Source organism: Nostoc sp. (genome assembly GCF_036917655.1).
Lineage (GTDB): Bacteria > Cyanobacteriota > Cyanobacteriia > Cyanobacteriales > Nostocaceae > Nostoc.
The window spans coordinates 1-57215 of sequence record NZ_JBALCY010000035.1 but is presented as its reverse complement, the minus strand read 5'-3'; the positions used below and the strand labels follow the sequence as shown (position 1 = coordinate 57215).

Below are 57215 nucleotides of genomic sequence, written 5' to 3'. Positions count from 1 at the left end.
GAATGCCTGAATTCGTTGAAAATCCAGAAAATCGTTGCCCTGTAATTCTCTTACTTGATACTTCTGGCTCTATGTCAGGTCAGCCTATCCAAGAGTTAAATCGAGGACTTGCTGCTTTCAAAGAAGATGTACAAAAAGATTCCCAAGCATCGCTGAGTGTGGAAGTGGCAATAATCACATTTGGCCCCATAGTTCAAGTGGTGCAAGACTTTGTGACGATTGACCAATTTACACCGCCTATATTGGAAGTAGGTGGTCTTACCCCAATGGGTGCGGCGATTGAGTCTGCTTTAGATTTTTTAGAAACCCGCAAACAGACTTATAAAGACAACGGTATCCATTATTATCGCCCTTGGGTGTTTTTGATTACAGACGGAGTGCCATCAGACTCCTGGCAATCAGCCTCGCAAAGATTGACAGAAGCAGAAGCACAAAGCCGACTGTCATTTTTTGCAGTTGGTGTACAGGGTGCTGATATGAATATCCTCAAACAAATTTCTCCACCTCAACGTCCACCAGTTATGCTTAAGGGCTTGGATTTTCGTGAGTTATTTGTCTGGCTTTCTGCTTCGATGAAACGGGTTTCTAGTGGCAAAGTAGGGCAGGCTGTAGCTTTACCGGCTGTGGGATGGGGTCAAATTACCAGTTAGAGGAAATTTTGTGAATTGGAAAGCTGTTCGGGGCTCTGCGATCGGAACAAGTCATCAAAACCAGGGAATACCTTGTCAAGATTATGGGGATTATCTCATCATCAAAGATGAGATTATTGTAGGCGCAGTTGCTGATGGTGCTGGCAGTGCTAAACATTCTAATGTTGGTTCTAAATTAGTAGTAGAAACGGTACTGAAATGCTTTTCTGATATTAATGAATCTCCTCAGAAGGAAGCTTTTTCTCAACCACTGTCCAAAGAAGAAGCTGAGAAAGTGTTTGCTAAGATTATGAACCAAGTTATTACAGAATTACAGAAGCAAGCAGATGAAGAAGATTATTCTGTCAATGATTTAGCTTGTACGTTGTTGGTTTTTGTTGCTACTCCTGACTGGATTGCAGCTATGCAAATCGGCGATGGATTTATTGTAATACGTTCCCAAGAGTCAGAATATCAACTGTTGTTTAAGCCAGATAAAGGTGAGTTCATCAATGAAACAACTTTTATCACCTCAACAAATGCAGTAAAAGATATGCAGGTAGAAGTTATTTCTGAAAAACAAGAGTTTATTTGTGTTTCCACTGATGGACTAGAAAAAGTAGCAATTCGCTTGAGCGACTGGCAACCTTTCTCACCTTTCTTTAAACCTTTAGAGGAATATTTGCATGAAAGTGTTGATCCAAAGGAGGATAAATATCTAACGGAATTCCTCAACTCTGAGCGGCTAAATTCTCGCACTGATGATGATAAAACCTTACTTTTGTGCTTATTTGATAGAGAGTAAAATTCGATGAGAGTTCTCACCTGTGCTAGTACGGGAAAATCGATTACTCTGCTGGGTGAACCGATAGCTAATAGTGGTGAAGGTAAGGTTTGGCGAACTAATCACAATGGTTACTTAGCAAAAACTTACCACTCGCAAACTCCTGAGCGAGTGCAAAAGTTGGCTGTGATGATAGCGCACCGACCCAAAGAGCCAAACTCTCACCTAAATCATATTTCTTTTGCTTGGCCTAAGTCGCTACTGAAAGATACTCAGGGTGATTGTGTGGGCTTTTTGATGCCGGAAATTAAGGACGCAAAAGAACTTATTGATGTATACAACCCCAAGAAAAGAAAGGATTCAAAACTTGATGTTGATTGGCGTTTTCTCCACACAACAGCGCTGAATATCGCCTCAATTATTGAAGCAATTCACATTTCTGGCTATGTTTTGGGTGACATCAAGCAGCAAAATATTCTTGTTAGCGATCGCGCCTTACCTTCAATTATTGATACTGATTCCTTTCAGGTTCGGAATCCGGTAAATGGCAAGATTTATCGTTGTCCAGTTGATTCACCAGATTATACACCACCGGAACTGATTGATCAAGATTTTTCTAGCATTGATCAAACAGAAGTACACGATCGCTTCCGGTTATCAGTCATTATCTATCAGTTGTTGCTTGGTGGTCAAACTCCTTTTGCGGGAAAGTGGATAGGTGCGGGGGGAACTCCAGAAACTAATGAACTTATCCGTCGGGGTTTATGGCTGTATGCACCAAACAGTTTGATTCAACCTGTAGAAAGGACAATTCCGCTTGAGATTGTTCACCCAGAGGTTCAGCGATGTTTTCTCAGATGTTTTAATGATGGTTATAAAAATCCTAGCTTGCGCCCAACTGCTGGGGATTGGGTAAAGGCGCTCAGACTGGCTGTTAATGAGTTAACTATCTGTGGAAAGTTAGACAGCCACTACTACAGCCGAACCTATGGTAAGTGTTATTGGTGCGATCGTTCTACAAAACTTCGTGTTGATATATTTCCTGGGTTTGTTAGACCAAAACAAGCTGCTGTTGTTGAATCAACATCAGAACCTAAACCTTTTGCCGCAGATAAAATTATAGAAAATGTTGCAATAGGAGGGCAAATCCATACTCTTCAAGGGGATTCCAAATCTGTTAATTCCGTAGCATATAGTCCAGATGGCAGAACTATTGTCAGTGGGAGTGATGACAAAACTATATTGCGGTGTTATTTCCTTTTCTTGTTTATTATGTTGGGTTTTATTAGCGTTGTATCTGGTTTAGTTGGTGGGTTTTTGATGATATTTATAGGGATTATTATTTGGTGTTGTTGGCGTTTTTACTGACAGCGTAATTGCCGCAATGCGTAAATATTGAGTACCAACGCGAATTTTTTGCTCAACTAATTCAGCATAAACATTACAAGCTTGAGTATCAAATTCAAGTAATTTTATATTTTTGAAATATTCTATTTCATCCCATAACCCCTTGTATCACCATATTAATTTGTCATACTTAGACGATTGGTTATTATATTTATTGATAACATTCAGCCATCCTTTAACTTTCTCCTCGAATGTAATCACTGTTATGGCTAAATTTTCAGGATTCTGCTGTCTTATGCGTTGCGTGACTAGTGGATGAGTATTTTGAAATAAGGACAAATGGTCTGTATCTAATATCCACATAAAACTCACTTTGTCTCATTGTCTAAGAGGATGTTTGAAAAGTATTTGGCTGTGATTTTAGGCACTTAGAGATCCCCCCTTAAAAAGCAGGGCTGTTTCATTCCATTTCAAACAGGATTTGTCAAGATGGTTAGCGAGAAAATTGTAAGTGAGGGTGACGAGAAGATGAACGTTTAAGCACTTGAACAACAGTAAAATTGTTCATTTTCTTGGCACGCTGGTAACAAAATAATCAATTTTAAATCGCTAGAACCCTTGATATTTAGCGCTCTTTAGGGAATGAAACAGCCCTGCCTTAAAAAGGGGGGAACCGGAATCAAAGTCCCCCTTAAAAAGGGGGATTTAGCAGGGTGGATTAATTGTGTGGAGAGAAAATTTGGAATCCCCGTAACCTCGTCAGCCTGTTAATAGGGTAACTTGATTTATGAACGGAAGAATGAGGGTTTCAATTTTTCTAGGATGACAATTAATCCACCCTGCTTTTTAAGGGGGATTTAGGGGAATCTGAAATGTTTTGCTACCAACGAGAGGACTTTTCAAACAGCCTCTAAGTCAACTTGACTCCGTTCAGCTTCTATGTATTCCAGCACCTCAGCAAAAAGAGGGTTATCTTTGTGCATTCCCGCAAATTTCATCCAAGGATGTTCGCTTTGGGTAAGTTCAATTTCCAAAGTTACTATTTCTGGTTTTCGCTCTTGTAAAAGTTGAATTAGTTTGTCTAGCGCTTCTTCTTTAGTCGCACCAAAACTTTTAATATCTGGTAAGCCTAGCACTGTCGCACTAACTCCGCTATCCTGTTGATTTTCAATCAGCACATCATAAGTTAAATTAGGTACAGCTGTTGGAGAGGTAATTTTTACAGGTAAATTCATAATATTTTTATCTTTGAAGTTTTATACTGATTATAACATTACTCAATAACCAAGTGATCTGTATCTAATATCCACACAACACTTACTTTGTCTCATTCTCAAAATCAAGTTCATGGCGTTCAGCTTCTATATATCCTTCAGCTAGTGGTTGAGAAAATCAAAGACAGTATTTATAATGAGTGTAATACCACAAGTTGACCTTAGGAAATTACCTCCAGAAGTCCAAACTACTATCAATCTTATTTCCATAGGCGGTGCTTACCCCCATATAAAAGATGGCGTTGTGTTCAAAAACCTTGAAGGATTACTGCCACCACAACCGCGAGGATATTACAGAGAGTACACAGTACCAACTCCCGGAGCAACAGATAGAGGTAGTCGCCGTCTTATTACTGGGCAAAATGACGAAATTTACTATACAGATGATCACTACAATAGCTTTCAAGAAGTCATTTATTAGTCGTCATAAGTAAGGAGGAATACATGAGCGAATTTCTAAATGTTTCAATAGACGTAAAACAAGGCATACGTGAAGCACTGCAACAAATAGCCGCAGAACCAGGAACTAAAGTTTTTTATCTTGATGGTAAAAATATTAATAGCAAAGAAACCTTTTTAAGTAAAGCTGCTGAAGCAATGCAATTTCCTACATACTTTGGTGCTAACTGGGATGCTTTTGATGAATGTATCACCGATTTAACATGGTGTCCGGCTGAGAGATACGTCATATTGTATGACCATGCTGATATTTTTGCTCAAGCTGAACCGACAGAGTACCAAATAGCATTGGATATTTTAAATTCAGCCAAAGAATACTGGGAAGGTAATAATATTACTCTGAAGTTTTTAACTATAAACAAATAAGTCAATTTCGCCTGGAGATAAATTAAGATATAGTCCAATCTTCCAAACGCAAATCAGGCACTTTTTCAAAATCCCTGCGGTTGCGAGTAACCAAAATACCATTCGCTGACAGCGTAATTGCCGCAATGATTTTCATAGCTAAAAAGTTCTAATTTTAATTGGAGTCGGAACTTTCATAGCGATTTGTATGTGCTTCTCAAACATTTTTACCAACCCAACATAGCGTTGATTTTTTCGTGCGCCTAAAAATCTATTTTGAAAATTAGTGCGGGGTAAACTGCAATGCCTCATAAATAGCTTGAGGATTGGCAGCAATAACCTTGAGGTAAGCCTGTGCGGTTTGGTCGGGTTCAGTGCGTCCCTGCTCCCAATCACGCAAAGTGCCAAGGGGAATATGATAACGCGCCGAAAATTCCTCCTGCGTCAATTTCAAGGCACGCCGCATGGTTTTAACACGGGGAACACGTCTGGCGTTGCGTAATTCAGCTTCTGTCATAGGGCGGGCATCAGGGTCGCTAATAGCCGCAGCGTGAATTTCTTCTTCTGTCATGGGACGCATGGGCTGCTCTGTAAAGGGTCTTTCACTACCGTCAGGCAACACTTCAACCGCCGTTCCATCCTTGTGCATTCTCGCGGTAATAATCGTTTCTTTCATGCTTTTCTGCTTTTCTAGCTGATATTAAACGGATACGCTCTCCCCGTTCGGTATAGGTTACATGAAGTAGTACCCCGTCACACATACCCATCAGGTTGATGCGCTCTTCCCCATAATTTTCACGATCATCAAAACGTTCTACCGCAAAAGGGTCGTCAAACGCTTTGATTGCCTGATGGAAGCTGACACCATGCTTTTGACAGTTAGCAATTGCCTTGTCATTATCCCATTCAAAATTATCCCCATCCTTCATAAGGTACGGAATACCAGTAGTTTTGTCAACTCTCTACTGTAAATCAAAGCATGGCACAACGGATTATTTCTGAATGAGAAACACGGGGGGCTGGCTGGTAATAGTCATAAGGTTTAATTAACCTGAATAGACTAGGCAAGGTATTTTTGATAAAGTAGGTTTAAACCCATGAATCAAAACAATCTATTGGCAAATTTAAGAGAAAATCGCTTGATGCAAACTCAACAGCAAGTTACCGACTTTGAAAATGCTTTAGCTGAAATAGCTGATAATCCTGATCAGCAAAATTTATCTGCATATCATCTTATTTTAGACGATCAATGTCAACAGCCAGAAGTGATGTTCAGCTTAATTCATTTTCTCGAATCTTTTGATATAGAAGAACAAATTGGGGCTTTTATTAAAGTTGTACCCCAATTAATGATCAATGCACCTGAATGGACAAAAATCATTCATGACAGGATTTTAAATGATGATTCAGCTTGCCAAGTTTATCAAAAAATTTTACACTCAGCTAATTTGAACACACCTCATTTTCTATATCATCTCTTGGGAGAAAGTATTGTAAATAAACTAAAAATTAAAGAAAGTTTGTCCAGTATAATATCATGTCCGCTAAATTACCCATAATAAAAGAACCCCACCCCCAACCTCTCCCCGCCTGCGGGGAGGGGAGACAATGCATAGCTTTGGCGGGGTGGGGTTCTTCGGGTTTAATGAGTAATCAAGCGGACATGATAAGCTGTTCCACATTTAAATTGCATAATTAGGGCGGGCAAGATGCCCACCCCACAAGAGTTATAAAAATTTTAGATATGCAAACTAGATGTGGTTTAGCTTATAACTCAATAAATATTAAACTACTTTGGCCATCAAACTCAGATGAAATTCTGAGGAGTACTAGATGACGCAGTTTTTTAGTTTATAAATTTTAAGATATAGTCCAATCTTCTAAACGCAAATCAGGCACTTTTTCAAAATCTTTGCGGTTGCGAGTAACCAAAATCCCATTCACTGACAGCGTAATTGCCGCAATGCGTAAATCTTGAGTACCAACGCGAATTTTTTGCTTAACTAACTCAGCGTAAACTTTGCCAGCATCGTCACTAAATGCCAGCACATTGAGATTATTTAAGTCTTCTAATGTATCTTTTAATCTTGCATAAGCAAAGACTAAATCATTTGATGAAGTAGCCCTGTTAATAACATTGAGTCGTCCCACCAGTTGTTCTGTTGCTGTAATAATAGTGATGCCAATATTTTGAGGATTAAATTTATTTAATCGCTGGATGATAAATGGATTACCTCTTTGCATCAATGATAGGTGATCCGTATGTAGAATCCTTAAATCATTCAACTCTGAATTTACCTCGCTTCATTGTCTGCATCCAATTCACGTCGATATTCTTCTATATATTCCAGCATCTCATCAAATTGTGGATCATCTTTATATTTACCAGCTATTTTCAACCAAGGGTTTTCTACTTTGGGTGCTTCAATTTCTAAAGTCACAATCTTGGCTGTTTCTAACCGAGTTTGCAAACTTTGAGTGAGTTGTTCTATTGCTTCCGTTTCCGTATTTCCTAAGCCTTGACATTCTGGTAAACCTAATAATATTGCTTTGACTGTACCATCTTGTTGATTTTCAATCAGCACATCATAAGTTAATTTGGGTGCAGTTGTTGGAGAGGTAATTTTTACAGCTAAATTCATAATATTTTTATCTTTGAAGTTTTATACTGATTATAACATTACTCAATAACCAAGTGATCTGTATCTAATATCCACACAACAATTACTTTGTCTCATTCTCAAAATCAAGTTCACGACGATCAGCTTCTATATATTCTTCAGCTAGTGGTTGAGAAAATCAAAGACAGTATTTATAATGAGTGTAATACCACAAGTTGACCTTAGTAAATCACCTCCAGAAGTTCAAACTACTATCAATCTTATAGCGTTTCCTAATCACATAAGGTACATCATAGCCCCCTCCTCGCTTGCGGGGAGGGGGTTGGGGGTGGGGTTCTTGTACCTCATTCAACCGAGAACCGCTATATTTCCATAGGCGGTGCTTACCCTCATAGCAAAGATAGCGTTGTGTTCAAAAACCTTGAAGGATTACTGCCACCACAACCGCGAGGATATTACAGAGAGTACACAGTACCAACTCTCGGAGTAACAGACAGAGGTAGTCGCCGTCTTATTACTGGTCAAAATGACGAAATTTACTATACTGCCGATCACTACAATAGCTTTCAAGAAGCAATCTATTAGTCGTGATAAGTAAGGAGGAATACATGAGTGAATTTCTAAATCTTTGGTCAATAGATGTAAAACAAGGCATACGTGAAGCAGTGGAAAAAATAGCCGCAGAACCAGGAACTAAAGTTTTTTATCTTGATGGTAAAAAAATTAATAGCAAAGAAACATTTTTAAGTAAAGCTGCTTTCTGTTCCATCTCTTTGTATCCAAATTTTTTTGTCTTTGATATCAACATGAATGATGACTCCATAAATTCTCCGTTGTTCTTTCCAGCCAATATTTAAGACTTGATAATGATGGTGTTCTGCGTCAAACAATAATTGAACCTCTGTACCATTAGCCACGTCATTAGCGGAATGGTTACTTAAAATATCTTGAATGATTTGAGAGTAATTTATTCCTTCCATAATACAATTTCCTGACTTAAGGAATTAAATATTAAAAGTTTAATTTGATATTCTTTTAAAGAATCTTGAATAAATTGACGTGAGAAAAAGTCTTAGTCTTGCTCTAATTAAAGTCTACAGACATGAGATTATTAATCACTATATCTGGCATTTATATATACAATTTTATTATTTATAGTTTAACTCAAACAGGGTTTAAATATACCTCTAATGATTTACAATCAATCAGAGTTTGATTTACGCTGTGAGTGGGGCCCACAAGGAGTTGCTCAACTTGCACCCATTAGTGATGTTGTTGTGATAGTTGACGTTCTCTCTTTTTCTACCTGCGTGGAAATTGCCACCAACAACGGCGCATAATTAGTGATTGCGTGCCTTGGTTTACTGATAATGCTTATGTAAATTCCACACTACACACTTAATCAAAGGTCGCATTGATTAGTTTGGCAATATTTGGCATTATTTATAAATTCTTGCAAATTTCTCAAGGGAATTATTTGCAATGATGACCCACCCTGCACCTGGGCAGTGATGTAAGCAAACTTTTGCCCGCGAGAAAACTGGTCACGCCCAACTTTGGTGACATTCCGAGACTTCTGGAAGTCATTGGCAATGTTGGAATTATAAATATTTTGTAACAATTTCACCGCTTTGGCATTTTTTGTGATGAATTTGATGCTTGAGTCACCACTAACGGTTATTCCTTCTTTAGTCACTGTCCCATTTTCTTGCGTGACATCAGCATAAAAGTATAAATTTCCCTTTGTACCCTCGTAGCCGTGGGCTTCGCTGTTGTATCTCAGAGTTGGTAGTTGTGATCGAGTTTTTGCCCACTGAACAACGGTGTTGATATTTTGTTCTGGAAGCGCATTTGCCGGAGTGACAGCCAAAATAACTGCGATCGCAGACAGAGTAGCATTGAATAAATAGTTAAATTTAGAACTTTTGTACATAGTATTTTCCCGTTAGAGAATGCTGATAGCTAAAGCTAAAATCACCACAATTAGAGAATTATTTCCAGGGCGGCGTGATTTCTTAATATTCAGTTATCAGTAGCAAAAACAACTTAACATCGACGAATGACTACTGTCCACTGATCATTGCTGAAGGAAATTTGGTTTCAACTAAGATTTTGTATCAGTTGCAATAATCGTCGGATGTCCACTGCCACAAACATCAAAATAGAGGTTTTCGGCATCAGTAGACTATGCCTACCCGATGACTTAGTTACAAAACTTAGATTTTATCTCAGCCAAACAAGAGTATGTACTCTTAAGACTGGATGCATCTAAGCTACAGGTTCTACACACTTCTTAATAAACCAGCCTTGAGAACGCAAAACGTTCTAATCTAAAAGCTAACTGGGTTAATTTACTGGCAGTTTTGCAGGCAGTACTCTCAAGCTCATAAAGCACAGACACACCGATGTGTCAAGCCTCAAAGCAACCCAGACTTAACACATAAATGATTATGATGGGAGTTTTACAAATCCGATGAGTGTTAAGGCAAGTGGTGGAAGCTCAGTTGCGCGTCCGCAACTATATCAAACCCTAGCTGTAGCGACAATTACCCAAGCCGAGCAGCAAGATCGCTTTTTGGGAAGTGGTGAATTAAATGAACTGGCAAGCTATTTTGCATCTGGTGCAAAACGTCTAGAAATTTCTCAGACGCTTACGGATAACGCCGAGATTATTGTGTCTCGCGCTGCCAACCGGATTTTTGTCGGTGGTTCGCCAATGGCTTTTTTAGAAAAGCCCAGAGAAGCAGAACTAGTAACTGCTGGTGGTGGTGGTGCTAATGTTCAACAAGGGATGCAACTAGGAACTGTAACCTACGTTGAAAGTCGTGGTGGGTTCCTAGAAAATTTACGCTCAATCTTTAACTCATCCCCCAGTGGCCCGACACCGGCAGGTTTCAGACCAATTAACATTGCTCGTTATGGCCCAAGCAACATGGCCAAGAGCTTACGGGATTTATCCTGGTTCTTGCGCTACGCTACTTATGCGATCGTTGCTGGCGACCCCAACATCATAGCGGTGAATACACGGGGTTTGCGGGAAATAATTGAAAATGCCTGTTCTGGTGAAGCAACGCTAGTAGCTTTGCAGGAAATCAAAGCCGGGTCACTTTCCTTTTTCCGCAATGATGCTGAGGCTACAGAGATTGTGTCTCAGTACATGGATGTTTTGCTAACAGAATTCAAAGCAGCCACACCTTCAAATAAAGTGCGCCAACGCCCCTCTAGCGACCAGCAAGGGTTGCAACTGCCGCAAATTTACTTTAATGCGGCAGAACGGCGTCCCAAGTTTGTGATGAAAACTGGGTTGTCAAGTAGCGAAAAAAATGAGGTAATCAAGGCTGCATATCGGCAAATTTTTGAGCGCGACATTACCCGTGCTTATAGCTTGTCCATATCTGACCTAGAATCCAAGGTTAAAAATGGCGACATCTCCGTGAAAGAGTTTGTCCGTCGTCTAGCTAAATCTCCCCTTTACCAAAAACAGTTTTACCAGCCTTTTATTAACAGCCGAGTCATCGAACTAGCTTTCCGTCACATTCTAGGACGGGGACCAAGTAGCCGCGAGGAAGTACAAAAATACTTCTCGATTATTTCTAATGGTGGTCTACCAGCCTTAGTAGATGCCTTAGTAGATTCTGCTGAATACAGTGACTATTTTGGTGAAGAAACAGTACCCTACCTCCGGGGTCTGGGTCAAGAAGCGCAAGAATGTCGCAACTGGGGGCCGCAGCAAGACCTGTTTAACTACAGTGCGCCTTTCCGCAAGATACCTCAGTTCATCACCACATTTGCTGCTTACGAACAACCACTACCAGACCAACATCCTTACGGTTCTGGTAATGACCCCTTGGAAATTCAATTTGGGGCGATTTTCCCGAAAGAAACTCGCAACCCCAGCACTCGACCGGCTCCTTTTGGCAAGGATACCAAGCGCATCCTAATTCACCAAGGTGCAGGGATTAATAACCAAAATAGTAATCCCAAGGCGCGGGGTGAAGCTCCTGGTACTCTTGGCCCCAAGGTGTTCAAATTAGATCAACTACCTGGTACTAGAGGTAAAAAGGCTGCCAAAAATTCTAGCGTCAAATACTCTGAAAGCTCCACGCAAGCAGTGATTAGAGCTGCTTACCTGCAAGTTTTTGGTCGTGATCTTTACGAAGGTCAGCGCCCGAAGGTATTGGAAATCAAGCTGGAAAACGGCGACATCTCTGTGCGGGAGTTTATCCGTGGTTTGGCTAAGTCGGATGTATTCCGCAATCTGTACTGGTCATCGCTGTATGTTTGTAAAGCGATCGAGTATATTCACCGCCGCTTGTTGGGTCGTCCGACCTATGGTCGTCAAGAAATCAACAAGTACTTTGATATCGCTGCAAAACAAGGCTTTTACGCGGTAGTTGATGCCATTATTAACAGCGTAGAATACAACGAAGCATTTGGTGAAGATACAATTCCTTACGAACGGTATCTGACTCCTGGTGGTGTATCAGGGCGACAATTGCGCGTTGGTAGCATTCGTGATGATGTTGCCGCGAAAGTCCAGAAGGAAGTAACGCCGAGCTTTGTGACACTGGGTACAGTCACAGAAAACCGGTCAGAACCAGATATTCAGTTCCGCATTAACCAAGGTGTCAGCAAGCAACGCGAACAAACCAAAATCTTCAAGTTGGTGGCGAATATCAGTGACAAAGTTGCAGTGCAAACTTTGATTAGCGCTGCCTATCGTCAGATTTTTGAGCGGGATATTGCACCCTACATCGCCAAAAACGAATTTACAAAATGGGAAAGCAAGCTGGGGAATGGCGAAATTAGTGTGAAGGAATTTATTGAAGGTTTGGGTTACTCTAACCTCTACCTGAAAGAGTTCTACACACCTTACCCCAACACCAAAGTAATTGAGTTGGGAACCAAACACTTCTTAGGACGTGCGCCACTAGACCAAGCAGAAATCCGCAAGTATAACCAGATTTTGGCTACTCAAGGTATTCGTGCCTTTATTGGTGCTTTGGTAGATAGTGTGGAATATAACCAACTGTTTGGTGAAGATACGGTTCCTTACCGTCGCTTCCCGACCCTACCTGCGGCAAACTTCCCGAATACGGAGAAGCTTTACAACCAGCTTACCAAGCAAAATGATGACGTGGTTGTGCCTAGCTTTAAGCCAGTGCAAGCCCGTGTCGGAGCTAGCGATACGCCACTTTTGACCAAAGCGATCGCAGATATAGCAGCTCAAACAAATGGTATAAACAAGAGCAAGCCCTCCTTTGCTGAACTGGGTCGTTCCTACAACGATGGTAGCGGACAAGCCGTAGAACTAAGTGTGCGTAAACATGCACGCATTTACCGTCTAACGGAAAGCACAAACCAAGCCGAAACACAACAGGCAATCAATGCCATTTACTGTCAGGTATTGGATGTATTTAGTGGTGAAGTACCTGATAATTTTCGCCGTACTGACCTAGACAGCAAACTTCAGAATGGTGAAATTTCCGTCCGGGAGTTTGTGCGTGAACTAGCCAGTTCCGAAATCTATCGCCAGCGCTTTTACACACCTTATCCTCATGCCAAGGTGATTGAGTTCCTCTTCCGTCACCTGTTGGGGCGTACACCCGCAACTCAGTCAGAAATTCGCCAGTATAACCAGCTGCTAGCTGATAGTGGTTTGTCGGCTGCTGTAGAAGCAATAGTCGAAAGCCCAGAATATAGCCGCTACTTCGGTGAAGATGTTGTGCCTTACAACCGCTTCCCATCTCTGCCAGCAGGTAACTACCTCGGCAGTGTACAGGCGGCTGAGTAGGGAATAGGGATTGGGGATTGGGGACTGGGGACTGGGGACTTAATTTTCTTCTCAATGCCCAATACCCAATACCCAATACCCCTTCGTAACCTTTCGTAATACCGCTCTCAGATTACAGCTAAAACAGGAAATTCTGAAAAGCAATATTACAAAGTGTTAAGAGCAGTCATAAATGCTCAACAGAATGCCGGAAAATGTTTTGCGGAAGGTAACTGAGTTTAAAAGCTTGTGTACTTATGTTGACTCAAGCAAACTCGTAATTTATTAGCCGTAGCAGTTATGAAACTGTTGTGTCTAAAAGGACGAGAAAACAAACTCAGTAAACCAAATTTAAAGTCGCGCCAGTTTAATCAAATCCTGGTTTCATTCGTATTGGAGGAATCCATTAATGAGTATTGTCACGAAAGCTATCGTGAATGCTGATGCAGAAGCCCGCTATCTCAGCCCTGGTGAGTTAGATCGGATCAAATCCTTCGTTGCAAGTGGTGAGCGCCGTGTGCGGATTGCTCAAATTTTGTCAGAAAATCGCGAACGGCTCGTTAAGCAAGCTGGCGATCAACTGTTCCAAAAGCGTCCTGATGTTGTGTCTCCTGGTGGAAACGCTTACGGTCAAGAATTGACAGCTACTTGTCTGCGTGACCTAGATTACTACCTCCGCCTCGTTACCTACGGTATCGTTGCTGGTGATGTTACGCCCATCGAAGAAATTGGTGTTATCGGTGCCCGTGAACTGTACAAGTCCTTGGGAACACCTATCGATGGTGTTGCTGAAGGTATCCGTGGGCTGAAGAATGTAGCTGGTACATTGCTATCTGGTGATGATGCTAGTGAAGCTGGTAGCTACTTCGACTACCTAGTTGGCGCCCTTCTAGGATAAGGTAAAGCTGTTTACCTACTGAAACAGAAGTATTGCAATACGGTTGGAAATAAGGAATTAACAACATGGCTCAAGACGCAATTACCGCTGTCATTAACTCCGCAGACGTTCAAGGTAAATACTTAGACTCTTCTGCTTTAGAGAAGCTAAAAGGCTACTTCGCCACTGGCGAACTGCGGGTACGTGCTGCTAGCACCATCAGCGCTAACGCTGCTGCGATCGTCAAAGAAGCTGTAGCAAAATCTTTGCTATACTCTGACATCACTCGTCCCGGCGGCAACATGTACACCACCCGCCGCTATGCTGCTTGCATCCGTGATTTGGACTACTACCTTCGTTATGCTACCTACGCTATGTTAGCTGGCGATCCTTCCATTTTGGATGAGCGTGTATTAAATGGCTTGAAGGAAACCTACAACTCTTTAGGAGTTCCCGTTGGTGCTACCGTGCAAGCTATCCAAGCAATCAAGGAAGTAACCGCTAGCTTGGTTGGTTCTGACGCCGGTAAGGAAATGGGCGTTTACTTAGACTATATCTCCTCTGGCTTAAGCTAAGAACTAGTTTGCGCTTAAGAATTTAGGTGCGGCTTTATTAAGGTCTGGAAATCAACCGTGAGTGCTAGAACGTTATATTGCTTATCTTGGTAAATTATCAATGATGAGTGTTGGTGGTCTAGTATTGATGTTTGATTTCCAGCCTTGGAATGATTAAAAGATTTGCACTCAAGATTTTGAGATAAAAAAAGTTTTCACAAAGTATACAGGAGATTTTCAAAACATGGCCCGTTTTTTTAAAATTACTGCTCTAGTTCCCAGCCAAACCCGAATTCGTACCCAACGCGAACTGCAAAATACTTACTTCACTAAGCTAGTTCCCTATGAGAACTGGTTCCGCGAACAGCAACGTATTCAAAAAGCAGGCGGCAAAATCATCAAGGTGCAACTGGCAACTGGTAAGCAAGGTGCTAATACTGGCTTGTTGTAATTCTGTAAATAGAACGTTATTTTAGAGAATTGGTAAGAGGTCAGCAAAGACCTCTTTTTTGTAAGAATTGATACTACAAAAAATCTGTTAATTAAGAAACAATTGGGCGAATAAAATTCGCTACTACACAAACTCTCGTCTACCTACATGGACTTAATAAACTAACCCGCGCAGGCTGGTTTGGTCTGTGTAGCAGCGATTTTGAATCGCCAGGGCTGAATAAAATTTTACGTGTATTGCATGAGTTTACAAATCTAGGTCTATGGATGATAAAGATTGATAAAGAGGTTATCTCTGAATTCTTCTTGAAATATGCCAATTTATGTATAAAATCAAACTTAAAAGTTTCTGCATAGCGATGCCTTCTCTTCGAGACGCTACGCGAACGGCGGGCATAGCCAACGCAATTTGTCATAAATATTGATTGAGCGGTGTATTGAAGTTGACAACCATAAATCTTATGGTTGTAAAGCCTACTTATAAGTTATAAGTTATGATTTATGAGTTTTATTTCTAACTCCTAATTCCTAACTTTTTACCTGTACTGATCGTGAATCTACGCCGCCTGATTCCAATTTTTGATAGTTCAGTCTCCAACTGGGCATTAGAAGCGCGGTTGTTGCGCTGGTTAACGTTGATTTGGCTGTTCGTCGGCTTGATCATGCTATTTTCAGCATCCTATGCCGTCGCTGACGCCCGTCAGAATGATGGGTTGTACTACTTTAAGCGTCAACTGCTTTGGGTCTTAGTTTCCTTAATCGGATTCAATATTATTGTTAATTTGCCGTTGCAGAAAATTTTGGGACTATCCCATTGGTTTTTGTTGCTGTTTTTGGCATTAATTTTCGTCACACTGATCCCAGGATTGGGAAAAAAAGCTTTTGACGCAGCGCGTTGGATTGCGATCGGGCCTATTCCGATTCAACCCTCAGAATTGATTAAACCTTTTTTAGTGCTGCAAAGTGCGCGGCTTTTTGGTCAGTGGGAACGAATCAGTTGGCGGGTTCGCTTGGCTTGGTTAGGTATTTTCGGTCTGGTACTTTTAGGAATTCTTGCCCAGCCTAACTTGAGTACAACAGCACTTTGCGGCATGACTATTTGGCTAATTGCCCTAGCAGCTGGCTTACCTTACAAATACCTGGGAGGAACAGCAATTGGTGGAGTGATATTGGCAATACTCAGTATTAGTATTAAAGAGTATCAGCGTAAACGGGTGATGTCATTCCTCAATCCTTGGGCGGATGCTACAGGAGATGGCTACCAGTTGGTGCAAAGTCTACTAGCCGTAGGTTCTGGTAGAACTTGGGGTTCTGGATATGGGCTTTCTCAACAAAAGCTGTTTTATTTACCCATTCAGGATACCGATTTTATTTTTGCGGTGTTCGCTGAAGAGTTTGGCTTTGTTGGCAGTATGGTGTTGTTGGCACTTTTAGCTACATTCGCCACTCTCGGATTAATTGTGGCGCTGAAGGCTAAAAATACAGTACATCGATTGGTAGCGATCGGCGTGACGATTTTGATGGTAGGACAATCATTGCTCCACATCGGGGTTGCTACAGGTTCTCTACCAACTACTGGCTTACCTTTGCCCATGTTTAGTTATGGTGGTAATTCCATGATTGCCAGCTTAATAGCTGCTGCGTTGCTGATTCGGGTAGCACGCGAAAGTAGTGAAGCTGAGGTAGTACCGTTGCGAAAACCCCTGTTTGAAAATGGGCGCAGACGCCGAGCTTTTCAGAAAAATAGGAATTGAGCTAGTACGCTGTTTGCAGGAATTAAATAGATTATGCAAAACCTAAAACAAACAATAATCAGCTACTCCAGCACAGACCTCAAACAGCGCAAAAATTGGTATTCTCCAGCAGCAGAAGCTTACAATAAGGCAAGACCCTGCTATCATCAGGATTTGATTCAGCGTGGAAGTTGCTCAACTCTCCACAGACTCAAAAATTCTGGAAGTTGGATGTGGGAGTGTAACTGCAACAGTAGCGTAGGCATCGCACAATTGGGTTGCTCTATAATCTGCTTAAAACCCAATCCAGATTTTTTCTAGTTAGCTCAACAGAATTGTCAACCGTATTCCAATATAGAGATACACAACACATCCTTTGAAGAGTGGGAACTCAAGCCATTTGAATTTGATGCCGTCTTAGCAGCGAAACTTTCATATATCTCTGCTTTTCACATTGCCCCAAAAGTTATCTCAGAGGTAAGGGAGTCTTAAATGGGCTATTGTTGGGTGGCAGAGTAGATGGAATTGGGTTAATGCTAGGTATAGGAGTAGGCACCACTTTTTTGATGACTGTGATTGCAAATCCTCTCTGTTGAGGCTGCTGCTTACCAGATACGTCATTAACTTGCAGCGCGATTTGAGGCGGGAAGGCTTGATTAACTGGAAGCTTTATTGAGTCAACTGGTTTAACGTCATTGCCGTATGGTAGAAGTTTAACCTGAATATTTTCTCCCTCTACTCTCCAACTCAGAGTAGCAGATTCCCCTTCCTTAAGAACCAGATTTGGTTGCTCACTACCGTTGATTCTGAAAGAGACAATCTTAAATGGTTTCGGTAATATTTCAATTTTTGATTCAGTGTTTTTAAAACTAGTTTTTTGACTTCCATTGTTAGGAAAAGCTTTAATTTCAAACGCAAATTTTCCAGCTTTATATGCTGGTAGAGGAATATTTGTACATCGCAGTTGTTGATTTTGTTGTGTACATAGTTTCTGAAGTTTCGGGTCGGAAATATTACCTTGATTAAATTTATAAGCAATTGCTTTACCATAGGATGTACCATCATCTGCACTGCCAGCAATTTGAACTTGTGCCAACAATAAAGGACGGGCAATTGTCCAACTTAAAAGAATATTTTGACCTTTTGTATACAGTGGTTTATCTGCTTGGAAACTAAGGACTTCAGCAATTTGTTTTTCAGCTATTTCTACTTGGGTTGTTTGGCTGGCTACTTGGTTATTGGGAGAAAATAATTTTATACCATTCCGATAAAAGGCTTGTAACTCAAAAGTGTAATTCCCTTTTGTTTTCACTCCAGTTTTAACGTTGCTACAAATTAGCTCTTGTTTTTCTTGGACTTGACAAGGAGGTATTTCATTAGCACTTCCTTTGCCTAGTGTTTCAGGAATACCATTGCTAAAATCATAGGTAATAGGCTGAATTGGTTGCGAACCTTTGGTTGTCAGAACCAACTTTTGCAACTGTTGATAATTGTGAATGTCCCACTTCAAAGCTACCTCATCCTCCTCTTCAGTAATTTGAGGGTTATTGGCAGTAAAATTTTCTAATCTCAAAGGATCGGGGTTTAAAATTCGCCAAATTATAAATCCTATCCCTCCAAGTAAGCCCAAAATTGCTAAAATTAACAGAAGTAATTGCCACCAAGGACGGGGTTTCCAGACCAAAGTTCCCTGAGGCAATGTGTTAGGTAAGGATAAATTTTGTTGGTCTTTGATATCAACTTTAAAATTCACAACTAGCCCTGCGCCAAACCACGGTCTTCGCCACCAAGGTCTGGGTTTGACCGTCAAATTAGCCACAGCGCTTCTATTAGGTAATAATCTTACTTCAGTCGGATCAAATTTATAAGTATATAGTTCTTCTTCGTCTCGACTTTTTAAATTTAATATCAGTTCGCGGACAATATTGCCCTGGTTAGCAAGTGATAATTCGTACTTGCCAAGACTACGGCTAACTTGTCCTAAGATGGTATTAAGCTCTATATCTAGGCGATAATTTGTCGGAATTTGAATGTACACCAAATCCAGCAGCACTAAGTCTGGAGAGTTTTCCGAATCCAAGCGGATTGTCGGAGAATAGCTTCCCGCAAGGGTATCCCCAGGTGGATGAAATTTCAACAATATTTGACCTTGAGTACCAGGGTTGAGTTCTAGTGCAGTCACATCAGACACCAACCCTGGCCCCTCAAATCCAGTTGCGGGATAATTGATTGTGAACCAGTCATCGTCTAAATCTGGGCAACTCAAGCGGAACCTGTCTACGAGATAAGAGCGATTGTCAACTATTACCTCCACTTGCAGAGGCTCACTAGGATTGAAAATTAGCGGCTTGTTGGGGTTGGTGTTAGGTCTAATGGAAAATGTCGGGTCATTCACCCGAATTGCAGTCTGTTCTTTTAGCAGAACCTTAATTTGGTTTGGGAAGGTTATGGGAGTATCTTGTGGATAATGTAGAGGAGAATCTACGACTAATGTATAGTCATAGGTTCCTGGGAGAGCATTTGCGGCGATTTGAAACTCAAATGTTACTTCGTCACTATTCTGTTGGGGAGCTAATGCTAAACTTTCTCTAGGAGAACTAGACCAGCCGGTTAAATTTTGAAATACTTCGTCAAAAACAAAATATAAGTCAATAACCGCACTCTGATCTCCCTGATTGATCACAACAACATAGAGTTCAATTGTATCTCCTGGCATCCCAAATTGAATTCCAGGCGGGTTGATAATAACTTGCAGTGGATTGAATTTAGCTTGCATGTCATCGACTCCCTTATTTGATGCGGTGTAGTTTGACCTGAAAATCTTCACCACCACTCACAATCATGGTTCCTTGATTGGTTTTCAAGTCGATACTATTGATTTTTTTAGAGCTTTGGTAAATTGTTTTACCTTTTGCTGCCTTTGTTTTGTCGAGCTTATGTTCGGGGGTTAAGTACCAAACCACGACTCGTCCATCATCGCCACCACTTACTAAAAGACCACCATCATCACTAAATGCCAGACTACGCACAGATGTTTTTGATGCTGACCAGCGGTCTAGTGGCGAACAATTGAGTTGATTAACTTTTTCCTGGGGATTCTGATTTTTGAGAGTTTGGCACTGATTTAAATTCCAAATCGTAATGAATCCCGCAGAATCGGAGGTTGCTAGGATTTTTTGGGCAGAGTTAGGAACAAAAGCCAATGCCCAAATATAGTCTTCAGGCCCAACTAATGGGTCTAGTTTTTCTAGATTTTGCACTGATAAACCTGGGAATTGTTTATCAGATTGAGTTGGATTCCACTGCCACAAAATGAACCGTTTAAAGTTTCCAGCAATTACTAGAGTTTTTGCATCTGGGCTAAGATTTAATGCCCGGACTTGAAAACCTGATAGTTTCAATGTACTTTGTACGTCGATAACTTGCGGTTCTGGCAAAAAATCGCTGTTAGGCGCTGGTCTTGACCACAATCTAACTTTACCACTGCCATAACCACTGAATAAGTTAAGTGAGTTTGAGGTGAAAGCTAAGTCAAAGACGCGATCGCCTTTTGCTTTTGGATCTTTAAGGTCTTGAAGTTCACTGATCTTTGCACCTGAGGGGACATCTCTTAGTTCAATTACACCATTATCTAAACCAACAGCAGCCCGATCATTTTGTAACGGCATGAAGCGTAAGACCTGTACTGCGTCATCGGTAATCGCCATCAAACCCTTCGGCTGTTGCGGTTTATCACACGCAACGGGCTGCCCAGCATATGTTACTCTATCGTCGGGGTCTAAGCTATCAGCACCGATTCTCCAAAGTCTTAAGGTGCAATCATCTGAGCCACTGACGACAGATAAACCAATGCCACTAAAACGCACTGAATTCACAGAACGTGTATGCATTACGTCTCTTGGTTGCAATATCCATGCTAGGAGTGCAGCTAATAGTGCGATCGCAGCCAGCTGTAGCCATAGAGGTATAATTGGCAGAGTCTCCACTTCCAATGTCTGCGTGGCGGGGTCTGTACTTCCTAAACGTTGGTCGGATAATTCAGATTTGGCCTCCAGCAAGAAAGTTTTACCGATTCCTACCCAAGGGCGTTTTGTTTTAACATCCAAGATGACTTTACTTGTCTCTCCTAGATGGAGATTGGCAATTTCGGGAAGCTTTTTGAAACTACATTTTCGCCAGTCTCTACCCTGCATTTGTACATTAATTTCCTGGTTGAGGTTACTAGCGTTTTTAAATAGTAATTCAAACGAAGCTGTATCAGACTTCCAGTCAGGTAACCATGCCGATTTACTAGGAATTTTGAGGTGTTTTTGTGTGATGGTAAAGTCTATAAAACCCACAGGCAAAACTTCAACGTTGCCTTCAGCACTAGTTGGATAACCATTATTGCTAACAGCTTCAATAGTAAAAGGGTAATTTTGACTGGGTGCTTGCACTACAGAAGGAGGTTGGCATTGGAATGTGGCTTCTGCTAAACCTCCTGCTTCTAAGAATAATCGGCGTTCTGCACTGCCTGTCAGCCAAGAAGGATCAACGCCTGTAAAACGTAGCACCACATCCGTAGGTTGTTGCCCCAAGTTCCGCACCCGTACTGGTATATCTACAGAATTGCGGGGATAAACTTGGAACTCCCGCACAGGCAATTCTACACTTAAATGTGTTGGTCTGTTGTCTCGCTGAATTTTCAGGCGCAGCACAAGTCTGCACTGTTGTGCTAATTGCGGTGAAAAAATCTTTACCATCAGGTTGACAGTACCGACAAATCCCGGAATGGGTGTATTGAATATGAAAACTTGAAATATGGTACTACTGCCTGGTGGCTTCGCTGCCGCCACCTCTGGTTCGAGTCGATACCAGAGATATCCTGTGTTCCGGGTTTCTCCGGCTGCGGCAATTTCTATCTGAAAATTGACAAAGCGATCGCTGTCATTATTGACAGTTACCTCAAATGAGACAGGAGGATCACCGGGACGAAAGCTTAGGTTCTGAGTAGAAAGACTGGCATTAATAACACTTTTTTCCATGCTATTACTTATACTACTTTAATTATTTTGCATGACTAACAGTATTAAAAAATTAATGTCTGCGAAAACGTGACAATAGTTCTTTTGGGTTGATTATTCAAATGTATATATTCAACATTGTGTAATAAATTTGTCAATTTATAAAATTCATTTTCAGAAAAGCTATCTATTCAAATCCAAATTCATCAATTGAATATCTGGTCCGATTGCCAACAAAAATTGATAAACCGGGTTTATACGCGAAAAATTGAGCTTTTCAGGTTGAACCAGCATAAAACCTGATTTTTAATAGCCATGCTAGATGTGAGTTGGGGAACCGTGTAAAATTACATACTTGTATTGCTTTACAAAAGCGTCAACTTGCTAGATGATAGCAACGAAAGGGAAAATAATTAGTAAAAATATAGTATTTTTAGCTATCGGAAGTTGTGTGAAAATCCTGTAATTACGCGGCTGGAGTCGGTTTGAGTTTCCCTCATCACCTTAGCTCGAAGTAAAAAAATGGCAACACTACATACCTCACACTTCCAAGTAAATCCCGCAGCTTCCACCTCTTATACCCATAGTTTGGTCTTCATCGACATGGCGGTTGAAGACTATAGCGATTTAGTCAATGGCGTGCTTGATAATACCCAAGTGTTCGTGCTTGACTCGACACAGAACGGTGTTGAACAAATTACGGAAATTCTGGCGAGTTGCGTAGACGCGCAGCGGCTTGTCGGTAGATATCGCTCGAATTTGACTGAGATTCAATCTGATGACAATGCGATCGCTATGTAGAAGAGTCCGGCGTTAGCGTACCCCTACGGGGAAGCAAGCTACGCGCAGCGTTCCGTAGGAAAGCTCACCGTTGGCGTTCGCGGAGCGTGTCGCAGACAAGCCTCTCGTAGAGAAGGTATCGCCTACGGCGGGTACGCCATCGCAGTTATTATCTTTGGTTACGATTTCTGGATTTTTTCCTTTTAAGTGTCATCTGTTGGAGCCGTTCTATTTCACTTAGAACATCTTCGGGCTTGGTTTCCATTTCTAAGTCTGCAAGCTCACTATCTTCATCATTTTCAATGCCCATTTTATCTTGAATTGCATCGAGCATTTGTAATACTCGTGTAACTTCATGCTCAGTCAGTAGTGCAATTTGTAAATTTAAGTTGGCGCGATACTCACTTTCTTCACTTAGTTGGTTCTGGCTGATCAACACAAATGTTGAGAGAAAAATCGCTTCCAGAGATACCACCATTGTCAACAATCCATATGGAAATGGATCAAAAGGATGCACACCTAATTTGCCAGTGTTTACAATAATCCAACCACCAAACCAGACGATATGAACATAAACAAAAACTATATGCCCAGAAAAAGAGGTAATAGCGTCGGCAATTCGGTCTTGCAAGTTTCGCTTATTAGCAGCCTTGACTCGAAGGCGGATGATAGTGCGAATATTCCGTTCTATGACTTTAGATAATAACGGGTTGTGTTCTTCATCGTCTAAGTATTCTTTGTCTTCTTCGTTCATGCCGCCTGGCTGCATAATTTTGATGTCCTGTTGTTAATAGCACTTGAAAAAATTAGGTCAACTAGCATACTTTGCTTGGTTAAACTCAAAATGCAAGAAGCCGGTTTGTATTATAAACTCAAAGTTTGGAATTATTATGCCAAAGCTATTGCATTCTTGTGCCAAGAAGTAAGCAGCCTTCTTTGTGGCAGAAACTCAATCAACGACAACAGAAAACTTCTACAGAAGTTATCGGTATGCAGATTATCTGATCCAAAGCGTATTGGTGGATACTGCCCAATTTGTCTAAGAAAATAACACGCGCAGTAGATTCAATCGAGACAGAAAATTATGACGAAAGACGACTCCCAAAGCACGCCAGCTAAAATTAGGCTTTTTGAAGAATCGGGAGAAACTTCACAATTCATTAACGCAGAGTTAGACGAAAAGGGCGATTTAATAATTATTGGGCAAGGCGTGGGCAAAGCAGCGATCGCACATTGGGGCGATGAAGACTATGAATTTTGCTTAAATTGATGTTTCGATGAACAGAAGCGATTGCTTAATTTTGGATTTTGGATTTTAGATGTCTCTGAAATCCAAAATCTAGAACTCTTACAGTTGCCGCACTAATGGCTGACCATCTTTGACTTCACCAATCAAAACTAAATCGACACAGTTAACGAAGATACCATTTTCCAGAACGCCGGGAATGTTATTCAATGTCTTTTCTAGTCCTGCTGGATCTTCAATAGAGTCAAATCTGACATCTAAGACAAAGTTGCCTTGGTCAGTAATCACTGGGCCAGCTTTTTTTATACCCATGCGGAGTTCTGGTTTACCACCGAGTTTTTTAATGGCATTGGTAACAGGAGTAATTGCCATTGGAATCACTTCCACAGGCACAGGGAAACTAGAACCCAAGTGATCTACTAACTTACCACTATCTACCACGACGATAAACTGTTCTGCCAGGTAGTCTACGACTTTTTCGCGGGTATGTGCTGCACCACCGCCTTTAATCAAATTCTTCTGCGGATCAACTTCATCTGCTCCATCTATGGCAATATCGATGTGGTCAATAGCATCCAAAGTTGCGAGAGGGATACCGTATTGCTTCGCCAGCACTTCCGACTGAAACGACGTGGGTATACCAATGATATCTTTGAGTTCACCAGACTTGAGGCGATCGCCCAAAAACTGAATCGTATATGCTGTAGTTGACCCCGTACCCAAACCCACAATGGAACCCGACTTGACTAGGGCTGCGGCGGCTTTGCCAACTTCTTGCTTCATCAACTTTACGGGATCTGCTGCTGTCATTCCCAAAACTCCTGAAAAACTGACTATAGTCCATAGTAGTGGGCAGATAACGTCAAAAGATCAATATCCTTTTTGGACTCCTGCTAATATCTTGTTCCTTATCGGATTTCTAATCATTCTATCGGCTTGTAGCTACACTATATTTTCTTTTGTATTGTCTTCACTTACTCCCATATCTACCCCGTATTATCCTACTTCAATTCCTTGGATTTACGATCAATCAGGATGTGAAAACACTAGTAGAATCTGGCATGATGGCAAGTGCTGGGATTCTGAACACAGTCCTAATTTTTAAATTTTATAGCTACACTCTACGTAGCGGGAGCAACATTGACCAGCCTAAATTCGTCACCAACTAAGTTACAGGTTATTAGGAATACCAAACTTCGCCTTAACCTCAGTAACGTAGTTCTTTAAATTCATTTAGCAGCTAAAAGTGGTTATCATGATGCGTCAGCTTTCAATTACTCTATCTTTAGTGGCACTACTACAAAACTTGCCAGCAATTGCTCAAGCTCAAATACCAGAATCTACTTCTGGAATCACATCTGATTCCATTCAACAGGTAATTGCTGCCAAATGGATGACAAACTTTTCTGATGGGAAGTTTTATCCAGAAAGGTTATTGAGTCGGGCCGAATTAGCGTCAATTATGGTAAAAGCATTTGGGCTAAATAAAAGACAAGCTGTTAGCAAAGAAAATTTAGTTATTCCAGATGTTCCTCGTTCTCATTGGGCATTTAATGATATACAGACAGTCTTAAAAACTGACATTATGAAAGGCTATCGGGGCAATGAATTTTTCCCTAATCAAAAGGTAACAAGGGCAGAAGCTCTTGCTATTTTCGCCCAGGCTTATGGTGTATTTCAGTTTCCTGATGACGCTGTGAATGAGATTCTGGCTTCACATCCAGATGAAAAGTCTATCCCAGCTTGGGCTAGAAAAGCGATCGCTACAGTAGCTACTGAGGGATTTCTTAACACAGATGCTCAAGGTAATATTTCCCCATTAAAACCCGTGACCCGTGGGGATATGGCTTATGTATTGAGTAAATATTTGCAACGACAACAGCAACAACCCGAAACACCAGAAGTTCCGATTATTCCAAATAGCCCACAATCACCTTAGCTGAATAAAATTCAGTTAAGCGACGTGCTTAAAATCAGTTTTGACCCGGACTTCTATACTTGTCTCGAAGCTGGTGAAGATATAGGGAATTAGACTGTGTTGGTTGCTGCAAACCATAATTTCCATAATTAGACTGTGGTGGTTGCGTCGGCTGCTGCAAGCCATAATTCCCATATCCTACAGGGTTTGTGGGGGTGACAACGCCTTGACTTGGACTCTGGCTAGAGTAAGGTGCAATATTACTTGGTGCGGCAGAGGTGACTGGGGACGTCACTGGTGCTACATTAGGCAATACCTGACCACTATTTAAATTATTGTAGGGATTTTGCGGTAAGTTCGTACCCGTTGACGGATAACCTGTACCAGTAGTTAACCCATTATTAGGCAATACCTGACCGTTAGTTAAATTAGTGTAGGGATTTTGTGGTAAGTTCGTACCCGTTGACGTGTAGCCTGTCCCAGCATTTAACCCAGTACTTGGTAAATTCTGACTGGGTAAGCTGTTGATGGGTGGTATTAGCGTTGCTCCTGGGTCAGAGACTCGGCCCAAGGCGTTTGTCTGAGTTGCAGTACCATTGAAGCTAGACAATTTCTGGTTTGTCGATTGGTTGAGCGCTGCTTGCAGAGGGCTGATAGAGAGAGAATTTTGATTCTTGTTGGTTTGATTAGTGAATCCAATCCCCAGGCTAGAGGATGTTTGTTCCCCCGCTGTTGGTTCAGACGCCGCATTTAAGGTCTTGAGACCAAGAAACGGGTTATTACTATCAGCCGTCCCAGTCCGCAATAAATTTTCTGTTTGGACAACAAAGGGATTTTTCACGGCTGGGGAGGTGTCACCATTAACGCCTAAATCAGGATTTAATTTGGTATCACTAGCAGACTTTTGTTTGTTAATTCCATCCTCTAATAAGTCTTTGCTCTTTTTTCCCTTAGTGTTTTCCTTAGGGGTATTTGCTGTTAATGAGAGAGTTGCTTGCTCAAAGTCATTAAATAAGACTGGCAAGTTATCAATATCCGCTGCAATAGCTCTGTTTTCTTCAGATAGGGAAGAATCAGCAGGCTTTTGTGAAGTGACTTGGTTTTTTTGCTTATAAACGAAAATATCTGGGTTTGACCAGTATTCCCAGGTTACTAGCCCTAGTATAGATAAAAAAATTGCAGTTCCCCAAAAACCAGGTCGCCCTAGATTCCATAACCTGGCTTTGAGATAGCGTAAGTAGGCGGGAGGATAATGACGATTTGGCATGGGATTGGTTATTGAAATTTACTCGAAATCGGGAAAACCTGAGGGAAGGTGAAGGCGTTGCTGTTTAATGCTTTTGCTTTCCTTAACAGGAAATATCTCAACTTAAGTTTGAATGGTGATTTCATCCTAACTTCTCCATCAGTTATTAGTCATTACCAATAGACATGTAGTAGTTAAAAATTTACTTTTTAGCGACTGGAGTCTTTTGACAAGATTTTCTAGAAAGTTATGGCAATTTATGGTTAGTTTTTCGGTATCGGTCACATTGGATAACATCAGGAGTTGACAACTGGTCTAATTTATTGTTGTGGCTGGACAAAAGTTCAACTTTTTTACTTTCTAGTTCGCAAACTGGGCGCTGCAATGCTTCGATACGCCTCTGAGGGCGCACTGCTGCACCGTACTATTAACCAGGAGACTACAGCAATGATGAAAGCTGAAGATATCATGACCAAAGATGTAGTTACCATTCGCGGTTCGGCGACTGTTGCTGAAGCGGTAGGGGTGATGAAGGAAAAAGGATTGCGGGCGCTGGTTGTGGATCGTCGCTATGACAATGATGCTTATGGCATTGTCACAGAAACGGATATTGTCTATAAGGTAACAGCCTACGGTAAAGACCCAAAGCAAGTGCGGGTTTATGAAATTATGAGCAAGCCCTGCATTGTGGTCAATCCTGATTTGGGTGTGGAATATGTAGCGCGGTTATTTGCTAACACTGGTATTCATCGAGCACCTGTGATTCAAGGCAAGCTGTTGGGCATCATCTCGATTACCGACATTTTGACCAAAAGCGACTTTGTGGAAGCGCCACAAGCGCTACTGCTGGAGGAGAGAATTCAAAAAGCAATTGAGCAGGCTCGTGCTATTTGCACTGAACAAGGTGCTTATTCTAAACCCTGTGCAGTCGCCTGGGATGAAGTAGAAGAACTCCAGGCAGAAGCAGCTCATCAGAAAGCTGAGGGTATGGTATCAGCCAAAGTTTCTTTTGAAGAATACTGTAAAGAAAACCCAGATGCACCGGAATGTCGACGAAATTATCATCCTTGATAGTAATTGAGATGTGGGGATGAAGAGGAAGGGGGCAAGGGGGCAGAGGTGAGAAGTTCCTCTTTACTCCCCTGCTCCCCGCTTCCTCAATTTACCGTTTGGCAACTCGCATCAATAAGAATAGACCTATTCCCAAAAAAAGAAAGTTAGGCAACCAAGCCCCGATAAAGGGAGAGAGGACACCTGCTTGCGCGATCGCACCACTAATAAAGAAAATTAAGTAGTATGAAAAAATTACGATCACACTAATCCCAAAGCTGGTACCTCTTCCAGTTCGCTGCGGTATGCTTCCCATCGCTGCACCTACTAAGCCAAAAACTACACATACAAAGGGTAAGGAAATTTTTTGTTGAATCCGCACTTCGAGTTTACGAATTTTTTGGCGATCGCCACCGAGATTTTCCACTTCTAGTTGCTGTAGTGCTTCCGAAATATTCATCTCACCATAGTCCCGGCTTTTTTCTGCCAGACTTAATGGCGTGCGCGGTAGTTGCAGTTGTTGGTGTTCAAATCTAACGATGTTGCGATAAGAGCGATCGGCAGCAACAAAATAGATGGTACCGTTGTAAAAATCCCAGACATTTTGCGAAGGATTCCACTGGGCAGATTCTGATACCACAATTTGATTGAGATTTTTTGTTGAGCGGTCTATAATCGTCAAACCTTTCATCCGCTTACCATCAAATTGGTCGGCGTAAAATAAGCGTGTCAATATCCGATTCTTAGAGCCATCCGGCTGGACAACATCCTGGTATTCAGGATAGAAAATATTTTGCTGTTTAAAAGTTGGCTTGTCTGATTTCAGGGCTTTATCGAGAGTCATCGCCGCTTGATAATTTGCTGCTGGTGCAATTTCTTCGTTAAACACAAATGTCATTCCTGTAACCACAAGACTTAACATCACAGCAGTTAGCACCATGCGATAGACACTGACCCCACAACCACGCAGGGCAATTAGTTCGCTGTCGCTAGAAAGACGACTGTAGGTCATCAAAGTAGCCAGCAGCGTAGACATGGGGAAGGCTAAAACGATAAAGTTGGGAAATTTTAACAAAAAAACTTGAATAGCAATGTCTATAGGTAGCCCAGATTCTACGATTTTTCTGATGAGATCAAATACAGCATCAATGGTGACACCAAGTGATGAAAAAGCTCCGACACCAAAGAAAAACGGCGCTAACAATTCGCTGGCAAGATAGCGATCCATGATCGTAAAAGGCAGCAGCGAATGGAGGCTGTAAAAAGACGTGAGCTTCTTTGATATCATAAGCAACTTGAAAAGTTAAAAATTGGCAACCCTGGTAAAACAAAGCATATGTTTAATATCAAAATTAAATTCTCAATAGCTGAGAAAGCAAAATGAAATTAATTAAGAAATTTATCCTTAAGAATAAATAATAAAAATATCCTTTGAAAATATTAATTAAATAATTGTTAATTTAGACTTGAAAATTATCTCCCAAATAATATTGTCGCACGAGGGAGTTGCTGTAGAGTTCGTCAGCAGCGCCAAAAGCGAGAATTTGTCCCTCACGCATGATGTAGGCGCGATCGGTGATCGCCAGGGTTTCGCGGACATTATGATCTGTAATTAAGATTCCCATGCCGCGATCGCGCAGTTGTGCCACAATGTGCTGAATTTCGGAAACTGCGATCGGATCAACTCCCGCAAATGGTTCATCCAAAAGTAAAAATTTTGGCCCTTCTTGTCCAGCAGCTAAAGACCTTGCTAATTCAGTCCGCCGTCGCTCACCACCAGAAAGTTGAATTCCTTTGCTATTGGCTAATTTTTCCAAGCGAAACTCCCGCAGTAAAGTTTTTAGTCGCCTTGACCACTCCCATCGTGGCACATTCGTTTGCTCTAGCACCAACAGAATATTATCCTCTACCGAGAGTTGGCGGAAAACACTTGGTTCTTGTGCTAGATAACCAATACCCAATCGCGCCCTTTTGTGCATTGGCATTGCTGTAACATCCAGATTACCTAGCCAGACTTTTCCTTGATTGGGTTTTTCTAAACCTGTGGCAATGTAAAACGTCGTCGTTTTACCAGCCCCATTGGGGCCTAGTAAACCAACAACTTCGCCCTGAGCAACAGAAAGATTGACACGATTGACAATTAGTCGCTTGCCGTAAGATTTGTGAATATTCTCTAAAACAATTTTCACGCTGGAGGCACCCTTTCTTGGTGGTAGATGCTAATTAGAAGGTTTGAATGCTGGTGTCTTTGGGGCAGGTGTCGCAGTTTGTCCATTATTATTTGATTCCTGCACCATGTAGATGGACTCTACCTGACGGTTCGATTGGGGTAAGGCAACAAATCGCCCTTCATCAATTAAATAGGTTACTTTCTCCGCCCGAATACTGTTACCGCCCTGTTGCAAAATATAAACGTCGCCACTGAAATCAATTCGGCGTTCTTTACTAAAGTACTGTGCTTGGGCAGATGTTGCCTGAATCTGGCGAGCAGGATACAACATTTGCACATTACCGCGAGCGGTGACTACTTGATTTTTAGCGTCATATTCTTGCACATCAGCGCGGATAGTTAGGGGGCGATTTGCTCCAGATGTTTGTGCAGTAGCGGTTTGCAGTTGGGTAGGGAAGACAAAAGCGCCCAAGAGTGCAACTGGCAGCATTAAAGCTAATCCAAAGCGACGCATTTGTGATATTGGCAATTGATAGCAGGGCATCATAGCAATTGGGGATTCAGGATTTCAGCTTGCATTCTAATTATCTCAACTACTTTATCCAGATACGAAATATCCAATCTGGAGTGATTTCCGATAAAGACTGGCTGAAATAGTGACGCTACCCCCAACCTCAAGGTTTCAGGTAATTGGCATAGAAGTGAAAATGAGGTAGGCACAATTCATGAATTGTGCCTACCAAGGATTTCGGGCAACGCATAATTAATTTCACCAGATGTCTAATCAGCAGTTAGCACAATTCTAGGCAAAGATAAGACTTGATTTTCACCCAGATCACCAGCGGCAATCTTATCTGGCCCGATTTGTTGTAATGTCGTCAACAATACTGCGCTCTGACTCAATAGCTCATCTACGTCAACACCGCCGTAACTAGATGGGTAACGCCGTAGGCGATTGCTACCTTCTCCAAGTAGAATTACTGCACCTCGCCAGTTACGATTTTCCAAATGATACAGCGCTACAGCAATTTGGAGAATACCTTGATAAAAGGTTTTTTCTGGTTCGCCAGCTTCAATCCACAAAGCCTCTAAAGTGTCATGACAGGCGTAAAACTCACCAGAATTGAACTGTTCTACGCCTTGCCAAAACTCTTGGGGCATGATTTCGCTCATCCCATGCTCTCTCGTACTTCTTTAATTGCTTCGAGAGAGATTTCTTGTTTTTCTCCAGCAAACTCGTTGTCAGGGGTGAGGAACAACATGCAATGGCACTCTTTGCGTTCTCTCATTGGCACACAGGGACAGTTCCAATATGTGGCGTGAACCTCAGCTTCTTTATCTTCGTAATGACGGCAGGGACATAAAGGCGCACCTAGATCGTCTTTATGTTTGGCTAGTCCTTCAATCACAACTGCGGTGACAGAAGGTTCAGAACAGAAGTATGTTCCAGTCCGCTTGGCGTATTGTTCGGAAAAATGCCGCATTGCCTCTAGGCTTTTATCGCTGGATTTTGTGTTATGTTCTGATGTGATCATGTCGCTCATAATTTAAATATTTCTTTGCATTGTACCTCAGCCTCATGTGGGGATTACTGGGTGTATTTCCCCAAACTTAACTGTTGCAATTGTTTTACCTTTGCTCAAAGGCTGATATGTCTGGTGTGCTGGGATCAGACAAAATCTCAGAAATCGCCCAAGCTAAACTTGTCAGCAGTCTTTGGAATTATAAAATTTGAATTGATTTATGAATGTAATGTTTTTTGCAGTTGGGGTTGCAGAGCGCCGCAGCTACGCCCGTCGGAGACATCGCGCTGCAAAACTATACCAGGGTGTTCCCAATTGATTACCTCTGGTTCTGCTGGTGAGGAAATATTTGGCCACAAAACCCAGCGACTGCCTTGAGGAAGGGTAGCAAGGCTCAGGGGATTTTGAGTCAGCCAAATCAAGGGATAACTTTTAGGAACTACTGAACTGGCATCTTCTAAGGCTGTGGTTGCTGCTAAGGTTTCTAAAACAAAACGCTCGCCTTTGATTAAATCTGTCGATGCTGTCCAGAGTTGCACCTGTAATTGCTGTTGCTGTGCATAAAAATACAGCGAAGCTGCGGCAATTACTGCTTGTTCAAAGTTTTCTTCTTCCCACTTGCTAGCGCTGTCAAGGGCAATAACTATCTCTTGTCCACCTGTGACCATTTCTAACTCCCGCACCCTTAATTCGCCATAGCGGGCGCTAGTTCGCCAGTGAATCAGACGGGTGGGATCTCCGATGCGGTAGGGACGGAGCGATCGCACCAGCCCCGTTGTCGCTGTCTGCAAGGGTCTACCACGGCTATCGCCTCTTTTGCTCTCTTCTTGCCCCATTTCATCCACTAAGGGGCAGGTAGCCAAAGGTAATACTGTAGGATAGACGATCGCTGTGGCAGCACAATCACGTTGACGGCGACACCAGAACAATCCCAAAGGCGCACCAGAACCTAATTCGACTGTGTGCCAGCGATAGACGCCCCGGCGCACAGTAGGGTGGTAATATACCCAACGGTAACTGCCTTGGCTAGGAATTGTCTCTATTGCCTTTTGTACTGGTTTCCCCAAGACGAAGGGTAGTATATCCTCTACTTGCAACAAGCTTACAGGCTGCTGTGTCTGATTGCAGATTTCTAATTCCACCGTTAGATCGTCGCCGGCTGACACAGGTTGCATGGGACGGCGGTTGATGGATAGACCTGTGAGCGATCGCGGCGGTAAGATCGCTGCTACACCCAAAAGAGCAAAACTAATACCGCTAATGGCGTACAGCCAACCAGCCATCGTATTGATACCTGCTCCAAAAAAACAAATAGCCGTTACTGCTAGCACCCAACCGCCATAAGTAGGGGCACAAGCGCGGGTTTCTAACCAATTGGTGATGGATTTGATGATTTTCATGTTTCTTTTTTAACCCAACACCACCCGAAATTCACAGTGTCTCAGGGGTTTGCCAAAAAAGCCATAAGTATTTATGAAGCGTGCTGGGTTCAGGGATGGATTCGCCTTCTGCTTCCCAAGCTTCCAATCGGCTTGAATCCTTGCGGTAATCGCTCATACATTTTTAATTATCCAATCATATCGTGTCCGATAAATCACTTACGATTAAGCTCCAATTTTAATCCAGCAATGAAAACCAGTTAACCCTTGAATAAAATCTTGTTGTTGGAGCAGAGATTGGCATCGCTCAAATAAAACTATCTGCCGTAATATCTCCCATTCTCTCTGTCGGCTAATTGACCTTTTTGGCGATTTGCACTTGTAGAAATGCGTAGGCGCAGCCCGCCTTCGGCATCGCCCTTACCCTATCCTCTCACCTCTTGCCCCGTACCGATATCAGCTTTACTTTCTAAAAAGTCGTTATCCTTGAGAATGTCATAGAGATTAATATCTTGTTCAAGCAAGCAAGCATGTCCGCAATGGGGCAGCACCACAATTTTGGTATTTGGTAAGATATTCGCTATCCGGTTCACTTCAGTTACAGAAGGCAAAAGGCGATCGCTAGCACCAGCAATCAGCAAAACTGGTTGAGTTAAGCGATCTAACTGCTGGTCATCAACTTCAAATTCTCGCAGCAAAGATAACCGCCAAAGAACGGTTTCTTGGGGTATAGAACGCATAGTTTTCAACAGTTCATGGCGATCGCTTGGAGAAATGCGTGGCAAAGATGCTAGAAAGGGCAACAACCCCAGTGCGCCAACATCATACAACCCTGATGGCACCAAGTAAGTAAGTTGCGATGCCCAATTCAACCAAGGACGAAGATGAAAGGACGAAGCTGGGTTAATTAGAATAATTCGCTTAAATAAATGCGGCGCCTGGATCGCCACTTTCATTGCCAAGCAACCACCAAAGGACTCACCACACAGGTAAACTGGCCTCTGAGAGCTTTTTTCTAATTCGGTGTCGATCAAGTCCAATACACTCTTAGTTAGCACATCCCAAGTGTTCAGGTCTTTGCGTGGAAGCGCCAAACAACGGACATCAAAGCCAGTTTCTAATCCAGCAGTTTGCGATCGCAATAGTTGACCAGTTCCATCCATTCCTGGCAAATATACTAATAGTGGATACTCTGGCTGTACTCGTTCAGGAGTCAGGAAACAAGGGTTTAGCTCAACTTCGGGGATAGTCATTGGTCATTAGTCAATGGTATAAAACTTTTGGAATGCTGATTGTTGCTTATAAAAGTTTCGGTGCTTTTGATTCTAATAGCAACCTTGACGCAGTAAGTTGCTGATTTCGGCGTGACAGTGTTGTGTCAATTCAGCCACAACAGTTCTGGCCTGTTTCCCGTGATATTCTTTCTGGTGTTGGGGCGTAATCCAATAAGGGCGACCGATTAACACAGCAACCCGCCGATAAATTACCAGAGGATGCCAACCAGGTTGGTTAAATAAAGGTTCTGAAGGGTCAAATACGCTCAAAAGCCTTAAGGGGAAACCGGAAGTGTTTACCTCTTCTAAGGAGGCGATCGCGATCGGTAAAATTGCTAGATCCTGCACATCAGCTCGCAATGCCAAATGGGCAAATCCCCGCTGAAATTCACCCACTTGGTTTGGCTGAGTAAATTTCACCATTGGTTCAGTTCCTTCTGGAAATACTCCCACCATCTGCTTAGACTGCAATAGCACCTGCGACTGCGAAAAAAAGCTCTGCTGGCGGTTTTGAGTTTCCTCCAAAGGGAAACACCCCAATTGTCCGGTGACAATCTCCCGCATTACTGGCACTTGTCCCATGTAGTGATGGCAAGCAAAGCGAACCGGACTCGATAACGCCGCCATTAAAATCAGTGCATCCATAAAGCTGCGGTGATTGCTGACTACCAATACGCTGGCATCCTGGGGAATGCGGTCTTCGTAATAGCGAAACATTTGCGTTGAGAGTGCCGCCACCAAAGCACGAGAAATCTCCAGGGGCCTATTTAGACTCATACCTAATCAATATATTTTCCGGGAAATATGGCGGTTTATCTTAATTTAATTTTTACATTTCTTTACTATTGCCACGACTGTCTTAAGATAGAAATGTCTATTCTACAAAAGCCGCTAGATTTTCTGCGTTCTCAGTTATGTATTCTTGATCACAATAATCATATCTAATAGAAACTATTCAAAAAAACTATGATTAGTTAATTTCCATCTTTTATACAGCAATCAGCTGAATTAATGCATATTACAAAAGAATTATTGACCTGAGAAATTTGCTAATATTAAGTTGTTATTGGAAAACATGAGAATAATATTGTATAATTGCGTGGTTTTGCCAATAAAAGTAAGATGTAAAACGTTTTAATAAGTTGATTTTTATTCTGCATGAATTTAGTGAATAAAACAGAAAAGACATTTGCACTGACAACACCTCTATATTATGTAAACGATGTCCCCCATATAGGCAGTGCTTATACGACGATCGCAGCAGATGTAGTCGCGCGATTTCATCGGCTGCTGGGGCATCAGGTATTACTAATTACAGGTACAGATGAACATGGGCAAAAAATTCAGCGATCGGCAGAAAGTTTAGGCAAAGCACCACAAGATTTTTGTGATGAAATTGTCCCTAGTTTCGTTAGTTTGTGGCAGTTACTTGACATTCAATACGATCGCTTTAGTCGGACTACTGCGCCTCGTCATGAAGCGATCGTTAAAGAATTCTTTGAGCGAGTCTGGGAATCTGGTGATATTTACCAGGGACAACAACAAGGCTGGTACTGCGTATCCTGCGAAGAATTCAAAGAAGAACGGGATCTGCTAGAAGCACACCGTTGCCCGATTCATACTAACAAAGAAGTCGAGTGGCGAGACGAGCAAAACTATTTTTTCCGCTTATCCAAATATCAAAATAAGCTGACAGAATTTTATCAATCTAAACCGGATTTTATCCAGCCAGAAAGTCGGCGGAATGAAGTCCTCAGCTTTGTAAATCAAGGGCTGCAAGACTTTTCAATTTCGCGGATAAATCTCGATTGGGGTTTTCCCGTACCAGTTAATCCCAAGCACACCCTTTATGTTTGGTTTGACGCGCTGCTAGGTTATGTAACGGCATTACTCGAACCAGATGCAGAACCGACTTTAGCAAATGCTTTAGCTACATGGTGGCCAATCAATCTGCACCTAATTGGTAAAGATATTCTGCGTTTCCATGCAGTTTACTGGCCCGCAATGTTGTTGTCGGCTGGCTTACCCTTACCAGAACGAGTATTTGGGCATGGCTTTTTGACTAAAGATGGTCAAAAGATGGGTAAAAGTTTGGGTAATACCCTAGATCCCGTAGCCTTAGTTCAGTCCTACGGTAGTGACGCAGTTCGTTATTACTTCCTTAAGGAAATCGAATTTGGCAAGGATGGAGATTTTAATGAAGTAAGGTTCATTAATGTTCTGAATGCAGATTTGGCAAATGATTTAGGGAATTTGCTCAATCGCACTTTGAGCATGGTGAAGAAATACTGTGCTGACAATAATGTTCCATCAATCGGCAATGAAGGAATTCCTGACGAAAATCCTTTGAAAACAATTGGTTTACGTCTGGGGGAACAGGTGAAACAAGCATACAAGGAACTAGCTTTCAGTCAAGCCTGCGGGGCTATCCTTTCACTGGCGCAAGCCAGTAATAAGTTTATTGATGAACAAGCTCCTTGGTCATTATATAAACAGGGACAGCAGGAGTCGGTGGAAAAAGTTCTCTACGCAGTTCTAGAATCAGTTAGACTAGCAGCTTATCTGATATCCCCAATTATTCCGAACATCAGTAGCGATATTTATCAGCAACTGGGCTTTGGAATAGACTTTAACGATCAAATACAAAGTTCAGTTAGCGCTCCTTTTGCCACCCATGCGACATGGGGGATACTATCTAGTAAACAACAGTTGGGTACACACCAACCAGTTTTTAAGCGAATAGAACCCCCGAAAAACGATTAGTCCTTATCAAACTCTGATTTTGTTCAATTTCTTATTCTCTCAAAAAATTTATCGGAGCTTAATTTATATTAGCGCCGGAACATTATCATAAGCCGCTGTGACTAGTATCTAAAAGTTCGTAATTTGTATCAAAAATAACAGGGATAAAAATCGAGGTATGACAACGATGTTGAATAATTTTGAAACCGATTCAATATTTACGCCAGAACAAGTTTTGGAGAATCGGGGTAGGGTCGCCATATTTATTGATGGCTCAAATCTATTTTACGCTGCACTGCAACTAGGGATTGAAATCGATTACACGAAGCTATTGTGTAGATTAACTGGAGGTTCTAGACTACTGCGGTCTTTTTTCTACACTGGTGTAGACCGGACAAACGAGAAGCAACAGGGGTTTTTGCTGTGGATGCGTCGCAATGGCTATCGAGTCATTGCTAAGGATTTAGTCCAGCTACCAGATGGCTCTAAAAAAGCTAACCTGGATGTAGAAATAGCAGTAGACATGATGGCGCTAGTAGATTCTTATGATACCGCAGTTTTAGTTAGCGGTGATGGAGATTTGGCATATGCGGTAAATTCAGTCAGCTATCGCGGCGTGCGGGTAGAAGTGGTGAGCTTGCGTTCCATGACCAGCGACAGCTTAATTAATGTAAGCGATCGCTACATTGATTTAGAAGCCATCAAAGAGGATATTCAAAAAACCCCTCGCCAAAGCTATCCATACCGGCCATTATCTGGTATCGGTTTTTTGGAAGACCCCAGAACTAGTGATGGACACCTAGAAATCCAAGAATAATGGCGTATCAATTTCATAAAAGGGGGAGACAGGGAGAGAAAAAAAATCAAAATTTCTCTTCCACTCCTCCCTTCCTTCTTTTCCCTTTAATTTTTTTCTTGATATTTGGTTTAGTAAGCTGTGGGGGTAAATCCCCCCCAGCTTCCCAGCAAAATACTGCGGCTTCATCTAACCAAGATAGTAATTTAACCTTCTTTGATGTCACCCTAGAACAGGCAGATGAAGTGGGGCGACCGATTTGGAAAGTCAGGGCTAAAACCGCAAAATATACCAAAGAAAAACAAATTGGTCAAGCTGAAAGTCCTTATGGTGAACTATACCAAGATGGGAAAGTAGTTTACCAAATCAAGGCAGATGTAGCAGATATTGAACAAGATGGAAAGCAGTTGTTTCTTAAAGGTAAGATATTTGCCACAGATCCTAGTAATGGAATTGTATTGCAAGGCAATGAATTAGAATGGCGGCCCAAAGAAGATTTGTTGATTGTTCGCAACCAGATTAACGGCACTCATAAACAACTACAAGCCGTAGCGCAGGAAGCACGAGTTAAAACCCGCGAACAGCGCATGGAATTTTCTGGAGGGGTAGTAGCAAATTCCGCTGATCCCCAAATGCAAATAAGAACCGAGCATTTGATCTGGAATATTAAAGAAGAAAAACTGATTGGCGATCGCCCCATACAAATTGACCGCTACAAAGATAATAAAATTAGCGATCGCGGCAAGGGAAATTCTGCCGAAGTCAACTTAAAAACAAAAATTGCCACTATTCAAAAGAATGCTCAATTAGATTTACTAGACCCACCCGTGCAAATAGCTAGTAACTCTATGACTTGGAACATGAACGCAGAAACTGTTATTACAAATGCCCCTGTGCGAATGTTCCAGCGTGTCGAAAATCTTACCGTGACCGCCAATCAAGGTGAAATGAAAATACCGCAAAAAACGGTTTATTTAACAGGTAATGTCAACGCCATTGGTCAGCGTCGCCAGTCTTTGAAATCTAATAAATTAACTTGGTATTTAGATAATAAGTTAGTTGAAGCTCAGGGAAATATAGTTTATCGACAAGTTGACCCACCATTAAATTTTACGGGTGAAACAGCCGTTGGTAATCTGCAAACAGAAAATATTGTTGTCAAAGGCGGTAGTTCTAGCGGTAGGGTAGTAACAGAAATTATTCCCCAAGAAAAAGCCAATCGTCAGTAGTCAACTTAAGGTTAAATAGGCGCTTAGAAACCGCAACTACACGAGGCTTTACCCGCCTGCACGGGTTAAAAACAATTTTCTTGAGCAAATTGTTGATTTCCCATTAGTCCACGCAGGTGGGCTACCCTGCGGGAAGGCTTTGCCTACGTTTGTGTGCCCGTAAACTACGCGAATTCCATGCGCCATTACTCAAGTTCAACACGCTTGGGTTAAAGCCAAAAACCAAAACCAGCGTAGGTTGGGTTGACGGACAAAACCCAACATTTTCAGGACTTTGTTGGGTTTCACTACGTACCCCTACGGGGAAGCAAGGTACAACCCAACCTACAATTATCCTTAACCCAAGCGTATATGTACTCAAGTTGACACGCATGGGCGTAGTTTCTAGAAAACTCATTAGTGATTAACCATTACCCTCTAGGCTAGGATCTTAGTATTACAAGTCCTTTGATAACCCATGAATCGATCAAACCGATTAGGCAAGGAATCCTTGCCAATATCTCAGCAAGCAGAACATTCCCACCATGACGATACAGACCACGAGCATCCAGATCATACTCATGGAACTGGAGAATCGGCTCATGCTCACATCCATAGCGAAGAGTCTTTACGGCGAATTGTCAATCGATTATCGCGGATAGAAGGACATGTTCGTGGTATTAAGGCAATGGTACAGCAAAGTACCCCTTGTCCTGATGTTCTACTGCAAATTGCCGCAGTCCGGGGCGCATTAGATCGGGTAGCGCGAATTGTTTTGGATGAACATTTAACTGAGTGTATTGGTAGAGCGGCACAAGAAGGTAATATTGATGTTGAAATTAAACAGTTGAAAGCTGCTTTGGATCGATTTTTACCTTAAGAATTAAAAAAATAAAAAATTAACTAGCACGACAAGACATTTTGTAGAGATGCGAGATTTGGTGTATTGACTCAGGCAGAGAGTTCTTTATGCGAAAATTCACACAAGTGTCTCATGTCTCACAGTCATAGCTGATGGTTTGGGCGGTTCCAAAGCAGTTGCAGGGCAATAAATATATCCTCTAAAGTGGATTAGGATGAGGACGTTTTGGCATTACCTATCTTGTCAAGGATCAAAAAAGCGATGCCTACGGCGGCAAGCTACCCATTGTCGTCAAAACCCTGGACAATAAAACTTTTTACCAACCAGACTTTTATATGATATGCAGACGCGATAGTGATTAGCTAGACTATGATCATAGAAAAATATCATTTTCACTATTTTTTAATTGGCAAATTCAACAAACCACTAATTCTTTTTCTGCACGGCTTCATGGGTAACATCAATGAATTTGATGAAGCCATCAAATTGCTATCTGACGATTTTGATTATTTAACAATTGACCTACCCGGACATGGCAAAACTCAAGTTTTGGGTGAGGACGAGTACTATACAATGGCAAACACTGCTCATGCTTTAATCAAGTTGTTAGATGAGTTAAAAATTCCTAAATGCTTTTTAGTTGGTTATTCAATGGGTGGGAGATTGGCTTTATACCTCACTCTGCATTTTCCAGAACGTTTTCATAAAGTTGTACTAGAGTCAGCTTCCCCTGGTTTACCAACAGAAGCAGAACGATTAGAACGAATTAAACTTGATACGCAAATAGGCAAAAAGTTAATCAGAAGCTTTGAAAAAAGCGATTTTGCCGATTTTCTATCAAATTGGTACAATCAGACTATTTTTGGTTATATAAAAAATCATCCAGAATATGACCGAATGCTAGAAAGTCGGTTACAGAATAATCCCAAAGAATTAGATAAATCACTTCGCTTCATGGGTACTGGATGCCAACCTTCTTTATGGCAAAAACTTCAAGTAAATAAAATTTACATGCTTTTACTAACTGGTGAATATGATGAAAAATTTATAGATATTAATACAGAAATGGCTAAAAAATGTGAATTTGCCCAGTTAAGAATAATTAGTAATGTTGGACATAATATTCACTTTGAAAATACCTTGGTATTTGTGGAAAATATCAAAGACTTTTTGTCCGTAGCAAGTTAAAAATTAGGATAATCTCACTGCTTCTTTACTGGCTTACTGGAAGGAGTTGGGGATGGTTTCAAATTCGGGGCTGTTCGTTGCTTAACTGCGGTCAATTCCTCTTGCAACATTTTTTGATAAACCTTAGGCAAAGAACTACTAACATAATTAGTTTCTATACCGTATCCCAGACTTGTCCAAGTGGGAGAGAGTCGCCGCAAAACATCATTTAACTTTCCCTGACGCAACAGTTGCGAAAGATCAGTTCCCCAAACTTTAGAATCACTTAACCAACGGTAAACTACTACATCTTGATATTCTGGTTCAAAACTATAAGCAGTCCAAAACATCATTTGCATCGGCTTTGGGTGATAACGGGGGGCTAAACGATACCAAGTAATGTTGATAATTTGATATCTGCCAGCAGCGGTGGAACAATTACCTGTGTTGGGGCCTGTAACAATTGTGACGCATATCTCAGGATGTCGGCTGAGGTCGTTGACTTGCTGTCCACCATACAACAGCGAATAGGGACGCTTCCCACTAGCCTCACTCGCTGAGATGGTTCGCATTAAAGCACGGATATAGGGGTCGCCCTGTTTCATTACCAAAGGCGGCTGTTTATCTTCAAAGATGGGATCGGAAGGCGATCGCAAGTCTCCAATATACCATTGCAACAAATACACAAAGCCGAGAAGCGCGGCTATTGGCCCAATAAGTTTTTCAACACCTTTGAATTCAAAGCCTTTCAGAGTCCAACTCCTTCAAATTCGCTCTCTTTGCTAACAAAAATCATCGACGAACTTATTCCAGTAAAGTTCACACCTGATTGTTAGTTACATGATATCCGTTATTCCTGAGTGCTGTAAATCAGAACTATATCAACTCATGCCTTTTATCCCAGACGAATACGGTGAAGAAGAAGATATGATAATTACGGATAGATGAAAAAAACTTGAACTTGAAAAAGAGATATATCGAAAATATAACTCATAATTACAGGTAATCTTAATAACCGAGAATTTTATTCTGTTGTTTAGAACTTTGACGATTTCATAACGATTTTTTTGCCATAAGGTAAAAAAATGATCCAATCAAATCATCCTCCTCAAAATCACATTAATTGTTATTGATGATAGGCTGAAACTTAAGGCGATCGCTTTTTGTTGATGAAGGATAAAGAGCTATGCCTACCTATGTTATAATTAGATAGTTGATTTTCCCAGCGATTAGCTATGACAACAGAAATATTAAAATCTGTTGAACCTACCCTTTACGACGAAGATTATTATTTATGGGTAGAAACAACACTTAAACAATTAGAAAATAAAGATATTGAAAATCTTGATTGGCAACATTTATCAGAAGAAATTGAAGCTTTGGGAATTGAACAAAGACGAAAAGTCGAAAGTTCTTTAAAACAATTATTAATTCATCTTTTACTTTATCGTTATTGGGAAACTGAAAAAGAAGGTTGTCAACGAGGCTGGCAAATAGAAACAACTAATTTTCGTGATGAGCTAGAATTTTATTTTCGTTCCAAAACACTTTATAATTACTCTCTTAACTGCTTAGGTGCAGTTTATATCAAAGCCAGAAGGCAAGCAATTCAAAAAACAGGTTTATCTCCTGAGATTTTTCCAGAACAATGCCCTTTTATTCCTGAAGATATTTTTAATAGTGAGTACTTCCCACAATAAAAGTGATTTTGGATCGCTCTTTGTGAAGATGAATGTAATAAGAGAGCGATCGCTTGTCTCTCGTGAATGAGCGTAGGGGTAAAGCGCCGTATGAGCAATGCGCTTTAACCCTACGTTTTGGGTGTAGGATGGAGCGATCGCTTTGGAAAGTGGAATAAAGGGCGCTCAATTTAGATGAAGCAAGCTACTTGACAAAGTGCCGCAGCTACGCCAGGCGTAGGTATCGCTTTTCCATGAAGATGTGAGCCGATCATTTTGGAGAATAGAATCCTCTAGGATATCAGCACTGTTGAAATAGCTCCTTAAAGCTTTTTGAGGCTGCTTCCGGTTTGGCAACAATTTCGACAATTTTATTGCGTGCATCGGCTTCAAACAGCGCCTCAACAGCAACTTGGGCAACTTTCTGCCTGGGGATGCTACCGTCGAACAGTGTATCAGCACTCTGCATCACGATCGCGTCGAGGTTATCTTCATTCTTCAACCCACCAGGCCGCACAATCGTATAGGTAAGACCACTTTTCTGGATGTACTCTTCAGCTTGCTTTTTCCACAGCAAAATCAGCCAAAACAAGTTCAGTGGATGGAATAACTGCGAAGTACATAAAGAAGAAACTAAGACAAAATGCTCAATTCCCTTTACTTTGGCAGCTTCTACTAAATTTTTAGTCCCTTCAAAATCTACTTTATAGGGGCCAGTGGGGTCAAAACTAGGTTTTGCACCAGTCGCAACCAACAAAACTGTGCTATCTCCCAACGTCGCAGTCAGACTTTCTGGTTGTAACACGTCGCCTACTACCAATTCGGCTTCAGGAGACAGAATACCCCTAGCTTTCTCAATATCCCGCACCAAGGCTCGGACGGGAATATTCCGCGCTATCAATTCTTGCACAATCCGGCGACCTGTTTCACCCGTTGCCCCTGCTACAAATGCTTTCATGAGAAATGCTATCCTGGGAAACTATTGTGTGCTTGTTCAGTTCTTTATTTTAGTAATTCTATGGAGTTGATGGCAGATTAATGAGGTTTCGGTCAAAATGTTATCTTAGTGCGAAATCACCCAGGCACGTGGGGAACTATTAATATAGACGAACGCCAAAGTATACAGTAATGCATTTATGCTCTCAACAAAAGGCGAATATAAATCCTGGGAAATAACAGAAGCAGTTATACCTGTAGCCTCTAGCCAAGAAGAAGCTGAGGACAGATTAACAGAAGCAAATGTAGCGACCCTCACAAAATTTTCCGGTCGTTATCAAGATTTTATGGAAATGCCTGCCCCAGCAGAGAAGGTTGCTGAGTATCTTAATGCTCACGCCTCATGGTTTTGTCGTTGCGCTGAACCCATGAAGGTACAATCACTTGGGAAAAATGGCTATGCTTTAGTAATTGGTCGTTTTGGTGCTTTTGGTTATGATGTAGAACCAAAAATTGGTTTGGAATTGTTGCCCCCAGAGGAGGGTATTTACCGCATCCGTACAATCCCCATTCCTGACTACCAACCGCCTGGTTATGACGTAGACTATCGGGCATCTCTACAGTTAATAGAAAACGATGCTTGCAGTAGCATTGGCGAGGTTACGAGAGTTGAATGGGAATTGGATTTAATGGTTTATTTGCACTTTCCCAGGTTTATTCAGCGCTTACCCAAGTCTATAATTCAATCTACAGGCGATCGCTTACTTAACCAAATTGTCCGCCAAGTCTCCCGCCGCTTAACTCGCAAAGTTCAGGAAGATTTTCATAAATCTTTGGAAATACCCTTTGGTGCCAATTCCAAGCAAAAGCGGTGAGTTAATAGTCAGTTGTCATTAGTTTATGACAACTGACAAATGGCAAAGGACTACTTAACTATGCTTGAGTCAGAATTCTTTGGACAATTTGCACGCCGGTGACAGCCTGCCAAGCAAAAAGTCCCAAAAGCGTGAAATTTAGCAAAATGTGAGTTGCACGCGCCCAATTTGCTCCTTTCTGCATATAAGGAGACAAAGCAGCAGAAAATGCAATCAAACTCATCATACCCAGTCCTGCTAGTAGGTGAGACCCGACAAATAACTTACCATTATTGATGTAAGTGACAGCCATAGCACCGATCGCACCTGCCACCATCAAAGCTAGAAGTATAGACCCCATTTGGTAGTGTCTGACGTTATATCTACCTTTAATCAGTTCTTTCTTTTCTTCCCCCTGAGCATTTCTGGTACGCTGTACTTGCAATCCCAAATAGGCAGCATAAATTGAGAGTGCTAATAGCGCCCACATGAGCACCGGATGGATGAAGTTTAGCCAATATTTCACCGACGCAGAAAGTTCCAGACTCATCGTGTTCTCGCCTAATTCTTAAATCTTCATAAAAATTAGCATAATTCTATTTTCTGTGCTTAAAGTTGCACAAATTAAAGAAGTCGGGGCATTGGGCATTGGGAATTGGGCATTGGGGAAGAATTCTTATAACTCCAAACTCCTAACTCCTAACTCCAAACTCCAAACTCCCCACTCCCCACTCCCCACTCCCCACTATTTTCTTTTACCCTCTTGCCAAAGTGGATAAAGAATCTCAGACTAAATTTTGAGGGTAGACGAACAAAACCCCTGTGTGGGATTTCATCCATGACTGAAAACAACGATACTTTGCTGCTAAAAGCTGCTAAAAGTGGCGATATTAAGGGGCTGTGGGCGCTACTGGCTGCTGGTGCCTTGGTGGACGCGTGCGATCGCCTTGGTACGACGGCGTTAATGTTTGCTGCCAATTTAGGCTACACCGAAATTGTGCGATCGCTGCTCGATGCTGGGGCAAATATCAACTTGCCCAGAAAACTCTATGGTTTGACGGCTTTGATGTTGGCAGCTAGTGCCAAACAGCTTGACATTGTGCAGCTTTTACTATCCAAAGGTGCTGATGTCAATGCTACTAATGAAGATGGCAGTACAGCTTTAATGGCAGCAGTACTCAAAGGCCATGTAGATGTAGTGCGAGTCTTATTGGCTGCTGGTGCGAAGGTGAATATCGCAGATAAAGATGATGATACTGCATTGAAAATCGCCGTTAAGCAGGGACAAATAGAAGTTCTACAAGCAATTCTCCAAACTGGTGTCAATGTCAATATCCGAGATGAGGAGGGTGAGACACTGTTAACATTAGCGGCAGATTTGGGACATCTGGAGATTGTGGAAGCACTCCTAGCAGCAGGGGCTGATGCGAATATGAAAAACGCCGATGGTGGAACTGCCCTATCGGCAGCAGCAGCAGCGGGACACAGTGCGATCGCAGCAGCTTTACTAGATCGAGGTGCCGAGATTAATCTCCAAGATCAAGATGGTGAAACTGCCCTACATCTTGCCGTTGTGGAAGGCTACATTGATGTGGTGCAAGTGTTACTTAACAAACGGGCAGATGTCCAAATTAGAAACCACTTGGCTGATACGCCACTGCTTGTAGCAGCATTGCAGGGACATAGCCAAATTGTCGAGGCACTGCTGAATTCTGGGGGAGATATTAATGGGAAAAATCTTGGTGAAGTACCTTTGACGTTGGCTGCATCACAAGGACACACCCAAACAGTGAAAGTGTTGCTAGAGTATGGTGCTGATGCCAACACTCTGGGGGATGATGGCAAAACAGCTTTGATCAAGGCAACCGAACGCAAGCACACAGAGATCATACATTTGCTGCTGGCAAAGGGGGCAGATGTGAATTTTCAAGACTCAGCGAGGGCAACATCATTGATGTGGGCTGCCTCAGCAGGTTATGGCGAAATTGTGCAGTTATTACTCCAAGCTGGGGCAGATGTGAATTTAAAAAATCGGGGTGGTTATACTGCTTTGATGATTGCAGAATTTAATGGTTATAAGAATCTGGTGCTGAGTCTGCAAAAAGCTGGGGCGCAAGAATAGGTATCTGAATTCTGACTTCTTCAAATAAAATCTTTTCAGAAATATATTGACAAATCATTAAATGAAGGTTATTAACTTAAATACCAAGGAAGTTTAAAACAACCAAGCCTAGACCTGAGAAACAAAGAAAGCAAAACTCCGTCGTAGCTGTTGTGAAATTGCTACGGCGGAGAAAAGAAAAATAAAAACGCCAAGAGGGAGCAGGCTAAATGCTTGCGTGACAAGGATAGAAAGAAAGCAAAAATGAAGAAGTAAATTTACCTTTTACTTTTTACCTTGTACATTTTACCTTTTACCTAGTCTCACCCTTGGCGTTTCCTACTGTGCTAGATGTGCAAAATATATAGTTTTTACTTGAACAGAAATGTATTCTAAGGATCATTTTTTATGTATTATCCTAAAGGCTAAATACAAATGAATCCTGAAAAAAGGTTAATGTGCGACTATTTGGGCGATCGCCACGGAAAGTCAAAGAAAAAATAAATAAAAAATTAAATTTAGTAGAATCACTGTGGTGAATCCCCAATCACCATAAGCTTAAGCATTGACTGCCAATTTTAAATTTTAGACTGCTGATTGAAGAAAAGTCGGTTTTAGGTTCACGCCGGAATTAGTCCCGCTACGCTAACCACATCTTGTGGCTGTCACCAATCCAAAATCCAAAATCTAAAATCCAAAATCTGTTGACTCATGACTTGACCAAGCAAAATGAATAACGACTATAAAATTTGCAGAACAACTAGTGTCATATCATCAGTATTTTGCTTATCAGCACCGATGAATTGCTGAACTTGGTCAAATAGGTAATCCACAATCTCCTCTGGCCCATTGCAGTACTTGCAAGCCGTATTGAAGCTAGCGACAAAATTGTCTTCATCGAAGCGATCGCCACCAGCAGCAGCAGCATCGGTCAAGCCATCTGTATAGTAAATAATTGTATCCCCAGGCTCTAACTGTGCCTGGGCATCTTCATATTGGCTGTTAGCATCCAAACCGATTAACATTCCTAGAGTATCTAAACGGCTGACAGTTTTCGTGGCTGCGTGCCACCATAAAGGAGGATTGTGTGCCGCATTGCTATAAGACAAAATTCGCTTATGGGGATTATATTCGGAGTAAAATAGCGTTACAAAGCGGTGGGAGTTTTCCAAATCCGCATACATAACTCTATTTAAGTTTTGCAAAATTCCTGCTGGGGAATTACCATGTAGCACTTCTCCTCGTAGCATTCCCCGCATCATCGTCATAATCAGCCCAGCGGGGACACCTTTGCCCATGACATCTCCAATAACCAAACCCCAGCGACTAGTTTCCGTGCCGCCTTTGGTCTTGGGCTGAATCTTATTGTGATTGGTAGCAATAAAGTCGTAGTAGTCTCCGCCGACGCGATTCGCAGGTTTACAGCGTGCCGCTAGGACTGCACCAGGGATTGTGGGGCATTGACGTGGCAGAAGTCGTCGTTGAATTTCTGCGCCAATTTCTAGTTCTTGGTCTAGGCGTTCTTTTTTTCTTAGTTCTACAGCTAGTTCATCGTTTTCGATCGCTACTGCTGTTTGGTCTGCTACTAATCTAACTAACTTTTGCCTAGTTTCTGTCCAACTATATTCTGGATCGCGGCTCAAGACGTAGAGCCATCCCCGTTCTGTATGCTTCACCAGAATCGCCGTACCAAAGATTTGCACATCTGGCCCCAAATAACGATGCATCTGGTCATCCAAAATCCCCGTGGCATTCGCTAGAGGGGCAGTATTGGGCATAAGCGTGATTTGACTACTGGCTATTTCTAGGGCTTTGCGGATATTCTTTCGCTGGCCACTATCTTGCCAATGTAACTGCTCTAACCTGACTTGACCATTAGGTTTGTACAGAAACAGGGCGCTGCCGTCTGCATCTGTCACTCTTGTTGCCATCAGCGGGATCAGTTCCAAAAACTGATTCAAATTATTGAAACTTCTCAGGGCAAATCCTAAAGAACTTAGCAAATCTTGAATTTTGTTCTGTTCCCGGTGCAACCTTGCCACGAGTTCTTTGAGTGCCACGACTGGTGTGACATCCGTCGCGGCACTACTATTGTTGTCAGTGGGTTGAGAGGGCAGTTGAGACACAGGCACAGGTACTATTGCACTTTATATTGGCAGATTTTAGATTACTTATAAATCTTTTGGCTTTGGCATTGCTAAACCATCTTTAGACAAGACTTGTCACTTTAGCAAGAGTATAAAGACGTAACAGACAACTTTTATAAGTATTTTATTTGCTTATTGTATTTTTGATTGAATATTAGTAGTTTCAAATCATGTATTTTTAGTCAAAACCCAACCCGTAAAAATTACTACTTTCGGTGATAGTTCATAAAGCTTTTCATTTTTTCATAACTTAATTCCCAAAGCATATCTCTAAAGTCATAAAAATACTTTATTAAAAGAATAATTTATAAAGCTTTCAGAGTGACTGTTTGGGCAGAGGCAATTAGGAGAGAGACTAGAAGTCTTTTGAGTGAAAACCTCTATAAGCGCTCAAATCGAGCTTGGTTTTTGTAAAAAACAGACTTACACTCATTCCCAAACCTGAGAATATCTAAATAAGTCTTCAAATACTTAATTTGTATACCATAATTACCGGGATAATCGCCAAGATTGAGCTTTTCCATTTTTAATTTATCGTTTTGCGAATTTTGAGTTGCTGAATATGCAAAACTTAAACCCATTGAAACGGGATAAAAGTGAGATAACCCAATCTTTTGAGTCAGCCGTAACAGACTTAAACCATTAACCTGTAATTGATTTTAGGTGGGAGTCATTTGGTAAGTGTAAGATATGAATAGAAAAGATGACACTAAATCTAGAAAAAATATCCTCCAAGAACTTTAAATCAAAAGCCAGAAAGAGTGTTGTCGTTTAACCATCAGAATTCCAACCTCTCGATTTATTACATAAAATATTTGCAGATACTTTCGCAAGTAAGAGCTGAGAATACACCTGGGAGTGTTGAACCAGCTTACTTATACCAATTAGCTTTTTGAGTCCACAGTGGACGATTCTTTGAAGTTTTGATGGTCGGAAGCCGTCCTTTTCTTGTGAGGTCGGCGCTGGGCAAACAGCTGAGGCTCGTACTCCTACTCTTAAGTAAGTTATGTACAGCGTGCAGCTCTCCCGACTCGCTAACGCAGTTGCTTCTCTCCCAAAGGGAGACGCAACGCGAACAAGTTGACACAGCCGATGCCAGTCACTTATGGGGAGCCACTCTGTTGGATGGGCAATGCCCGACTTGTTTGCCTTTGGCGTTCCCGTTGGCACATCCTCTCGTAGAGAAGAGTAGCCGCCGCTCCAAAACTCTGGGCAGTGTTGGACTCACCTTGCTGGCTCTCCAACCCACTGCTCACCGCTCACACTGCTCTCCATTCCACTAAATTTGTTAGATTTATGGGGGTGAGCATCTCGTCTGCTCTTTAAATGACTGCAAAATGCAAGTTTACGGGCTTTTGTGTGTCACAACTCAATGCCGGTATTGCTACCTTTAAAAAGCCCATTCGGGGTGTCAAAAAGGGCATTAGTCTGAAATTTTAGCAAAAGTCACCCATTGATTGTGACAAATTCATGATTTTAGGACTTGAGCTGTTTCCAATATTTTGTTTCTAATTAGTTCAAGTGATAATACCAGATCAGTCAGCCCTAAATTCATCAGTTTGTCAAGAAAAATTTTTAACTTTAAATTTTTCAACTAGCCACTCAAGAGAGCTTCGACAAACTCATAGCTAGAAAAGGGGCGTAGGTCTTCAATTCCTTCGCCAGCACCAATAAAGCGAATGGGTAAACCTAGCTGTTGCACAACGGCAAGGGCAACGCCGCCTTTGGCGGTGCCATCTAGCTTGGTTAAGACAACGCCACTCAGTTGGGCAGCTTGGGAGAAAACTTCGGCTTGCCGCAGTCCATTTTGACCTAAAGTGGCATCTAGAACCAACAGTGATTCTACTTTGGCATTTGGGGCTTTTTTGTCGATAATTCGCCGGATTTTGCTGAGTTCGTCCATTAAATTTTTCTTGTTTTGCAGTCGTCCAGCTGTATCTACCAGAAGTAATTCTGTTTGACGCGCTTGGGCGGCAGCGATCGCATCAAACACAACTGCTGCCGGATCTGTATTTTTCCCAGGATTGGCAATTACTTCCACACCACTTCTACTACCCCAAACCTTCACCTGTTCCACGGCGGCAGCGCGGAAGGTGTCTGCTGCCCCAATCAAGCATTTATAGCCAGATTTTTGTCCCAGGTGAGCAATTTTGCCAATAGTGGTGGTTTTACCGGCACCATTCACCCCAGTGATTAACCAAATGTTCAAGGTTTCTTTTTCTGGGGTAAAGCTAGTTTTGTGGGATGCTTTGCTTGGTGCATCCAGCATATCCCGCAGGATTTTTTTCAGGTAAGCGATCGCTTCTTCTGGTGCAGTAACTTCTTCTCGAAGTTTTGTCTGTAGAGCATTAATAATAAAGTCTGTCGCCTCTACACCCACATCAGCTTGCAAAAGCAATGCCTCAATTTCCGTCACAGCAGCAAGGTTTAGCGGCCCTTGACCAACGATCGCCTTCAGTTGGTTGAGAATACTTCGGCGAGTTTTGTCTAACCCTTGCCGGAGCTTTTTCAGCCAGGTAATTTCTTCAATAGAAACGTCTTCTGGATTTCTACCTTGAGCGGCTAAAACTTTCGCCGACCAGACAAACCCATCATCAAATACCAGTCCGGGAATTTCCTCTCCTGTCTCTGAGGTTGGCGCTATTAGCTGTACTACCTCCGGTTCTGGGACTTCAATGGCGCTGGCTATTAATTGTTCCAGTTTTGCTTGCCGTTCTGCCGCCGCCCGTTCTAAGAAGGATAAGTTAGCTGGTGCTGTTGGCTGCGTTGCCTCTAGCGTAGCTAGTGGTTCGGTGGGTGTTGGTTCAACTTCACTTGGCGTTAGTTCTGGGCTTTCGACATCTGCCTCTTCAGCAATTGCTGCCACTGAGGAATCTTCTGTACTCTCTTCCTCAGTAGCAACTTGGACAACTTCTGGCTGTGCAGTTTCTACGGTTGTACTAACAGGTTCCTCAGTTGATTCTAGTTCAGTGATTTCCGCAATTGGCGTTTCTGTGGTTTCAGGTTCTGCTGAGGTATTTGCTGAATCAGGCGGGGTTTCTACTACCTCAGCTTGTTGTTTTTGCTGAATATTTTTGTAGGCAGCTTTAGCAAACGCCAACAAGTCTGCCGTTGTGTCTGGTGCAGTTTCAGCAGTTGGTGTTGACGCTTCGGCTGGCTCTGGTTGGGGTTCTTGTACAGCAGGAGTTTCTTCCTGTTTCTGATCAGAGGGACTGTCAGAGGAATCGTTATATTGACGACGGAACCAATTAAAAACCATTGCAGCAGTATTAGTTATATGAGTTATAAGTTATAAGTTATGAGTTTAATTTAACTTTGCACTTTTTCTTGGGGTGAAAACTTCCGGGTTATCCTCACCTTTCAACGCCAGTTTGAGGAGAATCGGTACAACAGAGGCTTCCTTCGGTTCTTACAGCGTCTCCCCTTCTCACATTGGGAGAGGCTAGCGCCCGCCGTAGGATGCCTGAAGGGCTGTAGGGAGAAGTTCCGCTCGGAGGAAGCCGCTTCTGCGGCTACAGACTTTTCTCCACGGCAGTATAGGAATTACGAATTACGTAGCGGTACTATGCTGTTTTTTTCTGCTCAGTGACTCGGCGCAAAACACCGTTAATAAACCGATGACCGTCGTCTCCACTGTAGCGTTTGGCTAGCTCCACTGCTTCGTTGATGGCGATACTGTCTGGAACTCCTAAGAACTTCATTTCTGCCACGGCGATTTGCAGGATATCGCGGTCAATTTGGGCGAGGCGAGTTACTTGCCAATCTACTAAGGCAGTAGAAAGGAGTTCATCTATAATGTGTCGATTTTCGTTGACTGTAATCACAAGCTCTTTAGCGTAATTACGGACTCCCTTATCCTGATTAGCTAACTGAATCAATTCTGGGAAATCAATTGCTGTACCCAACTGATTGATTGCTGTCTGGGTGCAAGCGATCGCTTCTTGAAGCATTGTTCTCGCAGAATTGAGGTCGGAGGCCCGAGTTTGGCTACTTAAAAGGCGATCGTTACTACGTTGCAGTTCACCTGCGGCATTATCAAGGGTATCTTGCACTTCTGAGGTCAGAGTGCGTACTGCTCCTAGCACCAACTTGGATACTAGTTGGTCGTCTGTCAATGTATCTAATTTCTTTGGGTTCACTGGCAATTGGCTAAGGCTTAAAAGCGCCAATTCACGAGCAATTTGCTGGGGTTTACGAGGTTGCATAAAACTGAGGGGTGATTGTACGAGAACTGATTAACTAGGCAGGGCAAACATACAATTATATCAATTTTGGCACCGTCAAACAACAACATTACGCATTTGCTTGTAACTTTGCCAGATTGATTTTAAGTTTCTTCAAGGGAAATAACCTGCTGCTTGATTTCGTCGTGTTTCACTTCCAGTATGGATTCTTTGGGGAAAACCAAAGGCTTATTGGGGGCGACAATGCCACCTGATATAACTATTTTAAAAGCGTCTTCAATCGACATGGAGAGGTTCACCACCTCGTCTTCAGGAACGACTGCGTACCATCCGGTAGTTGGATTCGGTGTGGTGGGGATAAAAACACTTAGCACGGGGCGAGGCATCTGGGCTTGGATATCGCTGCTGATTGCACCAGTGACAAAAGCGATCGCCCAAATTCCTCGGCGGGGATACTCTACCAAAATTACCCGGCGAAACTTGCCATTAGAATCTTTTAGTATTGTTTCTAAAAGCTGTTTGAGAGTTTTGTATACCTGTCCCGCTAAAGGAATTGCCTGTAATAATCGCTCACCAAAATCTAACAACCACCGCCCAGCAATATTGCGAGCCATCAAGCCCATCAATAAGATACTCAGTAGTGGTACAGCTAATCCTACTAATAAATTCAGTAAATTTACTAAAATGGGGTTTAACCCATCAAAGGGATTCAGTTGTTTGGGAATTTGGGTGAGGAAGTTGATTACCCAATTAGCAATGGTAATCGTTAGCCAGATAGTGGTTGCTAAGGGAATTACTACCAACAAACCAGCAATCAGGTCGTTTTTTAAGTCCTGTTTTAGGCGATCGATTACCAAGCCCCGATTCTCCTGTTTTAAGCTAGAGGAACTTTTGTTATTGGTATCCATACCAGCAGATTCGTCAAATAGCAAAGGCTTTACTTGAAGCAGCTTCTAGCGCAAGTAACTGTCCAAAACGTTAGCAGCTTGGCTGCTGCCGCAAAAACACGTACTTGTTGCTGGAAATCAGCTATTTTCCTACAAGCATACACATAGATATCAACCAATCCGATGGCGACTGGTTATTCTCAGAGGATGTTACTTTTCTTTTTAAGACTTGTAAATGATTGTTGCAAGTCCTTAGGTATTACTAATCTACCGCGCTCAATCAAAAGCTGCTCATGATTGTGAAAGTACCACCGGCTAAACTGAGGAATTATTTTTTCTAGTCAGTCACTCACATTTGAGCAGGAGGGCTTTTATGAAAATGTTCTGTTAAAAATATTAATTTATTATGGTGGTTCTCGTTTAGACGCAATCGGGTAGCACAGCCAGTTGTGCTACCCTACTTCTGAATTCTGATTTTGCGATCGCGTACCCGCCCGCATTATAGCGATCGCTGCTTGTTGATTTTACTGGGAATCCTTCTAATCTCCAGTCCCCTTTACGCCGCATCAGCCTGTGTAGTTTCAGAATCCCCGCACTGCAACTGTTGTGGACTCTCTTGTGTCAGAATTGCTGTTGCGTCTAAATTAGGTTTTGGTAGATACTTCATTTCCCAGACTTTGAGCAAAATCAGGTATTCGTAGAATGCCTGCAATGTACACCAAGCAAGTCCAGCACGTCCATCTAAACAGCCGCCTAAAATAAAATACATATATACAAACCGTAGGAACGATCTGGCGGGTAAACGCAAAGACAAATCTTTCAGGGCGCGGCGTTTTTCGACTTCCGATTTGCCAAAGAATAAATCTCGCCAGTTGACCTTTCCCTGTTCTAGTTGATACAGCGTTTCTTGAGCTTCATCAGTAGAATAACGGTTATGCTTGTCTATCCAGCGGCTCAAGCCTTTGCTACAAGTGTAGTGGGGGTATGTTTCTTTTAAAAAGCTAGTTGCGCCCTCACAAACTTCCCGTTCAGTATGACCATAGTCTGTAAACCACACTTTACCGTGACGGAAGAGGCGCATTTGGTAACGGGGATACTGTGTGCTGTAGCGAATCCAACGATTCATGAACATGACGCGTTCAGCCACGTAGTAACCAATGTAGTCTAGATTCTGACTTGCCTTTTCGCATTCTGCGAACAGTTCTGGTGTCATGCGCTCGTCAGCTTCGAGAATATAAACCCATTCGTGCTTCGGGGGGATAGACTCTAACATCCAGGTGCGTTGGCGTCCGTGGCTTTCAAAAGCGTGTTGGACGACGCGGATGGGATAGCGACTGGCGATTTCCACAGTGCGATCGCTACTGCATGAATCCACAACAATGATGTCATCCGATAGTATCGCCGATTCGATACAAGCAGCAATATCTAGCTCTTCGTTATATGTCAGTATGTAAATTGAGAACATTACCCAAGTTTTATAGCGATTTTACTCAGTGATAATTGCTTTTTTATTGTTATTAGCTATTAAGCGCATGGCAGTATAAGTCGTCATAAGTCGTCAATAATTTTTGAATACGTCCTACTGCCATGCCAATAGTGGATTAGCGGGCGGTAGCTCTAGGTTTACCACCTTGTACAGCACCCCTACCTCTTAAGCCTGTCCAGCCGATGATAATGTAACCAATGGACAACAGCAAACTGCTAATCCCAACCCGCAGTCCAGACTTCCAAGCACTATCTTTAGCTTGTATCTCTGCTTCGTCTCTGCGCTGACGAAGTTGGCTCAGTTGTTGAGTTCGCAGCGTCTGAGTATCTGTTTGTTGTTCGATAGCTTTGTCAAGTACCTGGGGATCTGTTTTAGCCTTCTTCAGTAACTCTTTGATATTTGCGGGAATTTGAGAGCTTTCAAGTGCTTGCTTATATTTTTGATCATCTTTGAGGATTTCACTAAACTGAGCTTTGGTTTGGGTTCGCAGTTGATCTAGTTGAGCTTTTCCTTGCTCAGTATTTAGTTGTGCTTGCAATTGCGATAACCGAGTGTTCAGTTGAGTTTCTGCTTGATCTGCTTCTTGGGTGATGCGGTTGAGTGTTTGAGTCTTAGCTTGATTGACGTTATTGAGGTGCAGGGGAAAAATCAGCAAGAACATCAACCCTAAAATACTTGAGAGGATCACGGCGGGAAATATTAAATCGATACCTTGGGGGCGATCGCTTCCTGCATCAGCGTTTTCAATCCAATAGGCAGCAAACAGCAGCCCCAATCCTACTAAAGGAACAATTCCCCGATCAACTAGCGCTGTTGCCAAGTTGATTTGCCATACCCGATCAGTCGGTTGAAAGGGTAACAACAGAATGAAAAAGTCAACGAAAAAGGACAAAATGCAGATTATTCCAACTACCTTAAGTGTGAGGGCAGTACTCATGGAAGCAAAACGGTTAACCATAATTTTTCAAACTGGCGGTGAATACGAGTGATTTTCATATTTAAAGCTACTTGAATATTGTGCCCATGACCGTAACTCTTGTGTAGAAACACAAAACAGATTCAATACTGGTAAAGGCTATTTGCCTCTTGGTTTTCAACTAGGCCACAGTAACATTTGTTATCTACAGTGTCTTCAGGAAATTCCTGGTGTTTTAAGATACGAAGTTAATGCGGGGCTGTAGAAAAAGACTCATTAATTACCCGATCTCCCTTATTGCAGTTCTCAATCGGTCGTAATATCGGCCTTTTGTAGGGCTAGTGTGGCTTGCATCCATACAAAAATCGCTATATCTCCCTTCTCTTCCTCATTTTTCCATTTCCCCTGCAAGGGCTTGTTCCCAAATCGGCAGATCCTCCGGTCGGTCAACATCAGCTAAAGGAAACAAGTTCACACGTGATAAATTAAGTTTCTGGGCAATGTCCACGGTTTTCTGGAATACTTGAGCAGTTCCCCACTCGATGTTAACGAATAACTCCGAGATGGGTTGGCGCAAACCAATTAAGTAATATCCAGCATCGATCGCAGGGCCAAGTACAAGGTCAAAGGCGTGTAACTTCTCAAAGGCTGTTGCTAAAATCTGGGCATTCACTCCAGAACAATCTGTACCGATGATAATTACTTGTTCTACACCAGATTCTGGAGTTTAGACTAAGCAATGGAAAATGACCCAGCAGGGCTGAGTTAATCAGAGACTTAGCAAAAGTATGAATAATCTTAGGTATTAAACAGCA

The 57215-nt window shown here is 42.1% G+C and carries 56 protein-coding genes and 2 pseudogenes (1 of these 58 running past the window's edge); 27 read left to right on the top strand and 31 right to left on the bottom strand.

Annotation, left to right across the window (positions count from 1 at the left end):
- The 3 genes in view from V7K30_RS15140 to V7K30_RS15130 are tightly spaced (at most 10 nt apart) and all read left to right on the top strand, a layout consistent with a single transcriptional unit that may run on beyond the window.
- Window positions 1-650, top strand: the 3' portion of a protein-coding gene (locus V7K30_RS15140; RefSeq protein WP_335000468.1) for a vWA domain-containing protein. The gene continues 10 nt to the left of window position 1, outside the view; the window shows 650 of its 660 coding nt (coding positions 11-660); its start codon lies off the left edge, out of view; the stop codon is at window positions 648-650.
- 10 nt (window positions 651-660) lie between these two features.
- On the top strand, window positions 661-1434 hold the full coding sequence (locus V7K30_RS15135) for a PP2C family serine/threonine-protein phosphatase (RefSeq protein ID WP_335000466.1): 774 nt from the start codon (window positions 661-663) through the stop codon (window positions 1432-1434).
- Between the two features lie 6 nt (window positions 1435-1440).
- The gene (locus tag V7K30_RS15130) at window positions 1441-2781 is read left to right on the top strand and encodes a helix-hairpin-helix domain-containing protein (RefSeq protein ID WP_335000465.1); all 1341 of its coding nucleotides are present in this window, start codon (window positions 1441-1443) and stop codon (window positions 2779-2781) included.
- An 878-nt stretch (window positions 2782-3659) separates the two neighbouring features.
- Here V7K30_RS15130 and V7K30_RS15125 read toward each other — a convergent pair.
- Entirely contained in the window at window positions 3660-3995 is a 336-nt protein-coding gene (locus V7K30_RS15125) for a type II toxin-antitoxin system HicB family antitoxin (RefSeq protein WP_335000463.1), read from the bottom strand.
- Between the two features lie 175 nt (window positions 3996-4170).
- Between V7K30_RS15125 and V7K30_RS15120 the strand changes: the two genes are divergently transcribed.
- Complete coding sequence (locus tag V7K30_RS15120; protein ID WP_335000461.1) at window positions 4171-4455, top strand: ribonuclease domain-containing protein; 285 nt, start codon at window positions 4171-4173, stop codon at window positions 4453-4455.
- Between the two features lie 23 nt (window positions 4456-4478).
- Entirely contained in the window at window positions 4479-4859 is a 381-nt protein-coding gene (locus tag V7K30_RS15115) for a barstar family protein (protein WP_335000459.1), read from the top strand.
- Between the two features lie 262 nt (window positions 4860-5121).
- Here the strand turns inward: V7K30_RS15115 and V7K30_RS15105 are convergent, their stop codons facing one another.
- Window positions 5122-5514, bottom strand: a complete 393-nt coding sequence (locus V7K30_RS15105) for a helix-turn-helix domain-containing protein (protein ID WP_335000457.1) — start codon at window positions 5512-5514, stop codon at window positions 5122-5124.
- A complete protein-coding gene (locus tag V7K30_RS15100) occupies window positions 5462-5767 on the bottom strand; it encodes a BrnT family toxin (protein ID WP_335000455.1) in 306 nt (101 codons plus the stop codon). The genes V7K30_RS15105 and V7K30_RS15100 overlap by 53 nt, the downstream gene beginning before the upstream one ends.
- Before the next feature lie 168 nt (window positions 5768-5935).
- Between V7K30_RS15100 and V7K30_RS15095 the strand changes: the two genes are divergently transcribed.
- The gene (locus tag V7K30_RS15095) at window positions 5936-6397 is read left to right on the top strand and encodes an Imm30 family immunity protein (RefSeq protein ID WP_335000453.1); all 462 of its coding nucleotides are present in this window, start codon (window positions 5936-5938) and stop codon (window positions 6395-6397) included.
- A 301-nt stretch (window positions 6398-6698) separates the two neighbouring features.
- Here the strand turns inward: V7K30_RS15095 and V7K30_RS15090 are convergent, their stop codons facing one another.
- The gene (locus V7K30_RS15090) at window positions 6699-7082 is read right to left on the bottom strand and encodes a type II toxin-antitoxin system VapC family toxin (RefSeq protein WP_335000452.1); all 384 of its coding nucleotides are present in this window, start codon (window positions 7080-7082) and stop codon (window positions 6699-6701) included.
- Between the two features lie 50 nt (window positions 7083-7132).
- A complete protein-coding gene (locus V7K30_RS15085) occupies window positions 7133-7480 on the bottom strand; it encodes a hypothetical protein (RefSeq protein WP_335000450.1) in 348 nt (115 codons plus the stop codon).
- A gap of 345 nt (window positions 7481-7825) precedes the next feature.
- On the opposite strand from V7K30_RS15085, the gene V7K30_RS15080 reads away from it, so the two are divergent.
- A complete protein-coding gene (locus tag V7K30_RS15080) occupies window positions 7826-8044 on the top strand; it encodes a ribonuclease domain-containing protein (protein WP_335000490.1) in 219 nt (72 codons plus the stop codon).
- Between the two features lie 23 nt (window positions 8045-8067).
- Window positions 8068-8316, top strand: a complete 249-nt coding sequence (locus V7K30_RS15075; RefSeq protein ID WP_335000492.1) for a hypothetical protein — start codon at window positions 8068-8070, stop codon at window positions 8314-8316.
- Here the strand turns inward: V7K30_RS15075 and V7K30_RS15070 are convergent.
- On the bottom strand, window positions 8203-8439 hold the full coding sequence (locus V7K30_RS15070) for an element excision factor XisI family protein (RefSeq protein WP_335000448.1): 237 nt from the start codon (window positions 8437-8439) through the stop codon (window positions 8203-8205). The two genes, V7K30_RS15075 and V7K30_RS15070, sit on opposite strands and share 114 nt — an antisense overlap.
- A 210-nt stretch (window positions 8440-8649) precedes the next feature.
- Between V7K30_RS15070 and V7K30_RS15065 the strand changes: the two genes are divergently transcribed.
- Window positions 8650-8799 carry a hypothetical protein gene (locus V7K30_RS15065; protein ID WP_335000446.1) on the top strand — a complete coding sequence of 50 codons (150 nt, stop codon included), beginning with the start codon at window positions 8650-8652 and terminating at the stop codon, window positions 8797-8799.
- A 62-nt stretch (window positions 8800-8861) separates the two neighbouring features.
- On the opposite strand, the gene V7K30_RS15060 is transcribed toward V7K30_RS15065, so the two are convergent.
- Window positions 8862-9392 (bottom strand): hypothetical protein, encoded by a 531-nt coding sequence (locus V7K30_RS15060; RefSeq protein ID WP_335000444.1) that lies wholly within the window; start codon window positions 9390-9392, stop codon window positions 8862-8864.
- 540 nt (window positions 9393-9932) lie between these two features.
- Between V7K30_RS15060 and V7K30_RS15055 the strand changes: the two are divergent.
- The 5 genes and pseudogenes from V7K30_RS15055 to V7K30_RS15035 all read left to right on the top strand — a co-directional run.
- Window positions 9933-13247, top strand: a pseudogene (locus V7K30_RS15055) (phycobilisome rod-core linker polypeptide); the annotation flags it as partial.
- 394 nt (window positions 13248-13641) lie between these two features.
- Window positions 13642-14130 (top strand): allophycocyanin subunit alpha, encoded by a 489-nt coding sequence (gene apcA, locus V7K30_RS15050; RefSeq protein ID WP_094341663.1) that lies wholly within the window; start codon window positions 13642-13644, stop codon window positions 14128-14130.
- 65 nt (window positions 14131-14195) lie between these two features.
- On the top strand, window positions 14196-14684 hold the full coding sequence (gene apcB / locus V7K30_RS15045; protein ID WP_069068902.1) for an allophycocyanin subunit beta: 489 nt from the start codon (window positions 14196-14198) through the stop codon (window positions 14682-14684).
- Between the two features lie 223 nt (window positions 14685-14907).
- A complete protein-coding gene (locus tag V7K30_RS15040; RefSeq protein ID WP_335000442.1) occupies window positions 14908-15114 on the top strand; it encodes a phycobilisome linker polypeptide in 207 nt (68 codons plus the stop codon).
- 550 nt (window positions 15115-15664) lie between these two features.
- Window positions 15665-16867 carry an FtsW/RodA/SpoVE family cell cycle protein gene (locus V7K30_RS15035; protein WP_335000441.1) on the top strand — a complete coding sequence of 401 codons (1203 nt, stop codon included), beginning with the start codon at window positions 15665-15667 and terminating at the stop codon, window positions 16865-16867.
- 445 nt (window positions 16868-17312) lie between these two features.
- Here the strand turns inward: V7K30_RS15035 and V7K30_RS15030 are convergent, their stop codons facing one another.
- Together V7K30_RS15030 and V7K30_RS15025 are read right to left on the bottom strand one after the other, a co-directional pair.
- Window positions 17313-19622 carry a COG1470 family protein gene (locus V7K30_RS15030; RefSeq protein WP_335000439.1) on the bottom strand — a complete coding sequence of 770 codons (2310 nt, stop codon included), beginning with the start codon at window positions 19620-19622 and terminating at the stop codon, window positions 17313-17315.
- A gap of 13 nt (window positions 19623-19635) precedes the next feature.
- Entirely contained in the window at window positions 19636-21870 is a 2235-nt protein-coding gene (locus V7K30_RS15025) for a hypothetical protein (RefSeq protein ID WP_335000437.1), read from the bottom strand.
- A 501-nt stretch (window positions 21871-22371) separates the two neighbouring features.
- On the opposite strand from V7K30_RS15025, the gene V7K30_RS15020 reads away from it, so the two are divergent.
- Window positions 22372-22650: a DUF4347 domain-containing protein gene (locus tag V7K30_RS15020; RefSeq protein ID WP_335000435.1), complete on the top strand. Its 279-nt coding sequence runs from the start codon at window positions 22372-22374 to the stop codon at window positions 22648-22650.
- Window positions 22651-22798: 148 nt separating this feature from the next.
- On the opposite strand, the gene V7K30_RS15015 is transcribed toward V7K30_RS15020, so the two are convergent.
- Window positions 22799-23398, bottom strand: a complete 600-nt coding sequence (locus V7K30_RS15015; protein WP_335000433.1) for a DUF1003 domain-containing protein — start codon at window positions 23396-23398, stop codon at window positions 22799-22801.
- Between the two features lie 315 nt (window positions 23399-23713).
- Here V7K30_RS15015 and V7K30_RS15010 point away from each other — a divergent pair, with 315 nt between their 5' ends.
- Window positions 23714-23899 carry a hypothetical protein gene (locus tag V7K30_RS15010; RefSeq protein WP_335000431.1) on the top strand — a complete coding sequence of 62 codons (186 nt, stop codon included), beginning with the start codon at window positions 23714-23716 and terminating at the stop codon, window positions 23897-23899.
- Window positions 23900-23977: 78 nt separating this feature from the next.
- Here the strand turns inward: V7K30_RS15010 and rpiA are convergent, their stop codons facing one another.
- Window positions 23978-24685: a ribose-5-phosphate isomerase RpiA gene (gene rpiA / locus V7K30_RS15005; RefSeq protein ID WP_335000429.1), complete on the bottom strand. Its 708-nt coding sequence runs from the start codon at window positions 24683-24685 to the stop codon at window positions 23978-23980.
- A 448-nt stretch (window positions 24686-25133) separates the two neighbouring features.
- On the opposite strand from rpiA, the gene V7K30_RS15000 reads away from it, so the two are divergent.
- Window positions 25134-25814, top strand: a complete 681-nt coding sequence (locus V7K30_RS15000) for an S-layer homology domain-containing protein (protein ID WP_335000488.1) — start codon at window positions 25134-25136, stop codon at window positions 25812-25814.
- Between the two features lie 34 nt (window positions 25815-25848).
- Here the strand turns inward: V7K30_RS15000 and V7K30_RS14995 are convergent, their stop codons facing one another.
- Window positions 25849-27060 (bottom strand): hypothetical protein, encoded by a 1212-nt coding sequence (locus V7K30_RS14995; protein WP_335000427.1) that lies wholly within the window; start codon window positions 27058-27060, stop codon window positions 25849-25851.
- Between the two features lie 426 nt (window positions 27061-27486).
- Here V7K30_RS14995 and V7K30_RS14990 point away from each other — a divergent pair, with 426 nt between their 5' ends.
- Window positions 27487-28110: a CP12 domain-containing protein gene (locus tag V7K30_RS14990; protein WP_335000425.1), complete on the top strand. Its 624-nt coding sequence runs from the start codon at window positions 27487-27489 to the stop codon at window positions 28108-28110.
- 91 nt (window positions 28111-28201) lie between these two features.
- On the opposite strand, the gene V7K30_RS14985 is transcribed toward V7K30_RS14990, so the two are convergent.
- The 8 genes from V7K30_RS14985 to V7K30_RS14950 form a co-directional block, all read right to left on the bottom strand.
- Entirely contained in the window at window positions 28202-29317 is a 1116-nt protein-coding gene (locus V7K30_RS14985) for an LptF/LptG family permease (RefSeq protein ID WP_335000424.1), read from the bottom strand.
- A 232-nt stretch (window positions 29318-29549) separates the two neighbouring features.
- The gene (gene lptB, locus V7K30_RS14980) at window positions 29550-30278 is read right to left on the bottom strand and encodes an LPS export ABC transporter ATP-binding protein (protein WP_335000423.1); all 729 of its coding nucleotides are present in this window, start codon (window positions 30276-30278) and stop codon (window positions 29550-29552) included.
- Between the two features lie 30 nt (window positions 30279-30308).
- Window positions 30309-30806 carry an LptA/OstA family protein gene (locus V7K30_RS14975; RefSeq protein ID WP_335000422.1) on the bottom strand — a complete coding sequence of 166 codons (498 nt, stop codon included), beginning with the start codon at window positions 30804-30806 and terminating at the stop codon, window positions 30309-30311.
- Window positions 30807-31039: 233 nt separating this feature from the next.
- Entirely contained in the window at window positions 31040-31432 is a 393-nt protein-coding gene (locus V7K30_RS14970; RefSeq protein ID WP_335000421.1) for a DUF309 domain-containing protein, read from the bottom strand.
- On the bottom strand, window positions 31429-31794 hold the full coding sequence (locus tag V7K30_RS14965) for a ferredoxin thioredoxin reductase catalytic beta subunit (protein ID WP_335000486.1): 366 nt from the start codon (window positions 31792-31794) through the stop codon (window positions 31429-31431). The genes V7K30_RS14970 and V7K30_RS14965 overlap by 4 nt, the downstream gene beginning before the upstream one ends.
- Window positions 31795-32000: 206 nt before the next feature.
- On the bottom strand, window positions 32001-33182 hold the full coding sequence (locus V7K30_RS14960) for a DUF58 domain-containing protein (RefSeq protein ID WP_335000419.1): 1182 nt from the start codon (window positions 33180-33182) through the stop codon (window positions 32001-32003).
- Window positions 33183-33586: 404 nt separating this feature from the next.
- Window positions 33587-34414: an alpha/beta fold hydrolase gene (locus V7K30_RS14955; RefSeq protein WP_335000417.1), complete on the bottom strand. Its 828-nt coding sequence runs from the start codon at window positions 34412-34414 to the stop codon at window positions 33587-33589.
- 72 nt (window positions 34415-34486) lie between these two features.
- Complete coding sequence (locus tag V7K30_RS14950) at window positions 34487-35212, bottom strand: lysophospholipid acyltransferase family protein (protein WP_335000415.1); 726 nt, start codon at window positions 35210-35212, stop codon at window positions 34487-34489.
- Window positions 35213-35593: 381 nt separating this feature from the next.
- On the opposite strand from V7K30_RS14950, the gene metG reads away from it, so the two are divergent.
- From metG to lptC, 3 genes are all read left to right on the top strand, one after another.
- Window positions 35594-37198, top strand: a complete 1605-nt coding sequence (gene metG / locus V7K30_RS14945) for a methionine--tRNA ligase (protein ID WP_335000413.1) — start codon at window positions 35594-35596, stop codon at window positions 37196-37198.
- Window positions 37199-37364: 166 nt separating this feature from the next.
- Window positions 37365-37994: a LabA-like NYN domain-containing protein gene (locus tag V7K30_RS14940; protein ID WP_041565095.1), complete on the top strand. Its 630-nt coding sequence runs from the start codon at window positions 37365-37367 to the stop codon at window positions 37992-37994.
- Complete coding sequence (gene lptC, locus V7K30_RS14935; protein WP_335000411.1) at window positions 37994-39202, top strand: LPS export ABC transporter periplasmic protein LptC; 1209 nt, start codon at window positions 37994-37996, stop codon at window positions 39200-39202. The genes V7K30_RS14940 and lptC overlap by 1 nt, the downstream gene beginning before the upstream one ends.
- Window positions 39203-39323: 121 nt before the next feature.
- Here lptC and V7K30_RS14930 read toward each other — a convergent pair whose 3' ends face one another.
- Complete coding sequence (locus V7K30_RS14930; protein WP_335000409.1) at window positions 39324-39599, bottom strand: hypothetical protein; 276 nt, start codon at window positions 39597-39599, stop codon at window positions 39324-39326.
- A gap of 60 nt (window positions 39600-39659) precedes the next feature.
- On the opposite strand from V7K30_RS14930, the gene V7K30_RS14925 reads away from it, so the two are divergent.
- On the top strand, window positions 39660-40061 hold the full coding sequence (locus V7K30_RS14925; RefSeq protein ID WP_335000407.1) for a metal-sensitive transcriptional regulator: 402 nt from the start codon (window positions 39660-39662) through the stop codon (window positions 40059-40061).
- A 351-nt stretch (window positions 40062-40412) separates the two neighbouring features.
- Window positions 40413-41231 carry a 2-succinyl-6-hydroxy-2,4-cyclohexadiene-1-carboxylate synthase gene (gene menH / locus V7K30_RS14920; RefSeq protein ID WP_335000405.1) on the top strand — a complete coding sequence of 273 codons (819 nt, stop codon included), beginning with the start codon at window positions 40413-40415 and terminating at the stop codon, window positions 41229-41231.
- 14 nt (window positions 41232-41245) lie between these two features.
- On the opposite strand, the gene V7K30_RS14915 is transcribed toward menH, so the two are convergent.
- On the bottom strand, window positions 41246-41896 hold the full coding sequence (locus V7K30_RS14915; RefSeq protein WP_335000403.1) for a glycoside hydrolase family 24 protein: 651 nt from the start codon (window positions 41894-41896) through the stop codon (window positions 41246-41248).
- Between the two features lie 549 nt (window positions 41897-42445).
- On the opposite strand from V7K30_RS14915, the gene V7K30_RS14910 reads away from it, so the two are divergent.
- On the top strand, window positions 42446-42910 hold the full coding sequence (locus V7K30_RS14910) for a DUF29 domain-containing protein (RefSeq protein ID WP_335000401.1): 465 nt from the start codon (window positions 42446-42448) through the stop codon (window positions 42908-42910).
- 280 nt (window positions 42911-43190) lie between these two features.
- Here the strand turns inward: V7K30_RS14910 and V7K30_RS14905 are convergent, their stop codons facing one another.
- The gene (locus V7K30_RS14905) at window positions 43191-43847 is read right to left on the bottom strand and encodes an NAD(P)H-binding protein (RefSeq protein WP_335000399.1); all 657 of its coding nucleotides are present in this window, start codon (window positions 43845-43847) and stop codon (window positions 43191-43193) included.
- Between the two features lie 178 nt (window positions 43848-44025).
- On the opposite strand from V7K30_RS14905, the gene V7K30_RS14900 reads away from it, so the two are divergent.
- Window positions 44026-44700, top strand: a complete 675-nt coding sequence (locus tag V7K30_RS14900; RefSeq protein WP_335000397.1) for a DUF1997 domain-containing protein — start codon at window positions 44026-44028, stop codon at window positions 44698-44700.
- A 58-nt stretch (window positions 44701-44758) separates the two neighbouring features.
- Here the strand turns inward: V7K30_RS14900 and V7K30_RS14895 are convergent, their stop codons facing one another.
- Window positions 44759-45229 (bottom strand): DUF4079 domain-containing protein, encoded by a 471-nt coding sequence (locus tag V7K30_RS14895; RefSeq protein ID WP_335000395.1) that lies wholly within the window; start codon window positions 45227-45229, stop codon window positions 44759-44761.
- A gap of 288 nt (window positions 45230-45517) precedes the next feature.
- Here V7K30_RS14895 and V7K30_RS14890 point away from each other — a divergent pair, with 288 nt between their 5' ends.
- Window positions 45518-46801, top strand: coding sequence for an ankyrin repeat domain-containing protein (locus V7K30_RS14890; protein ID WP_335000393.1), 1284 nt, complete (start codon window positions 45518-45520; stop codon window positions 46799-46801).
- Between the two features lie 719 nt (window positions 46802-47520).
- On the opposite strand, the gene V7K30_RS14885 is transcribed toward V7K30_RS14890, so the two are convergent.
- Window positions 47521-48912 carry a PP2C family protein-serine/threonine phosphatase gene (locus tag V7K30_RS14885; protein ID WP_335000391.1) on the bottom strand — a complete coding sequence of 464 codons (1392 nt, stop codon included), beginning with the start codon at window positions 48910-48912 and terminating at the stop codon, window positions 47521-47523.
- 1058 nt (window positions 48913-49970) lie between these two features.
- Here V7K30_RS14885 and V7K30_RS14880 point away from each other — a divergent pair.
- Window positions 49971-50210: a hypothetical protein gene (locus V7K30_RS14880; protein WP_335000389.1), complete on the top strand. Its 240-nt coding sequence runs from the start codon at window positions 49971-49973 to the stop codon at window positions 50208-50210.
- Between the two features lie 311 nt (window positions 50211-50521).
- Here the strand turns inward: V7K30_RS14880 and ftsY are convergent, their stop codons facing one another.
- The 6 genes and pseudogenes from ftsY to V7K30_RS14850 form a co-directional block, all read right to left on the bottom strand.
- Complete coding sequence (ftsY, locus tag V7K30_RS14875) at window positions 50522-52186, bottom strand: signal recognition particle-docking protein FtsY (protein WP_335000388.1); 1665 nt, start codon at window positions 52184-52186, stop codon at window positions 50522-50524.
- Window positions 52187-52490: 304 nt separating this feature from the next.
- Complete coding sequence (nusB, locus tag V7K30_RS14870; protein ID WP_335000386.1) at window positions 52491-53132, bottom strand: transcription antitermination factor NusB; 642 nt, start codon at window positions 53130-53132, stop codon at window positions 52491-52493.
- Window positions 53133-53254: 122 nt separating this feature from the next.
- Window positions 53255-54019 (bottom strand): DUF502 domain-containing protein, encoded by a 765-nt coding sequence (locus tag V7K30_RS14865; protein ID WP_335000384.1) that lies wholly within the window; start codon window positions 54017-54019, stop codon window positions 53255-53257.
- A 535-nt stretch (window positions 54020-54554) separates the two neighbouring features.
- The gene (locus V7K30_RS14860; protein ID WP_335000382.1) at window positions 54555-55463 is read right to left on the bottom strand and encodes a glycosyltransferase family 2 protein; all 909 of its coding nucleotides are present in this window, start codon (window positions 55461-55463) and stop codon (window positions 54555-54557) included.
- Window positions 55464-55599: 136 nt separating this feature from the next.
- Complete coding sequence (gene hpsJ-B, locus V7K30_RS14855) at window positions 55600-56442, bottom strand: hormogonium polysaccharide biosynthesis protein HpsJ (RefSeq protein ID WP_335000380.1); 843 nt, start codon at window positions 56440-56442, stop codon at window positions 55600-55602.
- Between the two features lie 346 nt (window positions 56443-56788).
- A pseudogene (locus tag V7K30_RS14850) lies at window positions 56789-57121 on the bottom strand (TIGR04282 family arsenosugar biosynthesis glycosyltransferase); the annotation flags it as partial.
- Window positions 57122-57215: the final 94 nt, after the last annotated feature.

What these genes read in the sequence shown, in the direction of transcription:
- V7K30_RS15130 (WP_335000465.1), top strand. Translation starts at nt 1,441, where the DNA reads ATGAGAGTTCTCACCTGTGCTAGTACGGGAAAATCGATTACTCTGCTG.
- V7K30_RS15125 (WP_335000463.1), bottom strand. Translation starts at nt 3,995, where the DNA reads ATGAATTTACCTGTAAAAATTACCTCTCCAACAGCTGTACCTAATTTA.
- V7K30_RS15120 (WP_335000461.1), top strand. Translation starts at nt 4,171, where the DNA reads ATGAGTGTAATACCACAAGTTGACCTTAGGAAATTACCTCCAGAAGTC.
- V7K30_RS15115 (WP_335000459.1), top strand. Translation starts at nt 4,479, where the DNA reads ATGAGCGAATTTCTAAATGTTTCAATAGACGTAAAACAAGGCATACGT.
- V7K30_RS15105 (WP_335000457.1), bottom strand. Translation starts at nt 5,514, where the DNA reads ATGAAAGAAACGATTATTACCGCGAGAATGCACAAGGATGGAACGGCG.
- V7K30_RS15100 (WP_335000455.1), bottom strand. Translation starts at nt 5,767, where the DNA reads ATGAAGGATGGGGATAATTTTGAATGGGATAATGACAAGGCAATTGCT.
- V7K30_RS15095 (WP_335000453.1), top strand. Translation starts at nt 5,936, where the DNA reads ATGAATCAAAACAATCTATTGGCAAATTTAAGAGAAAATCGCTTGATG.
- V7K30_RS15090 (WP_335000452.1), bottom strand. Translation starts at nt 7,082, where the DNA reads ATGCAAAGAGGTAATCCATTTATCATCCAGCGATTAAATAAATTTAAT.
- V7K30_RS15085 (WP_335000450.1), bottom strand. Translation starts at nt 7,480, where the DNA reads ATGAATTTAGCTGTAAAAATTACCTCTCCAACAACTGCACCCAAATTA.
- V7K30_RS15075 (WP_335000492.1), top strand. Translation starts at nt 8,068, where the DNA reads ATGAGTGAATTTCTAAATCTTTGGTCAATAGATGTAAAACAAGGCATA.
- V7K30_RS15070 (WP_335000448.1), bottom strand. Translation starts at nt 8,439, where the DNA reads ATGGAAGGAATAAATTACTCTCAAATCATTCAAGATATTTTAAGTAAC.
- V7K30_RS15065 (WP_335000446.1), top strand. Translation starts at nt 8,650, where the DNA reads ATGATTTACAATCAATCAGAGTTTGATTTACGCTGTGAGTGGGGCCCA.
- V7K30_RS15060 (WP_335000444.1), bottom strand. Translation starts at nt 9,392, where the DNA reads ATGTACAAAAGTTCTAAATTTAACTATTTATTCAATGCTACTCTGTCT.
- apcA (WP_094341663.1), top strand. Translation starts at nt 13,642, where the DNA reads ATGAGTATTGTCACGAAAGCTATCGTGAATGCTGATGCAGAAGCCCGC.
- apcB (WP_069068902.1), top strand. Translation starts at nt 14,196, where the DNA reads ATGGCTCAAGACGCAATTACCGCTGTCATTAACTCCGCAGACGTTCAA.
- V7K30_RS15040 (WP_335000442.1), top strand. Translation starts at nt 14,908, where the DNA reads ATGGCCCGTTTTTTTAAAATTACTGCTCTAGTTCCCAGCCAAACCCGA.
- V7K30_RS15030 (WP_335000439.1), bottom strand. Translation starts at nt 19,622, where the DNA reads ATGCAAGCTAAATTCAATCCACTGCAAGTTATTATCAACCCGCCTGGA.
- V7K30_RS15025 (WP_335000437.1), bottom strand. Translation starts at nt 21,870, where the DNA reads ATGGAAAAAAGTGTTATTAATGCCAGTCTTTCTACTCAGAACCTAAGC.
- V7K30_RS15020 (WP_335000435.1), top strand. Translation starts at nt 22,372, where the DNA reads ATGGCAACACTACATACCTCACACTTCCAAGTAAATCCCGCAGCTTCC.
- V7K30_RS15015 (WP_335000433.1), bottom strand. Translation starts at nt 23,398, where the DNA reads ATGCAGCCAGGCGGCATGAACGAAGAAGACAAAGAATACTTAGACGAT.
- V7K30_RS15010 (WP_335000431.1), top strand. Translation starts at nt 23,714, where the DNA reads ATGACGAAAGACGACTCCCAAAGCACGCCAGCTAAAATTAGGCTTTTT.
- rpiA (WP_335000429.1), bottom strand. Translation starts at nt 24,685, where the DNA reads ATGACAGCAGCAGATCCCGTAAAGTTGATGAAGCAAGAAGTTGGCAAA.
- V7K30_RS15000 (WP_335000488.1), top strand. Translation starts at nt 25,134, where the DNA reads ATGCGTCAGCTTTCAATTACTCTATCTTTAGTGGCACTACTACAAAAC.
- V7K30_RS14995 (WP_335000427.1), bottom strand. Translation starts at nt 27,060, where the DNA reads ATGCCAAATCGTCATTATCCTCCCGCCTACTTACGCTATCTCAAAGCC.
- V7K30_RS14990 (WP_335000425.1), top strand. Translation starts at nt 27,487, where the DNA reads ATGATGAAAGCTGAAGATATCATGACCAAAGATGTAGTTACCATTCGC.
- V7K30_RS14985 (WP_335000424.1), bottom strand. Translation starts at nt 29,317, where the DNA reads ATGGATCGCTATCTTGCCAGCGAATTGTTAGCGCCGTTTTTCTTTGGT.
- V7K30_RS14975 (WP_335000422.1), bottom strand. Translation starts at nt 30,806, where the DNA reads ATGATGCCCTGCTATCAATTGCCAATATCACAAATGCGTCGCTTTGGA.
- V7K30_RS14970 (WP_335000421.1), bottom strand. Translation starts at nt 31,432, where the DNA reads ATGAGCGAAATCATGCCCCAAGAGTTTTGGCAAGGCGTAGAACAGTTC.
- V7K30_RS14965 (WP_335000486.1), bottom strand. Translation starts at nt 31,794, where the DNA reads ATGATCACATCAGAACATAACACAAAATCCAGCGATAAAAGCCTAGAG.
- V7K30_RS14960 (WP_335000419.1), bottom strand. Translation starts at nt 33,182, where the DNA reads ATGAAAATCATCAAATCCATCACCAATTGGTTAGAAACCCGCGCTTGT.
- V7K30_RS14955 (WP_335000417.1), bottom strand. Translation starts at nt 34,414, where the DNA reads ATGACTATCCCCGAAGTTGAGCTAAACCCTTGTTTCCTGACTCCTGAA.
- V7K30_RS14950 (WP_335000415.1), bottom strand. Translation starts at nt 35,212, where the DNA reads ATGAGTCTAAATAGGCCCCTGGAGATTTCTCGTGCTTTGGTGGCGGCA.
- metG (WP_335000413.1), top strand. Translation starts at nt 35,594, where the DNA reads ATGAATTTAGTGAATAAAACAGAAAAGACATTTGCACTGACAACACCT.
- V7K30_RS14940 (WP_041565095.1), top strand. Translation starts at nt 37,365, where the DNA reads ATGTTGAATAATTTTGAAACCGATTCAATATTTACGCCAGAACAAGTT.
- lptC (WP_335000411.1), top strand. Translation starts at nt 37,994, where the DNA reads ATGGCGTATCAATTTCATAAAAGGGGGAGACAGGGAGAGAAAAAAAAT.
- V7K30_RS14930 (WP_335000409.1), bottom strand. Translation starts at nt 39,599, where the DNA reads ATGAGTTTTCTAGAAACTACGCCCATGCGTGTCAACTTGAGTACATAT.
- V7K30_RS14925 (WP_335000407.1), top strand. Translation starts at nt 39,660, where the DNA reads ATGAATCGATCAAACCGATTAGGCAAGGAATCCTTGCCAATATCTCAG.
- menH (WP_335000405.1), top strand. Translation starts at nt 40,413, where the DNA reads ATGATCATAGAAAAATATCATTTTCACTATTTTTTAATTGGCAAATTC.
- V7K30_RS14910 (WP_335000401.1), top strand. Translation starts at nt 42,446, where the DNA reads ATGACAACAGAAATATTAAAATCTGTTGAACCTACCCTTTACGACGAA.
- V7K30_RS14905 (WP_335000399.1), bottom strand. Translation starts at nt 43,847, where the DNA reads ATGAAAGCATTTGTAGCAGGGGCAACGGGTGAAACAGGTCGCCGGATT.
- V7K30_RS14900 (WP_335000397.1), top strand. Translation starts at nt 44,026, where the DNA reads ATGCTCTCAACAAAAGGCGAATATAAATCCTGGGAAATAACAGAAGCA.
- V7K30_RS14895 (WP_335000395.1), bottom strand. Translation starts at nt 45,229, where the DNA reads ATGAGTCTGGAACTTTCTGCGTCGGTGAAATATTGGCTAAACTTCATC.
- V7K30_RS14890 (WP_335000393.1), top strand. Translation starts at nt 45,518, where the DNA reads ATGACTGAAAACAACGATACTTTGCTGCTAAAAGCTGCTAAAAGTGGC.
- ftsY (WP_335000388.1), bottom strand. Translation starts at nt 52,186, where the DNA reads ATGGTTTTTAATTGGTTCCGTCGTCAATATAACGATTCCTCTGACAGT.
- nusB (WP_335000386.1), bottom strand. Translation starts at nt 53,132, where the DNA reads ATGCAACCTCGTAAACCCCAGCAAATTGCTCGTGAATTGGCGCTTTTA.
- V7K30_RS14865 (WP_335000384.1), bottom strand. Translation starts at nt 54,019, where the DNA reads ATGGATACCAATAACAAAAGTTCCTCTAGCTTAAAACAGGAGAATCGG.
- V7K30_RS14860 (WP_335000382.1), bottom strand. Translation starts at nt 55,463, where the DNA reads ATGTTCTCAATTTACATACTGACATATAACGAAGAGCTAGATATTGCT.
- hpsJ-B (WP_335000380.1), bottom strand. Translation starts at nt 56,442, where the DNA reads ATGGTTAACCGTTTTGCTTCCATGAGTACTGCCCTCACACTTAAGGTA.